The 57671-nt window shown below is 63.1% G+C and carries 47 protein-coding genes and 1 other RNA gene (1 of these 48 running past the window's edge); 42 read left to right on the forward strand and 6 right to left on the reverse strand.

The features are described from left to right. The first annotated feature begins 166 nt into the window (after positions 1-166). The 3 genes from DS839_RS36830 to DS839_RS00015 are packed head-to-tail and all read left to right on the forward strand — an operon-like array spanning position 167 to position 1140. Positions 167-385, forward strand: a complete 219-nt coding sequence (locus DS839_RS36830) for an NAD-binding protein (protein ID WP_438816469.1) — start codon at positions 167-169, stop codon at positions 383-385. Between the two features lie 3 nt (positions 386-388). Then, entirely contained in the window at positions 389-721 is a 333-nt protein-coding gene (locus DS839_RS00010) for a hypothetical protein (protein WP_119268238.1), read from the forward strand. A gap of 8 nt (positions 722-729) precedes the next feature. Then, positions 730-1140 (forward strand): HIT domain-containing protein, encoded by a 411-nt coding sequence (locus DS839_RS00015; RefSeq protein ID WP_119268239.1) that lies wholly within the window; start codon positions 730-732, stop codon positions 1138-1140. On the opposite strand, the gene DS839_RS00020 is transcribed toward DS839_RS00015, so the two are convergent. Beyond that, entirely contained in the window at positions 1141-1602 is a 462-nt protein-coding gene (locus tag DS839_RS00020) for a hypothetical protein (protein ID WP_162918178.1), read from the reverse strand. 207 nt (positions 1603-1809) lie between these two features. Between DS839_RS00020 and DS839_RS00025 the strand changes: the two genes are divergently transcribed. Together DS839_RS00025 and DS839_RS00030 are read left to right on the forward strand one after the other, a co-directional pair. Next, positions 1810-2496, forward strand: coding sequence for a TerB family tellurite resistance protein (locus DS839_RS00025; protein ID WP_119268241.1), 687 nt, complete (start codon positions 1810-1812; stop codon positions 2494-2496). Next, positions 2493-3251 (forward strand): peptidoglycan recognition protein family protein, encoded by a 759-nt coding sequence (locus tag DS839_RS00030; RefSeq protein WP_368910953.1) that lies wholly within the window; start codon positions 2493-2495, stop codon positions 3249-3251. The genes DS839_RS00025 and DS839_RS00030 overlap by 4 nt, the downstream gene beginning before the upstream one ends. Positions 3252-3260: 9 nt before the next feature. On the opposite strand, the gene DS839_RS00035 is transcribed toward DS839_RS00030, so the two are convergent. Genes DS839_RS00035 through DS839_RS00045 form a run of 3 tightly spaced genes read right to left on the reverse strand, consistent with a single transcriptional unit; the run spans position 3261 to position 4453 of the window. Beyond that, positions 3261-3719: a hypothetical protein gene (locus tag DS839_RS00035; protein WP_119268242.1), complete on the reverse strand. Its 459-nt coding sequence runs from the start codon at positions 3717-3719 to the stop codon at positions 3261-3263. Between the two features lie 60 nt (positions 3720-3779). Then, complete coding sequence (locus DS839_RS00040; RefSeq protein ID WP_119268243.1) at positions 3780-4067, reverse strand: hypothetical protein; 288 nt, start codon at positions 4065-4067, stop codon at positions 3780-3782. Further along, positions 4064-4453: a DUF4112 domain-containing protein gene (locus DS839_RS00045; protein WP_368910954.1), complete on the reverse strand. Its 390-nt coding sequence runs from the start codon at positions 4451-4453 to the stop codon at positions 4064-4066. Before DS839_RS00045 ends, DS839_RS00040 begins: the two co-directional genes overlap by 4 nt. A 222-nt stretch (positions 4454-4675) precedes the next feature. On the opposite strand from DS839_RS00045, the gene rnpB reads away from it, so the two are divergent. From rnpB to DS839_RS36180, 18 genes are all read left to right on the forward strand, one after another. Next, positions 4676-5062: RNase P RNA component class A (rnpB, locus tag DS839_RS00050), an RNA gene on the forward strand. A gap of 209 nt (positions 5063-5271) precedes the next feature. Continuing rightward, on the forward strand, positions 5272-6285 hold the full coding sequence (rsmH, locus tag DS839_RS00055) for a 16S rRNA (cytosine(1402)-N(4))-methyltransferase RsmH (protein ID WP_119268244.1): 1014 nt from the start codon (positions 5272-5274) through the stop codon (positions 6283-6285). After that, positions 6285-6635: a cell division protein FtsL gene (ftsL, locus tag DS839_RS36175; RefSeq protein WP_162918179.1), complete on the forward strand. Its 351-nt coding sequence runs from the start codon at positions 6285-6287 to the stop codon at positions 6633-6635. The genes rsmH and ftsL overlap by 1 nt, the downstream gene beginning before the upstream one ends. A gap of 8 nt (positions 6636-6643) precedes the next feature. Next, positions 6644-8326, forward strand: a complete 1683-nt coding sequence (locus DS839_RS00060; RefSeq protein ID WP_162918180.1) for a peptidoglycan D,D-transpeptidase FtsI family protein — start codon at positions 6644-6646, stop codon at positions 8324-8326. A 2-nt stretch (positions 8327-8328) separates the two neighbouring features. After that, positions 8329-9798, forward strand: coding sequence for a UDP-N-acetylmuramoyl-L-alanyl-D-glutamate--2,6-diaminopimelate ligase (locus DS839_RS00065; protein ID WP_119268246.1), 1470 nt, complete (start codon positions 8329-8331; stop codon positions 9796-9798). Continuing rightward, positions 9791-11212 (forward strand): UDP-N-acetylmuramoylalanyl-D-glutamyl-2,6-diaminopimelate--D-alanyl-D-alanine ligase, encoded by a 1422-nt coding sequence (locus DS839_RS00070; protein WP_119268247.1) that lies wholly within the window; start codon positions 9791-9793, stop codon positions 11210-11212. Before DS839_RS00065 ends, DS839_RS00070 begins: the two co-directional genes overlap by 8 nt. Next, a complete protein-coding gene (gene mraY, locus DS839_RS00075; RefSeq protein WP_119268248.1) occupies positions 11212-12300 on the forward strand; it encodes a phospho-N-acetylmuramoyl-pentapeptide-transferase in 1089 nt (362 codons plus the stop codon). Before DS839_RS00070 ends, mraY begins: the two co-directional genes overlap by 1 nt. Positions 12301-12306: 6 nt before the next feature. Continuing rightward, complete coding sequence (murD, locus tag DS839_RS00080) at positions 12307-13728, forward strand: UDP-N-acetylmuramoyl-L-alanine--D-glutamate ligase (protein WP_119268249.1); 1422 nt, start codon at positions 12307-12309, stop codon at positions 13726-13728. Beyond that, the gene (gene ftsW / locus DS839_RS00085; RefSeq protein WP_119268250.1) at positions 13703-14854 is read left to right on the forward strand and encodes a putative lipid II flippase FtsW; all 1152 of its coding nucleotides are present in this window, start codon (positions 13703-13705) and stop codon (positions 14852-14854) included. The genes murD and ftsW overlap by 26 nt, the downstream gene beginning before the upstream one ends. A 9-nt stretch (positions 14855-14863) precedes the next feature. Next, positions 14864-16003 carry an undecaprenyldiphospho-muramoylpentapeptide beta-N-acetylglucosaminyltransferase gene (gene murG / locus DS839_RS00090; protein WP_119268251.1) on the forward strand — a complete coding sequence of 380 codons (1140 nt, stop codon included), beginning with the start codon at positions 14864-14866 and terminating at the stop codon, positions 16001-16003. Continuing rightward, positions 16000-17421, forward strand: a complete 1422-nt coding sequence (gene murC / locus DS839_RS00095) for a UDP-N-acetylmuramate--L-alanine ligase (RefSeq protein ID WP_119268252.1) — start codon at positions 16000-16002, stop codon at positions 17419-17421. Before murG ends, murC begins: the two co-directional genes overlap by 4 nt. A 259-nt stretch (positions 17422-17680) precedes the next feature. Beyond that, on the forward strand, positions 17681-18610 hold the full coding sequence (murB, locus tag DS839_RS00100) for a UDP-N-acetylmuramate dehydrogenase (RefSeq protein ID WP_119268253.1): 930 nt from the start codon (positions 17681-17683) through the stop codon (positions 18608-18610). Between the two features lie 272 nt (positions 18611-18882). Next, complete coding sequence (locus tag DS839_RS00105; RefSeq protein ID WP_119268815.1) at positions 18883-19815, forward strand: D-alanine--D-alanine ligase; 933 nt, start codon at positions 18883-18885, stop codon at positions 19813-19815. Next, positions 19812-20672: a cell division protein FtsQ/DivIB gene (locus DS839_RS00110; protein WP_119268254.1), complete on the forward strand. Its 861-nt coding sequence runs from the start codon at positions 19812-19814 to the stop codon at positions 20670-20672. Before DS839_RS00105 ends, DS839_RS00110 begins: the two co-directional genes overlap by 4 nt. A gap of 129 nt (positions 20673-20801) precedes the next feature. Continuing rightward, on the forward strand, positions 20802-22124 hold the full coding sequence (ftsA, locus tag DS839_RS00115; protein WP_119268255.1) for a cell division protein FtsA: 1323 nt from the start codon (positions 20802-20804) through the stop codon (positions 22122-22124). 89 nt (positions 22125-22213) lie between these two features. Further along, positions 22214-23026: a trypsin-like serine peptidase gene (locus DS839_RS00120; RefSeq protein ID WP_119268256.1), complete on the forward strand. Its 813-nt coding sequence runs from the start codon at positions 22214-22216 to the stop codon at positions 23024-23026. 203 nt (positions 23027-23229) lie between these two features. Further along, positions 23230-23901 (forward strand): transposase, encoded by a 672-nt coding sequence (locus DS839_RS00125; protein WP_119268257.1) that lies wholly within the window; start codon positions 23230-23232, stop codon positions 23899-23901. Between the two features lie 242 nt (positions 23902-24143). Continuing rightward, complete coding sequence (locus tag DS839_RS36180; protein ID WP_162918181.1) at positions 24144-24326, forward strand: hypothetical protein; 183 nt, start codon at positions 24144-24146, stop codon at positions 24324-24326. 208 nt (positions 24327-24534) lie between these two features. On the opposite strand, the gene DS839_RS00130 is transcribed toward DS839_RS36180, so the two are convergent. Next, positions 24535-25263: a hypothetical protein gene (locus DS839_RS00130; protein ID WP_162918182.1), complete on the reverse strand. Its 729-nt coding sequence runs from the start codon at positions 25261-25263 to the stop codon at positions 24535-24537. A gap of 314 nt (positions 25264-25577) precedes the next feature. Between DS839_RS00130 and DS839_RS36185 the strand changes: the two genes are divergently transcribed. The 11 genes from DS839_RS36185 (at position 25578) to ligA (ending at position 50979) form a co-directional block, all read left to right on the forward strand. Next, entirely contained in the window at positions 25578-26435 is an 858-nt protein-coding gene (locus tag DS839_RS36185) for a hypothetical protein (RefSeq protein WP_162918183.1), read from the forward strand. Between the two features lie 1183 nt (positions 26436-27618). Then, entirely contained in the window at positions 27619-38994 is an 11376-nt protein-coding gene (locus DS839_RS00140; RefSeq protein WP_119268260.1) for a DUF4214 domain-containing protein, read from the forward strand. Positions 38995-39029: 35 nt separating this feature from the next. Continuing rightward, entirely contained in the window at positions 39030-40796 is a 1767-nt protein-coding gene (locus DS839_RS00145) for a type I secretion system permease/ATPase (protein WP_368910958.1), read from the forward strand. Next, the gene (locus DS839_RS00150; protein WP_119268261.1) at positions 40793-42103 is read left to right on the forward strand and encodes an HlyD family type I secretion periplasmic adaptor subunit; all 1311 of its coding nucleotides are present in this window, start codon (positions 40793-40795) and stop codon (positions 42101-42103) included. The genes DS839_RS00145 and DS839_RS00150 overlap by 4 nt, the downstream gene beginning before the upstream one ends. A 99-nt stretch (positions 42104-42202) precedes the next feature. Then, on the forward strand, positions 42203-42532 hold the full coding sequence (locus DS839_RS00155) for a helix-turn-helix transcriptional regulator (protein WP_119268262.1): 330 nt from the start codon (positions 42203-42205) through the stop codon (positions 42530-42532). Between the two features lie 334 nt (positions 42533-42866). Then, positions 42867-44429: a cell division protein FtsZ gene (gene ftsZ, locus DS839_RS00160; protein WP_119268263.1), complete on the forward strand. Its 1563-nt coding sequence runs from the start codon at positions 42867-42869 to the stop codon at positions 44427-44429. A 218-nt stretch (positions 44430-44647) separates the two neighbouring features. Next, positions 44648-45502 carry an outer membrane protein assembly factor BamD gene (locus tag DS839_RS00165; RefSeq protein WP_438816470.1) on the forward strand — a complete coding sequence of 285 codons (855 nt, stop codon included), beginning with the start codon at positions 44648-44650 and terminating at the stop codon, positions 45500-45502. A gap of 42 nt (positions 45503-45544) precedes the next feature. Continuing rightward, positions 45545-47215, forward strand: a complete 1671-nt coding sequence (recN, locus tag DS839_RS00170) for a DNA repair protein RecN (protein WP_119268265.1) — start codon at positions 45545-45547, stop codon at positions 47213-47215. 236 nt (positions 47216-47451) lie between these two features. After that, positions 47452-47877: a hypothetical protein gene (locus DS839_RS00175; protein WP_162918184.1), complete on the forward strand. Its 426-nt coding sequence runs from the start codon at positions 47452-47454 to the stop codon at positions 47875-47877. A gap of 296 nt (positions 47878-48173) precedes the next feature. Next, positions 48174-48776 (forward strand): PadR family transcriptional regulator, encoded by a 603-nt coding sequence (locus DS839_RS00180; protein ID WP_162918185.1) that lies wholly within the window; start codon positions 48174-48176, stop codon positions 48774-48776. 103 nt (positions 48777-48879) lie between these two features. After that, positions 48880-50979 (forward strand): NAD-dependent DNA ligase LigA, encoded by a 2100-nt coding sequence (gene ligA / locus DS839_RS00185; protein WP_119268268.1) that lies wholly within the window; start codon positions 48880-48882, stop codon positions 50977-50979. Here ligA and DS839_RS00190 read toward each other — a convergent pair. Beyond that, positions 50976-51905, reverse strand: a complete 930-nt coding sequence (locus tag DS839_RS00190) for a LysR substrate-binding domain-containing protein (RefSeq protein ID WP_162918186.1) — start codon at positions 51903-51905, stop codon at positions 50976-50978. The two genes, ligA and DS839_RS00190, sit on opposite strands and share 4 nt — an antisense overlap. Before the next feature lie 79 nt (positions 51906-51984). On the opposite strand from DS839_RS00190, the gene DS839_RS00195 reads away from it, so the two are divergent. The 8 genes from DS839_RS00195 to DS839_RS00230 form a co-directional block, all read left to right on the forward strand. Next, a complete protein-coding gene (locus DS839_RS00195) occupies positions 51985-52542 on the forward strand; it encodes an NADPH-dependent FMN reductase (RefSeq protein ID WP_119268270.1) in 558 nt (185 codons plus the stop codon). 148 nt (positions 52543-52690) lie between these two features. Continuing rightward, the gene (locus DS839_RS00200; protein WP_162918187.1) at positions 52691-53512 is read left to right on the forward strand and encodes an AraC family transcriptional regulator; all 822 of its coding nucleotides are present in this window, start codon (positions 52691-52693) and stop codon (positions 53510-53512) included. 76 nt (positions 53513-53588) lie between these two features. Then, on the forward strand, positions 53589-54299 hold the full coding sequence (locus DS839_RS00205) for an AzlC family ABC transporter permease (protein WP_368910960.1): 711 nt from the start codon (positions 53589-53591) through the stop codon (positions 54297-54299). Then, positions 54296-54598 carry an AzlD family protein gene (locus DS839_RS00210; protein ID WP_119268273.1) on the forward strand — a complete coding sequence of 101 codons (303 nt, stop codon included), beginning with the start codon at positions 54296-54298 and terminating at the stop codon, positions 54596-54598. Before DS839_RS00205 ends, DS839_RS00210 begins: the two co-directional genes overlap by 4 nt. 76 nt (positions 54599-54674) lie before the next feature. Beyond that, the gene (locus DS839_RS00215) at positions 54675-56450 is read left to right on the forward strand and encodes an SLC13 family permease (RefSeq protein ID WP_119268274.1); all 1776 of its coding nucleotides are present in this window, start codon (positions 54675-54677) and stop codon (positions 56448-56450) included. A 69-nt stretch (positions 56451-56519) separates the two neighbouring features. Beyond that, the gene (locus DS839_RS00220) at positions 56520-56873 is read left to right on the forward strand and encodes an ArsR/SmtB family transcription factor (RefSeq protein ID WP_119268275.1); all 354 of its coding nucleotides are present in this window, start codon (positions 56520-56522) and stop codon (positions 56871-56873) included. 37 nt (positions 56874-56910) lie between these two features. Beyond that, positions 56911-57426 (forward strand): SRPBCC family protein, encoded by a 516-nt coding sequence (locus DS839_RS00225; protein WP_119268276.1) that lies wholly within the window; start codon positions 56911-56913, stop codon positions 57424-57426. Positions 57427-57458: 32 nt separating this feature from the next. Beyond that, a protein-coding gene (locus DS839_RS00230) for a VOC family protein (protein ID WP_119268277.1) crosses the window boundary here: on the forward strand, positions 57459-57671 show its 5' end (the start). It continues 258 nt past the right edge of the window; the window shows 213 of its 471 coding nt (coding positions 1-213); it begins with the start codon at positions 57459-57461; the stop codon falls past the right edge of the window.

Consider the following 57671-nt stretch of genomic DNA (forward strand, 5'->3'; position numbering starts at 1 on the left):
CAGCGACTGTTCGGTTGTGCGTGAGAACAGCGAAGATCCCAAGCTCCCCGACGGTTGTAGCCGGAGGGTGGACGGGCGACATCGCCGAGCGAGGGCCTGGCGGCCGCCAGGCCCCTCGCTACGTCGATCCTTGAACAGGATTCGACGACAGCTTCCAGATACAAGGGTGGTCGAGCTTGCGCGGGCCAGCAATCCGGCCCTTCGGATCATCGCCCGGGCTCATTCCGATGAGGAAGTCGACTATCTCACCAAGCTCGGCGCCGATGTGGTGATCATGGGAGAGCGCGAAATCGCCCATGGGATGATCGCCGCCCTCGATGTTCCCGCAGCGACCGGCGGAATCGAGCCTGATTTGCATTTTGAGCCCGGGCGGACTATCTCATGAGCCATGGATCAGGAAATCATCAAGCCCGAAGCCCAGCCGGCCCCCAGCTCCCATTCTATGGGCGTTTTCAACAGCTTCCTCTCGGCGGCGGGCGTCGTGCTCCTGTCGGTGACCAAGCTCGGCGCGGCTTTCGCCGCCATCATCTGGGCGCTGTCCCAGCTGTTGGGGTTGCCGGATATCGTCATGTATGTGCTGTTGGGGCTGGGCCTCATCCCGGTCATCTGGTCGACCATCTGGGTCGCCGGCCGCGCCTGGCATGTCGAGCAGCTGCTCGAGACCGGACGGGATGTCGACCGCCCGGTGTTCAAGGCCTTCCACTATTGGAAGAAGTCCTGAAGCCCTGAATGACCGAGGGCTTCCTGCTCGCTCAGCGCCTCGAAGCCGACAGCCTGTTTCTGGTGGACTGGCCGCTCTGCCAGGTACGGCTCATGGACGATGCGCGCTTTCCCTGGCTCATCCTCGTGCCGCGGCGGCCGGGACTGGAAGAGTGGACCGAGCTCGAGCCTGAAGATTCGGCGCTGCTCGCGCAAGAGATCGGCAGGGCTGCAGAGGCGCTTGCCCGGATGTTTACGCCAACCAAGCTCAATGTCGGGGCGCTTGGCAATATCGTGCGCCAGATGCATGTGCATGTCATCGCCCGCTTCGCGACCGATGCCGCCTGGCCTGGGCCCGTCTGGGGGCAGGGCTTGCGCATTCCTTATGAGGCCCTGCCAAGGGACCGGCTTTGCGCCGGTCTCTTGCCGCTTCTTAAATAGTCACGACGCGCTGTCGCAGACCTTGGCGATCTGCTCCTCGACCGCCTTGCGCACCTTGCCCTTGAAATCGACGTTCTTGGCGATGAGCTTGCCGATATCGCCTTCAGGCTCGATCCTGAAATCCGTCACGGCACAAGTTTTGTTGCTGACCTCGACCGCCACATCGAAGCTCTCGGCGAGTTTGACATGCACCTCTTCGCCGTCGTCGGTTTCGCATTCCACCGCAACGGTGGCCTCGATCTTCCGGCTCGCCGGCGACGTGCAGTAGTTGATCTTCTCGACCTTCACCAACTTGGTCTGGTCGATCTTGATCTTGACCTTGAACAGGCCGGCATCGACCTTCTGCTTGAGGCCCTTGCACAGCTTGGCCTTCTCGATGATCGGCTTGAGGATGTCGGCGACCTCGATATTCTCCGGACTGGCACAGTCGAACTTTTCTTCCGCCGAGGCGGGCTGAAACATTGCAAAGAACCCGAGACTTGCGGCGAGCATAATCGACGATGGTTTCATCTGGCAGTCCTTGTCATCCAACGAATGTCTTGCCCATCAATTGCGGGGAAATTCAGACAAGGCGTCATGGCTTTGGATGTCAGCATATGACAGCCGGCTGGGCCCCAAGTTTTTCTGGCCGCTGGCGCTTGTTGCCGAATCCATTATGCTGCACCGCACATGTCCATCTGGTCCCGTATAAGTCAGGCCATTTCCGTCATTGGCGACTCGGTTTCGACCTTCCTCGCGAAGATCTCGCAGCCACGCTCCAATCCGGAAATGTCGATCGCCTTCACCATCGGCGTCATCGCGCTCGGCGCCAAGATGGCGAAGGCCGACGGCGTCGTCACCGGTGAAGAGATCGTCGCCTTCAAGCAGGTCTTCCGGGTCCCCGAGCGCGAGCTTTCGGGCGTGGCGCGCGTGTTCAACCTCGCCAAGCAGGATGTCGCGGGCTATGACGCCTATGCGCGCCAGCTGGCCCGGCTCTTCGCCCAGCGCCCACAAGTGCTCGAAGACGTCATCGACAGCCTGTTCCACATCGCCAAGGCCGACGGCGCGGTGCATGAGCGCGAATTGACCTATCTCGAAAGCGTCGCGGAAATCTTCGGCTTCACACCGCGCGATTTCGCCCGCATCAAGGCGCGGCATCTGGCGCCGGCCAAGGATGATCCCTATGTCATCCTCGGCATCGAGGCCTTTGCCAGCGACGATGAGGTGCGCAAGCATTATCGCCGCCTGGTGCGCGACCTTCATCCCGACAAGCACATCGCGGCCGGCATGCCGCCCGAGATGATCAATGTGGCGACCGACCGGCTCGCCCGCATCAATGCCGCCTATGAGACGGTCGCCCGGGAGCGCGGCCTGTGAAAGGCACCTCCCTCAGGCATCGCATCGTGACCTCGCCCAATGTCGACCCGCGCGCCGCGGGCAAGACGGTGCGCATCCTGCTGCTCCACTACACCGACATGGAAAGCGCCGAAAAGGCCTGCGCCTGGCTGTGCGATCCAGCTTCCAAAGTCTCTTGTCATTATCTCGTCGATGTCGATGGAAGGATCACCCAGATGGTCGATGAAGATATGCGGGCCTGGCATGCCGGGCAATCGCTATGGAAGGGTGAGCGCGACATCAATTCCGCCTCGATCGGCATCGAGATCCAGAATCCCGGACACGATCACGGCTATCCTGATTTTCCCCAGGCGCAAATGGCGGCGGTCGCGGCGCTCGGGTGCGATATCGTCGCGCGGCACGCGATCCCGCCTGAGCATGTGCTCGCCCATTCCGATGTAGCCCCGCGCCGCAAGAGGGACCCTGGCGAGAAATTCGACTGGAAAGAGCTCCACGAACAGGGGCTCGGCCATTGGGTGCCGCCGCACAGGCTGGGCGGTGGGCAGTTCCTGCAGCAAGGCGACTCGGGCGATGCCGTCGAGGCACTGCAGGCGATGCTGGCGCTCTATGGCTATGGCATCGAGATCACCGGCGACTATGACCGCGAGACGCAGATTGTCGTCACCGCCTTCCAGCGCCATTTTCGGCCGGCGCGTATCGATGGCATCGCCGACCGCTCGACCATCGAGACGCTGCGCCGCCTCATCGACGCCTTGCCGGCAGCGGATGTGGCGTGAACGCGTCGCCTACTTCTTGCTGCAGGCGCGGATCAGGCTTTCGAAATCGGAACCTTCGAGCGGGAAGGTGTTCTCCTCCGTTCCGGTCTTCACCGTGAAGCGGTCGGCCTTGCGCAATTCGGCGAAGAGCGCATCGCCGGCTGGGATCGGCGCTTCGGCGCTGGTCGTCGCCGCCATCTCATTGGGCGCCGTCAGGGCGTCATAGGTGAAGTCCTTGCCGCCGACATTGATCGTGAGCTTGATCTTATGATCGGGCTTCAGCTCTTCTCCGGCCTCCGGGACAAAGACGCGGATCTCGCCCGATTGCAAGGCACAGCCGAAACTGATGCCGGCATCCTCCGATTCGGGCACGCCGAAGACGAGATAGGCGTCTTCATCGGCCGTATCGAAAATCCATTCGCGTTCCTGAGCCAGTGCCGGTATCGCCGCACAAGCCAAAACCGCGGCCAGCACATAGCGCAGCCACATATCACCCTCTCGTATCGTCGAAGAATCATAGCCGAGTTGCGGGACGGGGGTAAGACCCGCTCAGCTGTTGACGGGCGACCGTCCGGTGAACTTGGTGATGGCCCAGGCTACCCCTAAGATCGCCAGCGAGATGATCGCCCACAAGATGACGGCGGCAATCTCTCCGACATTCTGCAAAAGCAGCGCCAGCCAATTGATGAATTCGACCGTTTCGGGATCGCCGCCGACCTTGTCGGCATTGTTGGCGGCAAGGCCGGTCACGGCGCCGATGATCCAGTAGCCAAGCGCTGCGATCGCCGTCCACAGGCCGACGCACAACCAGGCAATGATCCAGACGAGGTTCTTCATACGCGCAATTCCCGTTCGAAATGATCGAGCAGCAGCCTCAGATTGCGGGTATTGGATTTGAACAATACGTCGAAAATATCCCCGGCCACGGGAATGGCGCCGAGCCCGGTGTCGATGGCGACATTGCCGATCATGCGCGCAATGAGCTGGGGCGGCGCGCCGAGGCGCCACGCCTCCATGAGAGCGAAGGCGGAAATGCCGAGTCCGATCACATCGCCGGCACCCGGAATGAGGCCCAATGCCGAATCGGCGCCCAAGCGTATGCGTGTGCCCGGAATGTGAAGTGCCGAGTCCATGATGCGCGCCAGCCGCTTCAGCCGCGCAAGGCTGCGAGCGCGATCGTCAAAGTCAAAAGCGGCGGCGGTGGCGGCAAAGGCGGTCATCATGTCCCCTAGCGCGCATCCCGGCGAAGTGGAATCACTTCGCCGAAAAGGATTCGCGCCAAATCAATATCCCGGAGCAAATCCTTATCGCCAAAGTCTTCAACTTTGGCGGGATTTGCTCTGGAACGGCTGTTAGATAGGGGGAGGTGCCGTGGATTCAATTGGTTTTTTCGGATTTCCATGGCCGGGTTGACGGAGCGTCGCCGAGCTCCTACCTCTGGAGGGCCAGCTGGCCGGATGACCGCCTTGGAAGGCTTAAGCCTTCCGGGGAGGAAAGTCCGGGCTCCATGGAGATACGGTGCCGGGTAACGCCCGGCGGGGGCAACCCCAGGGATAGTGCCACAGAAAACAGACCGCTTCAGATCCGTCCGAAGCAAGGGTGAAACGGTGCGGCAAGAGCGCACCGCGCGGCCGGCAACGGGCGCGGCACGGTAAACCCCACCGGGAGCAAGACCGAATAGGGGCGGCGCGGGCCGTAAGGCCCAGGGTCCATTTCCAACCTGCCGCCCGGGTTGGTCGCGCGAAGCGCATGGCGACATGCGTTCCAGATGAATGGTCATCCAGCGCCCGAAAGGGCGTGGACAGAACCCGGCTTACAGGCCAGCTGGCGTTTTCTCCTTTTTCCCTAAGGAAACCGCTTGGCAAAGCGGCTCAACCTCGGCGCCAAGGATCCGCTCCAAGTTATTGTTTTAGAGCCGTTCCTTGCCAGCCGTCCGAGCCTGCCCCGCATCCCGTCACGCCATCGCCGTCGAAACGATTTGTTAAGGCGGTACGGAGCATTGTCGCATTCGCATTAGTAATCTGTTCACCGTACCGAAATCATGACTTCATCGCCCAGCGCAGATGCCCGGCACAGACCGGTGATGCTCGCGGAGGTGCTCGCTGCACTGGCGCCGCGCGATGGCGGCATCTATGTCGACGGGACCTTCGGCGCCGGCGGCTATACGAGAGGGCTCCTCACCGCCGCTGAGTGCAAGGTCCTCGCCATCGATCGCGATCCGCAGGCGATTGCCGGCGGCGCGACGCTCGTCGCCGATTTTCCCGACCGCCTGACGCTGGTCGAAGGCCGCTTCAGCGACATGGAAAGCCTTGCCGCGCGTTTCGGCATCACCATGATCGACGGCGCGACGCTCGATGTCGGTGTGTCCTCGATGCAGCTCGATGAGGCGGAGCGCGGCTTCTCCTTCGCCAAGGACGGTCCGCTCGACATGCGGATGGCGCAGGCGGGCCTCTCGGCGGCCGATGTCGTCAACCGGGCCGAAGCCGACGAGTTGACACGCATCATCGGCATATTGGGCGAAGAGCGCAAAGCCCGCGCCATCGCCCGGGCGATCGTGCGGGCGCGCGACGAAGAGCCCATACTCACCACAGGAGCGCTGGTCCGCGCCATCGAGAAGGCGACGGGAAAGCAGCGCCCGCAGGAGCGCATCCATCCGGCGACACGCACCTTCCAGGCGTTGCGCATCCATGTGAACCAGGAGCTCGAGGAGCTGGCGCGGGCACTCTCGGCGGCCGAGCGGTTGCTCAAGCCGCAAGGCCGTCTTGCGGTCGTCACCTTCCATTCGCTGGAAGATCGTATCGTCAAGCGTTTCTTTGCCGAGCGCAGCGGCAAGCTGCCGTCGTCATCGCGCCATATGCCCGGACGCGAGGCGGCAAGTGCGGCGCGTTTCACCCCGTTGTTCAAGGGCCATCAGCAGCCTGGCGCTGAAGAGACGGCGCACAATCCGCGTGCCCGCTCGGCCAAGCTGCGCGCCGGTATGCGCACCGGGGCGGAGGCCCTGCCACTCGACCTCGAAGGATTGGCAGTTCCACTGATCGAAGGGCGGCGCCACTGATGCTCAGAGCTTTCAATGCATGCCTGGTTCTGGCGGTGCTCGCAGCCGCCTACGTGCTCTACTCGCTCGAACATTCCATTCGCGGCGTCGAGCGCCAGATCGCCCGCTCGAATGCCGCGATCGCCGGCGAGAAGGAGACGATCGGGCTGCTCAATGCCGAATGGTCGAGCCTGGTGCGGCCCGAGCGGCTGCAGCGGCTCGCCGAGCAGCACCTGAAGCTCAAGCGCATCTCCCCCGACCAATTCGTCAAGATCAACGAGCTCGCCACGCGCATCCCCGCCGAGCCGCCGGTGAAGCTCGAGGAGGACGGCAAGGATGCGATCGGCGACATTCTCAAGGCGATGGAGTGAGGCCCACGATGGTCAGTGTCCGCAAAGATGGCCATCTCGCCGGGCGTAACCGGTTGCGTCTGGTGAGCTTCGGTTTCATCCTGTTCTTCGCCTCGATCAGCGCCCAGCTCGGCTATCTCACTCTGTGGCAGGATCGCCCCGAGAAGACCGCCGTCGAATACAGCGAGAGAGTGCCGCGGCCCGACATCGTCGACCGCAATGGCGTGGTGCTCGCGACCGACGTCCCGGTATTCTCGCTCTATGCCGATCCACGCAAGATCCTCGATGTCGACGAAGCGGTCGAGCTCCTCACCGCCACCGTGTCGGGTTTCGATGCCAAATCGCTGCGCCAGAAGCTGGTGCAGCCCAACCGTGCCTTCGTCTGGCTCAAGCGCGAAGTGAGCCCGGCGGAGCGCGAGGCGATCCACAATCTCGGCATCCCCGGCATCGGCTTCAGGGTCGAGACCAAGCGGGTCTATCCGATGGGACGCCTCGCCGCTCATGTGCTGGGCTATGTCGATCTCGATTCCAAAGGCATCGCCGGCATCGAGAAGTTTCTCGACGATCAGGGCGCGCTCTATACCGCTTCCCTCGCCGAGGATGACACGCGGGCGAGGCCCGCGGTGCTGTCGATCGATATGCGCGTCCAGCATGCGCTCGCCGATGAGCTCGCCAAAGGCATCGCCAAATTCCATGCCAAGGCCGGCGGCGCCATCGTTCTCGATGCGAAGAGCGGCGAGGTGCTGGGGCTGGTCTCGCTGCCCGACTTCAATCCCAATCAAGAGAACAAGAACTTCACCTTCGATCAGGCCAACCGGATGACGAGCGGCGTCTTCGAGCTGGGCTCGGTCATCAAGGCGGTGTCCTTCGCCATGGCCTTGGACTATGGCACGGCGGATCTCACGAGCCGCTTCGATGCCCGTGCGCCCCTGGTGATCGGGCGGGCCGTCATCCACGACTTCCAGCCGACCCGGCGCATCCTGTCGCTGCCCGAGGTGTTCACGAATTCCTCCAATATCGGCACCGCGCGCATGGTGCTCGGCGTCGATGTGGCCAGGCACCAGGCATTTTTGCGCCGGGTCGGGCTGATGGACCGGCTGGTGACGGAACTTCCGGAAAACGCCAAGCCGATCCTGCCCAAGCGCTGGGGCAGGCTGGTCCAGGCGACGGTCGCCTTTGGTCACGGTTTTGCCGTACAGCCCCTGCAAGGAGCGCAGGTGGTGGCAGGCTTGCTCAATGACGGAAATATGCTCCCGGTGACGTTCCTCAAACGTGACCGGGCGGACGCCAAGCCGTTGGCGCACCGGGTGATAAAATCCACGACCAGCGAGAAACTGCGCTATCTGTTCCGGCTCAACGGGCTCGAGGGCAGCGCCCGCAGCGCCAATGCCAAAGCGCCCGGCTATCGCATCGGCGGCAAGACCGGCACGGCCGAGAAGGTCGTGAACGGGCGCTATGACAAGAGCAAGAACCTGACCGTCTTCACCGGCGCCTTCCCGATGGAAGATCCGCAATATGTCATCATGGTATTGATGGACGAGCCGCAGGCGACGCCCGAGACCTATGGCTTCTCGACCTCGGGCTGGAACGCGGTGCCGACCGGCGGCAATATCGTCGCCCGCATCGCGCCCTTGCTCGGCATCGAACCGGTGCTCACCGAGGAGGAGCGCAAGACGCTCGCCAAGCAGGCGGAGAAGGAAGGGAGGACCTGACGATGAGCGTCCTGCTTTCCCGCTTGCTCGCCGACGACGCAGCCCTGCCGCGGGGTGCCGAGGATGCCGCGATTTCGGGCCTTACCGCCGACAGCCGGCAGGTAAAGCCGGGCTTTCTGTTCGCGGCACTGCCCGGCACCAAGGTCGACGGCGCCGAGTTCATCCCGCAAGCGATCAAGGCGGGTGCTGCCGCCGTCATCGCCGGCACGTCGGCGGCTTCTGTCCCGCAGGCGAGCCCGATCCTGATCAAGGCGGAAAACCCGCATCAGCTTTTCGCCCGCATCGCCTCGCGCTTCGCCGGCAGCCAGCCCGACATCGTCGTCGCCGTCACCGGCACCAACGGCAAGACCTCGGTCGCGGCCTTCGTGCGCCAGATCTGGCAATCGATGGGGTTTCGCGCCGCGAGCATCGGCACCGTCGGCATCGTCGGGCCGGCGGGCGAGGAATATCTCGCCCATACGACACCCGATCCGGTGAAATTGCATCACACGCTGGCGGGCCTGGCACTCGATCACGTGACGCATCTCGCCATGGAAGCCTCGAGCCATGGCCTCGCGCAATTCCGCCTGGATGGCGTGCGCCTCGCGGCGGCGGGCTTCACCAACCTCACCCGCGACCATCTCGATTATCACGCGACATTCGAGGATTATTTCGCCGCCAAGATGCGGCTGTTCTCGGAATTGCTGCCGGAAGGGGCGACGGCGGTGATCAACGCCGATACCGATATCGCCAAGGACGTCGTGGCGCGCGCCAAGGCGCACGGCCTCACGATCTTCACCGTCGGCGAGAAGGGCTCCGGCATCAAGCTCGTCTCGAGCCAGCGCGACGGCTTCGGCCAGCGCCTGGTGCTGGCGACCGCAAGCGGCCAGCATGAGATCTATCTGCCCCTGGTCGGCGACTTCCAGGTATCCAACGCGCTCGTCGCCGCGGGCCTCGTCATCGCGACCGGCGGCGAGGAGGTGCTCGCCGTCCATGCGCTCGAATCGCTGAAAGGCGCCAAGGGCCGCCTCGATCTGGTGGCGCATTCGGAGAAGGGCGCGCCGATCTTCGTCGACTACGCCCATACGCCCGATGCCCTGGAAAAAGCCGTGCTGGCGCTGAAACCCTATGTGAAGCGCAAACTCGCGGTCGTCTTCGGCGCCGGCGGCGACCGTGACAAGGGCAAGCGCCCGCAAATGGGTGCCATCGTCGCGAGGCTCGCCGACATTCCCTATGTGACCGACGACAATCCGCGCTCGGAGGATCCGGCCGTGATCCGTGCCGAAGTGATGGCGGCATGTCCTGGCGGCATCGACATCGGCGATCGCGCCCTCGCCATCCGCACCGCGGTCGATGCGCTGGAAGAGGGCGACATCCTTCTCGTCGCCGGCAAGGGCCATGAGCCGGGCCAGGCCATCGGCGGCAAGGTGCTGCCGTTCAGCGATCATGATGCGGTCAGAGCGGCGGTCGCCCAAGAGGACTATCATGGCTGAGCTGTGGACGATCGATGAGCTCATTGCCATCACGGGCGGGGAATTGCGCGGCGCCGTCTCGGTGCCGCTGACCGGGGTTTCGATCGACAGCCGCAGCGTCGCCAAGGGCGACATCTTCGCCGCCATCAAGGGCGACCGCGTCGACGGCCACGACTATGCGCATGTGGCGCTCAAAGCCGGCGCCGGTCTTGCCATCGTATCGCGGCCGACGGACGAGATGGCCGCAGCGGGCCCCTTGCTCCTGGTCGATGACGTGCTCAAGGCCTTGGAGAAGATCGGGCTTGCGGCGCGCGCGCGGTCGAAAGCGCAGATCATCGCGGTGACCGGCAGCGTCGGCAAGACCAGCACCAAGGAGATGCTCCGCCTCGGGCTCTCCGCCTCGGGCTATACCCATGCCTCGATCGCTTCCTTCAACAATCATTGGGGCGTGCCGCTGACGCTGGCGCGCATGCCCAAGGACACGGCCTATGGCGTGTTCGAGATCGGCATGAATCACGCGGGCGAGATCACGCCGCTGGTCAAGATGGTGCGCCCGCATATCGCCGTGATCACCACCGTGGTGGGGGTGCATCTCGGCTATTTCTCCTCCGTCGACGAGATCGCCGATGCCAAGGCCGAGATCTTCTTGGGCGTCGAGCCCCAAGGCCACGCGGTCCTCAATCGCGACAATGAATATTATGACCGGCTCGTTGCCGCCGCGCGCAAGGCCGGCATCCGGGATGTCGTGGGCTTCGGCAAACATCCCGATGCCCAGGTGAAGCTCGAGAGAATGGCTCTCCATGCCGATTGCTCCTGCATCACGGCCTCGATCCTGGGGGAAGAGGTGATCTACAAGCTCGGCATTCCGGGCGAGCACATGGTGCTCAACAGCCTCGCCGCACTCGCCGCCGTCAAGCTTGCCGGCGCCGATCTGGCGCGCGCCAGCCTGGCGCTGGCCGCTGCGCAACCGCCGAAGGGCCGTGGCGTGCAGTCGCTGCTCAAGGCGCCGGGCGGACGGCTCCTGCTCATCGATGAAAGCTACAATGCCAACCCGGTCTCGGTGCGCGCGGCGCTGGCGCTGCTCAAGCGGGCGGAACCCGGGAAAAACGGCCGCCGCATAGCGGTCCTGGGCGACATGCTGGAGCTCGGCGACGAGGGCGCCGCGCTCCATGCCGGCCTCGCCGGCGCAGTAGACGAGGCCAAGGTCGATGTCCTATATGCCTCGGGGCCTCTGATGGCCCATCTCTGGGACAAGATTCCGCCGCAACGGCGGGGTGCCTATGCCGAAAAATCGGATGGTCTTGCGGCCCCGCTCTTGGGCGGGCTGAAAGCCGGCGATGTGGTGATGGTCAAAGGGTCGCTCGGCAGCCGCATGGGGCCGCTGGTCGATGCCATAAGGGGACAGTTCCATCCAGCCGACAAGGACGGCCGCTAATGCTCTATCACTTGCTTGTCGGCCTGACCGACGAAGTCTCTGTCCTCAACGTGTTCCGCTACCAGACGACGCGGACGGGCTCGGCCATCCTCACCGCTCTGCTGTTCATCTGGTGGTTCGGGCCGACGATCATCTCGCTCCTCAAGGTGAAGCAGGGCAGGGGCCAGCCCATCCGCAGCGACGGGCCGCAGCGCCATATCGTCGAGAAGCAGGGCACGCCGACCATGGGCGGGCTCATGATCCTCTCCGGCATTCTCGTCTCGACGCTCCTGTGGGCGGACCTCACCAACTACTATGTGTGGGCGGTCCTGTTCGTGACGCTCGGCTTCGGCGCCATCGGCTTCTATGACGATTTCCTCAAGGTGACGAAGTCGACGACGGACGGGTTCTCCGGCAAGATCCGTCTGCTGATGGAAGTCCTGATCGCCGCGGTCGCGGTCGGCATCTTCATGGGCATCGGCGACAAGACGATCTCGAGCGCGCTGGCGGTGCCGTTCTTCAAGGACGTGCTCATCCAGTTCGGCTTCTTCTTCCTGGCGGTCGGCGTGTTCGTCGTCGTCGGCGCCGGCAATGCCGTCAACATGACTGACGGCCTCGACGGATTGGCCATCGTGCCGGTGATGATCGCCGCCGGCAGCTATGGCCTCATCGCCTATCTCGTCGGCAATGCCGTCTTCGCCGAATATCTGCAACTCCACAATGTGAAGGGCACCGGCGAGCTCGCGGTCCTGTGCGGCGCCATTCTGGGCGCCGGGCTCGGCTTCCTGTGGTTCAACGCGCCGCCGGCGATGATCTTCATGGGCGACACCGGCTCGCTCTCGCTCGGCGGCGCGCTCGGCGCCATCGCGGTCGCGGTCAAGCACGAGATCGTGCTCGGCATCATCGGCGGACTGTTCGTGCTCGAGACAGCCTCGGTCATCGTCCAGGTCGCCTCCTTCAAGCTCACCGGCAAGCGCGTCTTCGCCATGGCGCCCCTGCATCATCACTTCGAGCAGAAGGGCTGGAAGGAGCCGACCATCGTCATCCGCTTCTGGATCATCGCCTTCGTCCTGGCGCTGATCGGTTTATCGACCCTCAAGCTCAGGTAGGCGTGGATGTTTCCCGCCCGCACATTCGCGAACAAGAAAGTCGGGGTGTTCGGGCTCGCCCGTTCCGGCACCGCTTGCGCGGAAGCTTTGCGGCTCGGGGGCGCCCAGGTCTTCGCCTGGGACGATGACGCGCAATCGGTCGAGAAGGCGAAGCAAGAAGGCTTAGCCATCGGCGATCTCCGCGCCATGGATTTCGCGAAACTCGATTCGCTCGTCCTCAGTCCCGGCGTGCCGCTCACCCATCCCAAGCCGCACTGGACGGTCGAGAAGGCGAAAGCCGCCGGTGTCGAGATCATCGGCGACACGGAAATCTTCCAGCGCGAGATCAAGGATTCGGGCGCGAAGCTCGTGGCGATCACCGGGACCAATGGCAAGTCGACGACGACGGCGCTCGCCGGTCACCTCTTCGCTTCCGCCGGACGCGATGTCGATGTCGGCGGCAATATCGGCACGGCGGTGTTCCTGCTGCGCCAGCCGGTTAAGGACCGCGTCTATGTGCTGGAACTGTCGTCCTTCCAGATCGATCTCACGCCGAGCCTCAAGCCCGATGCCGGCATCCTCATCAATATCACGCCCGATCATCTCGATCGGCATGGAACGATCGAGAATTATGTCGCGGTCAAAGCGCGCCTGTTCGCCAGGCAGACGGCGGGCGATACCGCGATCATCGGCGTCGATGAGAGCTGGGGCGAGGATATCGTCCGCAAGCTCGACACCGGCGCCACGGTGCTGCCGGTCTCGGTGGAGCGCGCGCTCGACAACGGCCTGTCGGCGCCCGAGGGCATCCTCGAGGAGCGCCGGGACGGCAAGGAGTTGGCCTCCCTCGACTTGCGCCAATTGCCGGCGCTCAAGGGCCGGCATAATTGGCAGAATGCCGCGATGGCCTATGCGGCGGGTCGCGCCCTGGGCCTGAGCCTTGCCGATATCAGGCAAGGGCTCATGAGCTTTGCCGGGCTCGCGCATCGCATGCAGGAGATCGGTCGGCTCGACGGCGTCGCCTTCGTCAACGACTCGAAGGCGACCAATGCCGATGCGGCGGCCAAGGCGCTCTCCTCTTTCGACGAGATCTATTGGATCGCGGGCGGCATCGCCAAGGCCGGCGGCATTACGCCGCTCAGTTCCTTTTTTCCCAAGATCAGGCGCGCCTATCTCATCGGCCAGGCGGCGGACGAGTTCGCCCAGACGATCGGGGGCAAGGCGCCCTTCATCAAGACGGGCACGCTCGACAAGGCGGTCGAGGCCGCGGCACAGGATGCCATCAAGGACGGCCGTTCGGGCGCCGTCGTGCTCCTGTCGCCTGCTTGTGCGTCTTTCGACCACTATCGGAATTTCGAAGTTAGGGGGGATGCCTTCGTCAAAGCGGTGGCCGCTTTGCCGGGCATCCGGATGACTGAGAGGGGGAATGGACATGCTGATAAGCCGCAGTGACCGGGGACTCTTCGCCTCCTGGTGGTTCACCGTCGACAGGCTCCTTTTGAGCGCCGTCCTGCTGCTGATGGCGGCAGGCGTGCTGATCAGCATGGCGGCGAGCCCGCCGGTCGCCGAAAGGCTCGGCCTCGACTCCTTCCACTTCTTCAAGAACCAGCTGTTCTATCTGGGCTTCGCCGTCATCATCCTCATCGCCACCAGCCTGCTCGAGCCCTTGCAGGCGCGGCGGATCGCCTTCGTCGCCTTTTTCGGCTCGCTGGCGATGATGGTGGTCGCCCTGTTCTATGGCCCTGAGATCAAGGGCGCGCATCGCTGGATCGATATCGGGCCGATCGGCCTGCAGCCGTCGGAATTCGCCAAGCCCGCCTTCATCGTGATGGCGGCCTGGTTCATGGCCGAGAATGCGCGCAAGCCGGAAATGCCGGGCCTCCTCATCACCCTGCTGCTGGCCGGCGCCTTCGTCGGCCTTTTGGTGCTGCAGCCGGATTTCGGCCAGTCGGCGCTGGTCGTCATCACCTTCATCGCGCTCCTGCTCATCTACGGCATTCCGTGGATCCTGGTCTTCGGCGTCAGCGCGCTCGCCGCCGCAGGCGTGTTCCTTGCTTACAATATGATCCCGCATGTCGCCTCGCGCATCGACCGCTTCCTCAATCCGGAGAAGGGCGATACGTTCCAGGTCGATACCGCGACCCAGGCCTTCCAGAATGGCGGGCTGTTCGGCGCCGGTCCCGGCGGCGGCGAAGCCAAGCAGATCCTGCCCGACTCGCATACCGATTTCACCTTTGCCGTGGTGGGCGAGGAATTCGGCTTCATCGCCTGCATGGGATTGATCCTGCTCTTCGCCTTCATCGTCATCCGCATATTGGGCCGCGCCAAGACGGAGCCCGATCCTTTCCCCGCTTTGGCGATGAGCGGCCTTGCCGTGATCTTCGGCTTGCAGGCCGTCATCAACATGGGCGTCAATGTCTCGCTGCTGCCGGCCAAGGGCATGACCTTGCCGTTCATTTCCTATGGCGGCTCGTCGCTGATGAGCATGGCCTTCGCCATGGGCCTCGTGCTCGCCTTCGCGCGCTCGCGTACGCTCGCCAGCCAAGCCGATCCCGCCTGGCGGGCGGCGGCGGCTTGAGAGGAGCGCATGGCGCTTCACGCCCAGGAACCGAACCGGCTCGTCGTCCTTGCGGCCGGCGGGACGGGCGGACATCTGTTCCCGGCCCAGGCGCTGGCCGAGGCGCTGGTCCGGCGCGGCTATGTCATCCATCTGATGACGGATGAACGGGTGCGCGACTATGGCCGCTCCTTCCCGGCGCTCGAGACGCATCTGGTGCCGGCGGCGACCATTTCGCCGTCAAAACCCTTCCTCTTGCCGGCGCAGCTCATGCGTCTCTACAAAGGCTACCGGGCCGCGCGCGACGTCCTCGCGAAACTGAATCCTGCCGCCCTTGCCGGCTTCGGCGGCTATCCGTCCTTTCCGCCGGTCATCGCCGCCTCGCGCCTCGGCATACCGTGCTGCATCCACGACCAGAACGCCGTGATGGGACGCGCCAATCGCGTGCTGTCGCGCTATGCCGATGCGGTCGCTTCCTCCTTCCCGTCGCTGGAACGGCTGCCGGAAGCCTCGAAGAACAAGCTGCGCTATACCGGCAATCCGGTGCGCGGCATCGTGCTCGAGAAGGAGGCGGCACCCTATGAGCCGGCGGCGGCCGATGCGCCGTTCAATCTCCTCGTCTTCGGCGGCAGCCAGGGTGCCCGGTTTTTTGCGGAGTTCCTGCCGGAAGCGATCAAGCTCCTGCCCAGAGCGGTGCTGCGCAACCTCAAGATTGTCCAGCAATGCCGGCCGGAGGACATCGAGCGCGTCAAGGCCGCCTATGGCGCGCTCGACATCGCCTTCGAGCTCGCCTCCTTCTTCGCCGACATGCCGCAGCGCTTCGCCGATGCACAGCTCATCATCTGCCGCTCGGGCGCTTCCACCATCGCCGAGCTCGGCGTCATCGGGCGCCCGGCCGTCATGGTGCCGCTGCCGCATGCGCTCGACAATGACCAGCTGCACAATGCCGAATTCTTCGCCGGCAGGGGCGGGGGGTGGGTCATGCCGCAGGCCGATCTCAACCCGCAAGAATTCGCTGCATTCCTGACCCGTCTCAGGTATCAAGACGATGAACTTGCCGGAGCGGCGCGTGCGGCTCTGGCGCAAGGCATGCCGGACGCCGCCGAGCGCCTCGCCGACCTGGTCGAGGACCTGGCGCACGGGGCCAATACGGAGACGACAAGCAAATGAAACTCCCGCGCGAAGTCGGACCGATCCATTTCATCGGGATTGGCGGCATCGGGATGAGCGGCATCGCCGAAGTGATGGCGACACTCGGCTACAAGGTGCAGGGCTCGGATCTCGCCGACAATTACAATACCCAGAGGCTGCGCAAGAGCGGCATCGCCGTATCGATCGGCCACGACGCCCGCAATCTCGGCGATGCGCAAGTAGTGGTGGTGTCCTCGGCGGTGAAGCCCGACAATCCGGAGCTCGCCCAAGCGCGCGGCCGCTTCCTGCCGATCGTCAGGCGCGCCGAGATGCTGGCCGAGCTCATGCGCTTCAAATCCTGCGTCGCGGTCGGCGGCACGCATGGCAAGACGACGACGACGTCGCTGGTCGCGGCCTTGCTCGATTCCGGCGGCTTTGATCCGACCGTCATCAATGGCGGCATCATCAATGCCTATGGCACCAATGCGAGGCTCGGCAAGGGCGACTGGATGGTGGTCGAGTCGGACGAGTCCGACGGCACCTTCGTGAAGCTGCCGGCCGATGTGGTGATCGTCACCAATATCGATCCCGAGCATCTCGACCATTACGGCTCTTTCGACAAGGCCAAGGACGCGTTCCTCGCTTTCGTCGAGAACATTCCCTTCTACGGCTTCGCGGTGATGTGCATCGACCATCCCGAGGTCCAGGCCTTGATCGGTCGGGTACGCGACCGGCGCATCATCACTTATGGGAGGAGCCCGCAGGCTGATCTCCGCCTCATCGATCCTTCTTACAGCGACGGCGAGATGCGCTTCACCGTGCGGGTGACCGACCGGCACCGGGGCACGGTCCATGACGTCGACGGCCTCACTTTGCAGATGCCGGGCGATCACAATGCCCTCAATGCGACGGCGGCTTTCGCCGTGGCGCGCGAGCTCGGCATCACGGAAGAGAAGATCCGGGCGGGCTTCAAGAGCTTCACCGGGGTCAAGCGCCGCTTCACCCGCACCGGCGAGCACAATGGCGTTACCGTGTTCGACGATTACGGGCATCATCCGGTGGAGATTGCCGCGGTGCTGCGCGCGGCGCGCGGAGTTACCAAGGGGCGAGTTATCGCCGTGATGCAGCCGCACCGCTATACGCGGCTCTCGTCGCTGTTCTCGGAATTCTGCTCCTGCTTCAACAGCGCGGATGCGGTCATCATCGCGCCCGTCTATGCGGCGGGCGAAAGCCCGATCGAAGGGGCCACCCACGATGCGCTGGTCGAAGGTCTGCGCGACCGCGGCCACCGCGGCGCGCAGAAGATCGATGCGCCCGAGCAATTGCCTGCCATGGTGAAAGAGCTGGTGAAGCCCGGCGACATCGTCGTGTGCCTGGGGGCCGGCACCATCACCCAATGGGCCTATGCCTTGCCGCAACAACTCGCGGCCCTCGACATCCAGGGAAATCGCATATGAGAATTCTTGAAGTGAGCGAGCCCCATCCGATGTTCCCCCTCTCCCGTTGCGAAGCAATGGGAGAGGGTGGCCGAAGGCCGGGTGAGGGCTCTTTGTCTCAACAGGAATCCTTGTTGAGGTTGGGCCACACGGCTCGAAAGAGCCCTCATCCGCGCTTCGCGCACCTTCTCCCATTGCTTCGCAACGGGAGAAGGGGAATGAGGGGGAGGCCTTTCGACTTGCACATGCGACTGCGCTGCCTAGACGCCGGAGGTGCGTGATGCGGGTCACTCTCGATGGCGAGAAGCTGCTCAAGCGATTGCCGAAGGCGAAGGGGAGGCTCGAAGCCAATTTCGCGCTCGCCGACCTGACCTGGTTCCGGGTCGGCGGCCCGGCCGAAGTTCTGTTCACGCCGGCGGACGAGGCCGATCTCGCGCACGTCCTGAAGGCGACGCCGGATGACGTCCCGGTCTATGTGATCGGGGTCGGATCGAACCTCCTGGTGCGCGATGGCGGCGTGCCGGGCGTGGTGATCAGGCTCGGCAAAGGCTTTGGCGAGGTGAAGCAGGAGCCGGGACACCGGATCAGAACCGGAACATCGGTGCCTGACGTTAGGGTCGCCCGTTTCGCTCTCGATCATAGTATCGGAGGATTAACCTTTCTGAGAGGTATACCCGGCACGATTGGCGGCGCGCTTCGGATGAACGGTGGAGCCTATGGTCGCGAGACCAAGGACGTTCTCGTGGAAGCGCGGGCCGTTGATCGGAGGGGAGCGCTGCACGTGCTGTCGAACGCCGACATGCAGTATACGTACCGCCATTGCGGTGCGCCGGAAGATTTCATCTTCACCGAAGCCCTGTTTCAGGGCGAGGCCGGGGATCGGGATCAGATCGCGCGCGCCATGGACGAGGTGACGGAGCGCCGGGAGGCGACGCAGCCGATCAAGAGCCGCACCGGCGGATCGACCTTCAAGAATCCGCCCGGCCATAAATCCTGGCAGCTCATCGACCAGGCGGGCTTGCGCGGATACTCCATCGGCCCCGCCAAGGTTTCCGAGCTGCACTGCAACTTCCTCATCAATGAAGGCGGCGCCACGGCGGCCCAGATCGAGGAGCTCGGCGAAACCATAAGGCATCGGGTCAAGGACACGTCCGGCATCGAGCTCGACTGGGAGATCAAGCGCATCGGCATTCCGGCGGGGGCAGGGTAATCGCATATGAAAATTCCTGGACCAGGCAAGCCATTGCTAATTTTCCCCCTCGCCCGTTGCGAAGCAATGGGAGAGGGTGGCCGAAGGCCGGGTGAGGGCTCTTTGTTTCAACAAGGAATCCTCGTTGAGGTCGGATCACACTGCACGAAAGAGCCCTCATCCGCGCTTCGCGCACCTTCTCCCATTGCTTCGCAACGGGAGAAGGGGAGGAACGGCGAGGCCTCTCAGTTTCCATATGCAATTGCCCCTCCGGCGGAGGGAGCCTGATGGCAATGCGCGATCCGAAACTCACTCATGTCGCCGTCCTGATGGGCGGCTGGTCGGCCGAGCGCGAGGTGAGCCTGGCGACCGGCGAGGCTTGTTCCGACGCGCTGCGCCGCGCCGGCTTCCAGGTGACCCCCATCGACGTGAAGCGCAATATCACGGAGGTGCTGGCCGACCTCAGGCCCGATGTCGCCTTCAACGCGCTGCATGGCAAATGGGGCGAGGATGGCTGCATGGCGGCGATCCTCGAGACGATCGGGGTCCCCTATACCCATTCGGGCGTGCGCGCTTCCGCCATCGCCATGGACAAGGTGAAATCGAAGATATTGTTCGCCGCTGCCGGCATTCCGGTCGCCGACAGCCGGGTCGTCGATATCGAGCTCGCGGCGACCCAGCATCCTTTGCCCTTGCCCTATGTGCTGAAACCGCCGGCTCAAGGGTCGAGCGTCGGCGTCCATATCGTCGATTTGAGCTCCAATGGCCCGGCGACGATGATCCTCGAGGAACGCGAGCTGTTCGGCGATCAGGTCCTGGCCGAGCGCTTCATTCCCGGCAAGGAGCTCACTTGCGCGGTGATGGGCGATGTGGCGCTCGGCGTCATCGACATCCAGCCCGCCGTCGGCTTTTACGACTACCGGGCCAAATATGCGCCCGGCGGATCGGTGCATATCCTGCCGGCGGAGATACCGCGCGATGTCTATCGCAAGGTGCAGCACTATGCGCTTGCGGCACACCAGGCGCTCGGCTGCAAAGGCGTCAGCCGCGCCGACTTCCGCTATGACGACACGCCCGGCGGTGAGGGCGAGCTCATCCTTCTCGAGATCAACACGCAGCCCGGCATGACCGGCACATCGCTCGTCCCCGAGCTCGCCCAACATGCCGGACACAGTTTCGAGGAGCTGGTGACCTGGATGGTCAATGACGCTTCGGTGAACAGATGAACTTCCTCAATCACATACGCCGCCGGGCTTTCTGGTTCTTCCGCAGCCTGCCGCCCAAAGGCCCGAGCTTCAGGGCGCGGTTCATCGCCAGGGCCGGAGCCTGCGTGCTCCTGTTCGGCTCGATCATCCACGGCCTCGTCATCGGCGGGCATCTCGATTATGACGGCAGCCCGTGGCGCAAGCTGCCGGGGCAGCTCGCAAGCTCGCTCGGTTTCGCCGCGGACGATATCCGCATCACCGGGCTCGTCCATCAGGAGCCGGACACGCTGCTCTCCGCCATCGGCGTGACGCCCGGCGGGTCGCTGGTCGGCTTCGATGCCGTGCGTGCCCGCGCTTTGCTCGAAAATCTCGACTGGGTCGCGCAGGCGACGGTGATGCGCAAATATCCGAACCGGCTCGATATCGTCGTCACCGAGAGGCAGCCTTTCGCCATCTGGCAGCGCGACGGCGCCCATTATGTCATCGACCAGACCGGGACCGCGATGAGCACGCTCGATCCCAAGCGGCTCGCCTCTTTGCTGCTCGTCACCGGCGAGGGGGCGCATCGCGCCGTCGCGGGGCTCGTGAACGAGCTCGAGACCGTCCCGCAAGTGAAGAAGCATGTCGCCGCCGCGGCGCGCGTCGGCGAGCGGCGCTGGACGCTCTATCTCGACAATGGCGTGACGATCGCCCTGCCGGAAACGGGATCGGACAAGGCGCTCATGACACTGGCCAGGCTCGACCGCGCCCAGGGACTCCTGAGCAAGGGCATCAAGGCGATCGATCTCAGATTGCCGGGCGAGATGATCGTCGAGCTGGCCGCACCGGTTGCGCCCGACAAGGATGTTAAGAAGTTCAAGGTAAGCCAGCAGCAATAGCGCATGATCCGGAAAAGTGGATGCCGGTTTTCCGGAAAGATCATGCGCAAACAGAAGGATAAAGCGCGATGGCGACTCGAAGAAGAGCCATCACGCTTTAGCGGTTGGTAGGCGGAAGAGGGGTGTTGCATGACTGTCGTTGAGTTGCCGGTGAAAAGCGAGGCGAAGGGCCAGGGTTCGGGCCGGAGCGGTCTCGTCGCGGCGCTCGACATCGGCTCAACCAAGATCAGCTGCATCATCGGCGAAGTGGTGAGCCAGAACCGCCGCACCGCCGACGGCAAGGAAGCTTCCGCTTTGCGCATCCTGGGCTTCGGCTGCCAGGCCTCGCGCGGCACGCGCCATGGCGCGATCGTCGATCTCGACCAGGCCGAGCGCGCCATAAGGCTCGCCGTCGATTCGGCCGAGCGCATGGCGAAGCGCACCATCACCTCGGTCTATGTCAATGTGGCGGGCGGCAAGCCGCAATCGAACGCCTATGCGGCGACGGTCGAGACCGAGACCGGCCAGGTCACGGCGCGCGACGTCGAAATGGCGACGCGCGCGGCCTTGGCGCAGGGACATCAGTCGGGGCGGCGCACCTTGCACACGGCGCCGGCGCAATTCCATCTCGATGCCGCGCGTGGAATTGCCTCACCTCTCGGCATGTTCGGCAAGCTCCTGACCGCCGAAGTCAATGTCGTCTCCGCCGAGCCCTTAGCCTTGCGCAACCTGGCGCTGGTGATCGAGCGCTGCCATCTGACCGTCGCCGACTATGTCGTGGCCCCCTATGCGGCGTCGCGCGCGGTGCTGGCGGAGGACGAGATGAAGCTGGGCGTCACGCTCATCGACATGGGCGGGGCCACCACCGGCGTCGCGGGCTTCCATGACGACCAGCTGGTCTTTGCCCACGTCATCCCGGTCGGCGGCATGCACATCACCCACGACATCGCGCGCGGGCTTTCGACCACCATCGCCCATGCCGAGCGGATGAAGACGCTGTTTGGCAGCGCCATGGCGACTGTCCTCGACGACCGCGAGACGGTGGCGGTTCCCTTGCTCGGCGAGCGCGGCGTCGACACGATCTATCACGCGCCGAAATCGATGCTGACCGGCATCATCAGGCCGCGTCTCGAGGAGATCCTCGAAATGGTGCGCGAGCGCCTCGACCAGGCGAGCTTCGCGAGGCTCGCCGGAAGCCGCGTCGTCCTGACCGGCGGCGGCAGCGAACTGACAGGGGTGCGCGAGATCGCCGCCCAGTGGCTCAACCGGCAGGTGAGGCTCGGGGCACCCTTGCCCATAGCCGGTATGCCCGAGGCCGCCCGCTCGCCCGCTTTCGCGACCGCCATGGGGCTCTTGAACTACGCGCTCAAGCCCGATGTCCATCACGCCGCCGCCGTCACCCGCGAGGCGTTGCAGGCCAAGCAGGCCGGCTATCTGCGCCGCGTCGGCCGATGGATCGCCGATAGTTTCTGAGCCGCCGGCGTTCGGTTGACCAGCGATAGCGTCCCCAGGATAATTCATTCGGACTGACGCAAATAATGAAGCTATCCTGACTCGCGCTCATGGGGACGCCGGTGTTTTGGAAGATTTCTCTAGCGGCTACGCTCGGGTGTTTTGTCTTGGCTTCTCCGGCGCTTGGAATCCGCATCGGGTCCGACGATCGAATGACATTTGGAGAGTTCGCCTCGGCTAGCGGTCTGAAAGACAGCGAGGTTCAAAGACTTTTCAGCGCCAGTGTCCGGATCGTCTGTCCTTGGGGGACAGGAGGAGCCGCTCTGATTGGGGACGGACGCGTGTTCGTGACCGCCGATCACGTTATATTCGGCACTGCCGACGAAGAACTGGCTCCGCTTGTGTGTTATCTGGAGTCATTCGATGGCAAGCAGAAATTCCAGATTGATGCGAAAACTCTCATACGCGGCAAATCGGTTCAGCCGAAGGCCATTTCAACCGGTGACAATGACTGGACGATCGGCAGGATCCGCTCGGCTGTAGCTGGGATAGTGCCCTATCGGCTTGGCCGCTCGCGGAAGCCCGGACAAGAGGTTATCGCGGTTTCTCAGGGACAGCTCAATTGGAAAAACCACACCTATCCCACGCCAAGCATAGGGAAATGCCGCATTCTGAGCGCGTCGATTTCCTCCGACTATACCGACTGCGATTCGGACAAAGGCTCGTCCGGAGCCACACTGCTGGGTCCGGTTCTGTCGACGGGCGAAGCCCCGGAGCTCATCGGGATTGGTGTTTGGACATACTACGGTCCGGCGGGTGCATATTCCAGCAAGGACTGCGATGACACCAGGAAATGCGCCACGCAATATGTGGGCATTCGCGGCAAGCTGCGAAAGGCGATACTTAAGATGTTGGCGGAATAGGCCTTACCATCGCGCGGCATCGCCCGGGCGACATCGGGACGTACCGCCTCAAAGAGAGCGGGATTTCGGATTTCGGTGACAGTGCATTTAATTGTTCGGATTTAGGTGACAGGGATTTCGGTGACAGTGCATTTAATTGACGCGGATTTCGGTGACAGTGCATTTAATTGACGGGCATGCCGAAACGGTGTAACCTGGGATCCATGGCCCGACTTGCTCGTGTCGTCATCCCCGGCCTGCCGCACCATGTCACTCAGCGTGGCAATGGCCGCCAGCGCACCTTCTTCGTCGATGCCGATTACGCGTTCTATCGCGATCTCCTGGCCGATAGCTTGAAGGCCGCGGGCGTCGCCTGCTGGGCCTGGGTGCTGATGCCCAACCATGTTCACCTGATTCTGGAACCCTCCGATGAGGACGGCTTGCGGCGCGCGCTGGCGCCGGTCCATCGGCGCTATGCCGGCATCATCCATGCCAGGCGCAAACGCATCGGCCATTTCTGGCAAGGCCGCTTCGGCTGCGCCGTGATGGACGAGGATCATCTTGCGGCGGCACTGGTCTATGTGATGCTCAATCCGGTGAGGGCACGGCTCGTTGGGCGGGCGCAAGACTGGCGGTGGTCGAGCGCGCGCGCTTATCTAAGAAGCGCTGCGGACGGGCTCACGCAGACGCGGTCGGTCTTGCAACGGTTTCCCGATATGGGTGAGATGCTGAAGCACGAAGCGGATGCGGATGCTTTGCGCAGGCTGAGGGCGGCGGAGACGATCGGGCGACCCCTGGGCGAGCCGGGCTTCCTGCGGCGGATCGAGCGCAAGACCGGGCGAGATCTCATGCCAGGCAAACGCGGGCCTAAGCCGAAGCGGCGCGCTCGCGATTAAGTGCACTGTCACCGAATTCCTGTCACCGAATTCCGAAAAACGCGGGCCTAAGCCGAAGCGGCGCGCTCGCGATTAAGTGCACTGTCACCGAATTCCTACTGTCACCGAATTCCTATCGCGATTAAATGCACTGTCACCGAATTCCTATCGCGATTAAATGCACTGTCACCGAATTCCTTCGATTAAGTGCACTGTCACCGAATTCCCAGTGGCTCAACCGGCAGGTCAGGCTCGGAGCACCCTTGCCCATAGCCGGCATGCCGGAAGCCGCCCGTTCGCCTGCTTTCGCGACCGCCATGGGGCTCTTGAACTACGCGCTCAAGCCCGACGTCCATCATGCCGCCGCCGTCACCCGCGAGGCGTTGCAGGCCAAGGAAGCCGGGTATTTGCGGCGGGTGGGCCGGTGGATCGCCGATAGTTTCTGAAGAGCTACGGGACAGGCCGAGGACCGTTGGGCTGAAGTCCTGACTTACTTCACAAGCCTCTTGCCGTTCACATCGACGAGCGCGCAGGCATGCTGGTGCGAGGTCTCCTTGAAGGCGTCGAACCCTGCGCTCGTCGCAATCGAACAAGGCCATCTCCTCGGCATCGAGATGGCTTTCGGCGCCTCCGGACCAGGACCATGCGCCATTTTTATGAGCAGCAATGGCCTTGGGATTGGCGGATTTGCGGTATTGCTCCAACACTGCTGGCGATCGTCCGCAAGGTCTGCGCGACCCGAAGCTTCAGATTACGCGTCTGCGCGTCGATGCCGTCTTCGCCGGGATGCCCGCAAACCTCGCGGTCGTGCGGTTCGGCGAAGCTGTCCGGCCTGACCACCCGAAAGCCGCTGGTGCGGTAGAAGTTTATCCAGGATCTGAGCCAGCCGTCGATGCTGTCGAGTCTGTTGCAGCCATGGAGCAGCAAAAGAGTGCCGCGACGGCCAGTGCCGGTTGGCTCCCAGCGATCACCTTTTTCATAAGGAAGGTCTGGTCCTTTGGCAGCGGTGCCAAAGGGGATACCTGTCGGCGTTGCCCCGCCGGTCCGCTTGCCATCGATATCGAACAGGACGCATTCCCGCCGGGCCAGGCTCTTATAGGAGGATGTGCGCAAGGCGGCGGTGCAGCTCTTGAGAGCGGTTTTGGTGGCGGTGTTGATTGAGGGCTTGCCAAAGGAGTCGGCCCAATATCCGCCCGGGCCGACGGCAAAGGCGTTATGGCCTTTCAGATGCGGACAAGTATGAATCGCGTAGAACTCCGCTATTGCCGAGATGTGAATGTCGTCATCGAGAGGGGATTCGGCAACGCCTTCTCTCGTCAACATGAGAATAAAAATGATGATACAGAACAGAAACCCAGGCCCTGAGAGGCGTTCACTATACATGTAGTACCCCACCGCCCGTGATACTTTGACGCTTCAGCAAATCGACGCACTATTCACACAGAACGATAGCCGACCTGTGATCCTAAGGCCAATATCTGTGTTAGGTACAACGGCAGCTTTAGAGTTAACAGGCTGACGCACGTCGTCTCCATGATCGATCAGTCTCATTACTCAAACGAGGCGGCCGCGCGATTGCAACGAATGCCTCATACAGATTGTGAGTATATTTTTTTTTCGACGCAGGTCCTGCGCCTATTGCGCGTAAATGTTTTTAATGCAACCATACCGTAACGATAAAGGGCAGTAGGGGCGGCATGCTGTCGGATCATCACGATGCGCTGGTGAACGTTAACATCGCAGATAACCGATACGATACTCTGCAGTTACGTCTTAGCTTACGAAATTCCAAGATAACCGCTTTTTTGGAGAGAATTCGCTTTTACATTGATCAAGTTGGATCAATGGGCGCTCGTAAAATATCTCTACTAATAGTCGCGCTGCTTTTTGGGATTCAGTTGACGCTGAGGGCCGCAGCAGATGACATGGACAATGGTTTGTCAGTGAGCGCTGGTTCAGTTCGGGCGCTAATAGAAAAATCGCGCGACGAAACCGGAAATATCCCGAGAATTGGAAAGCGGATCGGCCTATTCATATTGGATAGGCAGAAAGATGATGATTACTCAGATTTTCTGTTTTTTGAACTGCAGTTACTCGGAAGAGTTGTTGAGTTTGTTTATGTCGCAGATAAACCATACCAGTTATCCGACGATGGATCGGAACTCGTTATCGCTCGCGATTTTGACGAAGGTGAAATTGCATTTCTAGCACAGCACATTCCATTTGCCCGACAGACAATAGAACGCAACAAACGGAATCTCTCTCCGGCTTCGTGCGAATTCTTTTCTGAGGGAGATCCAAATCGACCGGATCGAATACAAACTGCCTATATTTTTGTTGGCCGAGATAATCAGGACGTTAGTGCTTGTCTTCACAAGCAGTTTTTAAAATCCTTTGGGATCATTGATCAACGAGTAAATGGCCTTTCTTTCGCCGACAATTTCCTAACGCAGCTCATTGCTTTGAGGGTCGTGGACCTTTGCAGTGGGGTGAGTCCTATCAAAAGAGAAGATTGCTTGGATAATGAAATAACGAAATTCAAGGTTGGGAGATAGCTATGGCGGACAGAGTGCGCAGCATCAGTGACCCTTTCTCTAGCCAAATGAGCATAAACGGTTCGATAAGTGTTAACGCCGGCGGCATTGCTACAGGCAGTGGATCAATCAGTATTGGGACAAGGGACGGTATCACTGGATCATTGGGCGCCGGCGTATCTAACTCCGGCTTCGGATACACGGTTGACAACAAAGGTAATGTTAAAGCTACCGTTCCTGGCCCTCTCAGTACCTACGGCAGCTATTCGAGCAAGCAGAAAATTCACACAAGGCTGAAATTGGCGTCAGGGCGCCATTGGGACCTGTCAACGTCAGGGTTGGAGTCGGATCTGAAAGCAAAGGAGATATGCTCGATCCAACCAATATTGCCGGCCCGACGGAGATCGCACCCGGGTTGCACACAGACATAAAGCGTCTCGGGACCGTTGATGAGAACAGGTTTCCGCAATATCAGGTAGATACCTACGCTATCCTTCCAAATGGCAAGAAGTTGCCTATTCGAAGTGATGTGGTCTCAATTCCACCGGGCACGCCAGAGAAGGTCCTTTTCGGCGATATAGATCGGAGGGGTCCTGGTTCCGTTCCGGTCCAGGACGTTCTCGATGCCATGGAGAGAGAGGGAGCTAAGGACCCTCATCTGTTTGACGGATTGCCTGGCATAAGTCGTAATGCGTATGAAACGGACCGGTATCAACCCGCCGGCTACTACGGCGAACAAAACCCTGCCCAGGCGACGCCTGCAGGCATAAACACGACACCAGATACTCCTGTGGGACCGGCGCCGGCACCAGCGCCTCGGCCTGCCGGCTACAACGGCGAACAAAATCCTGCAATGAGCCGGCCGGACGGCGTGAACTCGATGCCTTCAGCCGGCTCCTCGGGGGGAAGTGTCTCCCCGGGTAGCAAAGACAGCAGTGGCGCAGGATCTTCTAAACCTGGATCAGCGAACGCGGCCATTGGCACTAACGCGCCTACGTCCGCAGCACGAGACGTTGCAAATGGACCGGGGCCTTCTACACCCGGATCAGCGAACGCGGCTATTGGCACTCACGCCAGCACGTCCGCAGCGCGCGATGCCGCATATGGCGGTGGATCTAGTCAAGGTGGCGGTAATGGCGGCAATTCTGGCGGGACCAGCGGTGGAGGTCTGGGCGGCGGCACTGGTGGTCCTAGCGGCGGAAATGTGGGTGGCGGTGGCAGTACCGGTTCACCGGGCAAGGGCGCTAGTACAGGTGGTGGGGGATTCGGTTCGGCCAGTCCCAACGGCGGAGCAGGTGGCCTGAGCCGAGGTGCGGTCGGTCCGGGCGGACAATTCGGCCACATTCCTGTAATCCTCGATCTTGCCGGTGACGGGATCAAGATCAACCAGCTATCGTCTTCCGACAAATTCATAACGGCTGATGACGGCCGCCTGCATCGCACCGCTTGGGCCGGCGCCGGCAATGGCGCGCTGTTCTATGATCCCGACAATACGGGCGTCATCACCCAGCGCAACCAGTATGTGTTCGCCGATTGGGATCCGACCGCGACCAGCGATCTCGAGGCCTTGCGTAGCGTGTTCGACACGAATGGCGACGGGGTGCTCGATGCCAGTGACACGAGCTTCTCGAAATTCAAGGCCGAGGTCGTCAATGCCGACGGGTCGATCACCGTCAAGACCCTGGCGGAGCTCGGTATCACGTCGATCGACCTGACGGCCGATCTGAACAATGTCGTCCTGCCCGACGGATCCGTCATCACCGGGCAGACGACCTTTACCAGGAGCGACGGCTCGACCGGCACGGTCGCCAATACGACGCTGAGCTATGAGGCAGACGGCTATGCCGTCGAGCAAGTGACCACAACGGACGGTTCGGGCAATCGCGTCGTCACTACCAAGGCCTATAATCCGGACGGGTCGCTGGCGCGCGAGATCGTCAGCATCACCAGTCCTGACGGCCTCACCCGCGAAATCTCATTCGACGACAATGGCGACGGCGTCGTCGACCGGGTGCAGACCATTGTGACGGTCGTCAATCCGGACGGCAGCAAGACCGAGACGCTGACCAACGAGAATGGCGGCGGCGTCCTCGCCAACAGCATGGTGACGGCCACCAGCGCCGATGGCAAGACCATCACCATTTCGCGCGATTCGACCGGCGGACAATATATCGATCAGACGGAAGTGCGGCAGACGCATACGGACGGCCATCGCACCATCCTCATCACCGATCTCAATCCGGATGGCTCGACCATCCGCACGGTCGCGACCACTATCAGCATCGACGGCTACACCAAGACCGTCTCCAGCGATCTCGACGGCAACGGCACGGCGGATGAAATCGAGACCCATACGATCGTCGTCAATCCCGATCAGAGCCGCACCGAAACGAATACGTACACCAATAATGACGGCTCGATGAGGAGCCGGGACACGATGGCAGTGAGCGCCGACGGCCGCTCGAAGGTCATCACACGCGATCTCGACGGCGACGGCGATACCGACCTCACCGAAACGACGGCGATCGTCGTCAACGGCAATGGCAGCTCGACCTCGACCAATACCGTCACCAACAATGACGGGTCACTGCGCATGTCGGTCGAGATGACGCTGAGCGTCGACGGACTGACCAAGTCCGAGACCTCCGATGTCAATGGCGACGGTGTCGACGACTATACGACGGTTGACGAGACGGTCATCAATGTTGACGGCAGCCGCGACCAGACGGTCACAACTACCAATTCTGATGGCAGCCTCCGGAGCGAGGAAGTCATCTTCATCGGCGCCGACAAGATTACTCACACCGCCCAGCGCGACACGGATGGTGACGGCACCTATGATGAGGTCGATACGGTCGTCGTATCCGGCGCCGGTATGCGCATCGCGACCGACTCGCGCTACAATGCCGATGGAACGCTGAAGGATCGCGCGGTCATGACGACCAGCGCCGACGGCCTTTCCAGCACCACCACCATCGACATCGATGGTGACGCGACGGTGGACTGGACCCGGAGCGACGTGACGGTCCGCAATGGCGACGGCAGCGCGATCCGCACCGTCGAAAACCGCAGCAACGACAATACGCTGCGTGACAAGGCCGTCTCTACGACCAGCGCCGATGGCCTGTCGACAACGATCTCAAGCGACGTCACCGGCGATGGCGTCGCCGATACGGTCGTCAGCGATGTTCTCGTACTCAATGGCGACGGCAGCCAGGTCGAGACGCTCACGACCCGCAATGCCGATACGTCGCTGCGCTCGAAGATCGTCACGGAAGTCAGCGCCAACCGCCGTTCCACCACCATTACCGCCGATGTCAATGGCGATACGAAGACCGACCAGGTCGAGACGATCGTCAAGGCCAATAACGGTACGGTGACGGATACGCTCTCCAATTACAATGCCGATGGGTCGCTGCGCAGCAAGCTGGTCTCGACGACCAGCGACGACGAGCTGTCGATGACGGTCCAGGCCGATGTCAATGGCGATGGGACCTATGACCTGACGACGACCGACGTCGTTGCCCTCAATGCCAATGGCAGCCGCACCGAGACGATCACCAATCGCAATGCCGACAATTCCGTGCGCGACACGTCCGTCGTCACGGTTAGCGCCAATTGCCTGTCCGAAACAACTCAATTCGACGCCAATGGCGACGGCACATTCGATCTTACCACCACGGATGTCATCGTCCTCAACGCCAATGGCAGCAAGACGGAGACCTTCACCCGGAAGAACGCCGACAATTCAGTCAGCAGCCGTGCGGTCACCACGGTGAGCGCCAGTGGGCTGTCGGCCACTGTCCAGAGCGACATCAATGGCGACGGCACTACCGACTTCACGACGACGGATGTGACGCAGCTCAACGCCGACGGCAGTCGGACGCGGACCATCGCCAACCGTAATGCCGACAATTCCTTGCGCGACCAGGTGGCAACGACGGTGAGCGACGACGGCCGCTCCGTATCGATCAGCCGCGACATCAACGGCGATGCGGTCACCGACCAGGCCGAGACCATCGTCGTCGCCGGCAACGGCAACATCGTCGACACGGTGTCGAACTACCGCGCGAATGGCGCATTGCGCAGCAAGTTCGTGACGACGACCAGCGCCAGCGGCCTCACCGAGACCACGCAGAGCGACTTCAATGGCGACGGCGTCTTCGACAATACGGTCACTTCCGTCGTCGAGATCAATGCCAATGGCAGCCGGACGGAGACAATCTCCGAGCGCAGTACCGATAACGGCCTGCGCAACCAGACGGTGAGGACCACCAGCATCACCGGCCTGACCGACACGCTGCAAAGCGACTTCAACGGCGACGGCGTGTTCGACCTGACCTCGACCAGCGTGACGGCGCTCAACGCCAATGGCAGCCGGGCCGAGACCTTCACCGAGCGCAATGGCGACAATTCGCTGCGCGCGCAGACCGTCAAGACGACGAGCGCCGACAAGCTCTCCGTCTCCATCACACATGACATCGACGGTGATGGCGTCACCGACCAGTCGGAAACGATCGTGACGGCGGCGACCGGCACGGTCACCGACACGGTCTCGAACTACTACGCGAATGGCTCGCTGCGCAGCAAGTTCGTCACCACCACAAGCGATGACGGGCTGTCCGAGACCGAGCAGTCCGATTTCAGCGGCGATGGCACTTATGATCAGGTGAGCACGGATGTGACCGTGCTCAATGCCGATGGCAGCAGGACCTCGACCTTCACGCTCAAGGGCGCCCAGGGCGACACCACCGAGCAGTCGGTCGTCACCACCAGCGCCACCGGCCTGTCGCAGACGATCAAGAACGATCTCGATGGCGACGGCACCTTCGACCTGACGACATCGAAGCTCATCGCCCTCAATGCCGATGGCAGCCGGATGGAAACCATAACCAGCACCGGCGCCGCGACGGGCCTGCGCGGCCAGACCGTGGCCACGACCAGCGCCAACGGTCTCAGCTCGACCGAAACGGTCGATTTCAACGGCGACGGCAAGATCGACCGGACCTCGAATTTCGCCCGCTCCACCGACAGCAGCACGGCCGAGACGATCGTCACCTATGATTCGACCGGCGCCATCAAGCAGAAGGACCTTCTGACCACCAGCGCAGATGGGCGCACCAGCGGCCTGCAACGCGACACCAATGGCGACGGGATCTATGATCGGTTCAAGACGACGGTCATCGATCTCAGCAGCAATGTCACCGAGAGCTTCTGGGACGTCGAAGCCGACGGCACGCTCAAGGACAAGATCGTGACTTTCAGCGACGCGAATGGCCTGCTGGACTTGACCACGTTCGATGTGAATGGCGACACGGTCAATGACATCCGCCGCGAGGAGGCCACCGTCCTGAATGGCGACGGCACGAGAACGGTCACCTTCTCCGAATGGATCGGCACCGCCACCTTGACCTACCGGGTCACGACGACGATCAGCGAAAACGGCTATGACAGCACCTCGCTGGTCGATGTCGACGGCGACGGCACGACCGACAAGACCGAGAGCTCGGCGACCGAATTCCTCTCCGATGGAAGCGAAGTGACCACCTGGATATGCACCTACGCCGACGGCTCGCTCAAGGAAAAGGTCGTCACCACGGTGAGCGACAGTGGCAATCATATCCGCACGACCGTCGACAAGGACGGCGATGGGGAGACCGACCGGTTGATCGATACGGTGGTTGCGGTGGATGGCAGCGAGGTCGAGACCGTCACCTATTTCGACTCTTCAGGCGTCCAGATCTCCCGCAATGTCTTCACCACCAGCGCCGACGGTCTGACGATCACCGTCGACCGCAGCACGGGTGTGCGGGAGGTTACCGAGATCTCGGCCAGCGGCAATGGCAGCTATGTGTGGACCTCGACCAACGGCGGCGCGGTCAATCTGATCTCCTCGCATCAGATCGATGCGAATGGCATCGAGACCTGGACGCTCACCGCGGGAACGACGGCCACGACCGCGACGCTCGATCAGACAGCCAAGGCCCGGTATTTCGAGGCCGCGGCGCGGATCTATGACACGGTGTTCGACCGCGATATGGACCCGAGTGAAAGAGAGAGCCTGGTCAAGTACATCGGCGATGGTGAAATCGACAAGGCGAAGCTCGCCAACGCTCTCCTTGCGCAGCCGGAGTTCACCCAGAAATACGGGACGTTGACGGATGCTTCCTTCATCAGGGAAGTCTATGAAAACGCGCTCGATCGCGGCCCCAGCCTGGCCGAGCTCGATGCTTACCTGGCAAAGCTCAGCGCGGGAACGATCACGCGCGCCGGTATCCTGGTCGAGGTCTCCGAGAGCAGTGAGCATATCGTCACGGGCAACGGCCATGCGTTGACGAACAACACCGCTTCCGGTCTCTCCACCTACACGCTCGACCACACGGTCGACGAGGAATTTGCGGCGGCCTTCGCCGACCGGCTGATCGACGGGGCCTTCGACCGCGATCCGACGGGGTCGGACATCGACAATATTTCCAACAAGCTTCTGGCCGGCACGCACAGCAAGGTCCAGCTTGCCAATGAGCTGCTCACCTCGAGCGAGTTCTCGACCAAATACGGCACCATGAGCAATGCCGAATTCGTGAGCCAGGTCTTCGCGAATGTGCTGGGCCGGATGCCGACGGCGGAAGAGAGCGCCGCATGGACGGCGCGGATCACTGCCGGCACCTTGAGCAAGGCGGAATTCCTGACGGCCGCCGTGGAAAGCCTCGACCAGCGCGCCGCCGGCACGGGCACGGGTGTCACGGTGCCGCCGCCGGGGACGAATGTCTTTGCCACGGGCACGCCGGTCGTCTTCCAGAATGGCGCCGGCGGCACGGTGACCAGCAAGTCGCAGATCCAGCTCAACGGCAACAACACGGTGACCGCGACGGATGCGGGCACGTCCGTGAGTGTGAAGGGCACCGGCAACACGCTGTCGATCAGCAGCGGGACGATCGGCGTTGCCGCGGGTGCTGCCGTGACCCTCACCGGCACGGGCAACACCGTCAATGCCGCGAATGCCGTGATCACTTCGGGGCCGTCTTCCAGCTTCACGGTCAACGGCTCGGGCAATGTCATCAATATGCGGCCCAGCGTGACGCTGACGCTGAACGATCCGCTGAATACGAGCCTCGTCTCCTACGCGGCCTCCGCCGCCGCGGTCGTGGTGAGCCTCGCCGCCGGCACGGGCAGCGGCGGCGACGCCCAGGCCAACAGCCTGACGGGCGTGCGCAACGTCACAGGCTCCGCCTTCAACGACACGCTCACCGGCAGTGCCAATGCCAATATCCTCAATGGCGGCGATGGCGATGACACGCTGGCCGGCGGCGCCGGCGCCGATGCGCTCAATGGCGGCAATGGCAGCGATACGGCGAGCTATGCGGGATCAGCCTCGGCGGTCACGATCAATCTCGCCACAGGCACCGCGTCCGGCGGCGATGCGGCGGGCGACACATTTGTCAGCATCGAGAACCTTACCGGCTCAGCCTTCAATGACAGCCTGACCGGTGATGCCAATGCCAACCGGCTCGAGGGTGGGGCAGGGGTCGATACTCTCAATGGCGGCGATGGCGACGATGTGCTGAAGGGTGGCGCCGGCGGCGACACGCTGATCGGCGGCGCGGGAGCGGACACGGCCGATTATTCGGGGTCGGCAGCCGTCACCATCAATCTCGGCACGAGCACCTATTCCGGCGGCGATGCGGCAGGGGACAACCTGTCCGGCATCGAGAACGTGACCGGCTCGTCTAACGCGGACACCATCACCGGCAACAGCAGCGCCAATCTGCTCGATGGCGGCGCCGGCAATGACACGCTCAATGGCGGCGACGGTGATGATACGCTGAAAGGCGGCGCTGGAACCGATAGTCTGACGGGCGGCAACGGCTCCGACACGGCGCTCTATTCCGGCTCGGCGGCGGCCGTCACGGTCAGCCTGGCGGGCGGCAGCGGCAGCGGGGGTGACGCGTTAGGCGATACGTTCAATAGCATCGAGAACCTCACCGGCTCGGCTTTCGGTGACACCCTCACGGGCGACGCGAATGCCAATAGTCTCGACGGCAGCGACGGCAATGACACGCTGACCGGCGGGGCAGGCGCCGACACCTTGATTGGCGGCGCCGGCAGCGACACGGCAAGCTATTCGGCCGCGAGCGCCGGTGTGACGGTCAATCTCGCGACCAATACGGGCACGGGCAGCGATGCCGCCGGCGATAGTTTCTCAGGGATCGAGAACGTCACCGGGTCGGCTTTTGTCGATTCCCTGACCGGCGATGCCAACAGCAACATCCTGACCGGCGGCGCCGGCAACGACACGCTGGACGGCGCCGACGGCGACGACGAGCTCATTGGCGGGGCGGGGGCTGACATTCTGATCGGCGGCGCCGGCAGCGACACGGCGAGTTACGCGGCGGCGGCCGCCGGCGTGACGGTCAACCTCGCGACCAACACGGCCACGGGCAGCGATGCCGCCGGCGATACGTTCTCGAGCGTCGAGAACATCGCGGGCTCGGGCTTCGTGGACATTCTGACCGGCGACACAAATGCCAATATCCTGTCCGGTGGAGCGGGCAATGACATACTGAGTGGCGGTGATGGCGACGATACGCTCAAAGGCGGCGCCGGGGCGGACGGCCTGACGGGTGGCGCGGGCAATGACACCGCCGACTATGCGGCCTCGGCAGCAGCCGTGACGATCAATCTCTCGACCGGGACGGGAACGGGCGGCGATGCGGCGAGCGATACCTTGTCGGGCATCGAGAATGTCACGGGATCCTCGTTCAACGACACGCTGACGGGTGACTCCAATGCGAATGCGCTTGCCGGCGGCAGCGGCAATGACACGCTGAATGGCGGGGCAGGCGCTGATAGTCTCGCCGGTGATGCAGGCGTCGATACGGCGAGCTATGCCGGTTCCACGAATGGCGTGACCGTCAACCTCTTGACCGGCGTCAATACGGGTGGCGATGCCCAAGGCGATATCTTGACCGGTATCGAGAATCTCACCGGCTCCGCCCAGAACGACAGCCTGACGGGCGATGCGGAAGAGAACACCCTCAGCGGTGGCGATGGCAACGACGTGCTGGAAGGCGGCGCGGGCGATGACACGCTGATAGGCGGTGCCGGGAACGATACGGCCAGCTATGCGGGGTCGGCCTCCGGCGTGACCGTGACGGTGAACTCGGACGGCGACGACGGCGATGCCGAAGACGACGAGCTTTCCGGCATCGAGAACCTGCTCGGCTCTGCGCATGGTGACACGCTCACGGGCGATTCAGCCGCGAATACGCTCGATGGCGGCGTTGGCGATGATGTTCTCAAGGGGGCGGGCGGTGCCGACGTTCTGATCGGCGGTGCCGGCATCGATACGGCAAGCTATGCCGGGTCGGCATCGGCGGTCACCGTCAATCTCTCTACGGGTGCAGGCTCCGGTAGCGATGCGGCAGGTGACAGCCTGTCCGGCATCGAGAATGTCACGGGATCCTCATTCAATGACACGCTCACGGGCAATAGCGCCGCTAATCTTCTCAATGGCGGGTCCGGAAATGACACGCTCAATGGCGGAGCCGGGGCTGATGAGCTGGTGGGCGATGCGGGAACCGACACGGCGAGCTATGCGACATCGACGGCCGCCGTCACGGTCAACCTCCTGGCGGGCATCAACCTCGGCGGTGACGCCGAAGGCGACAAACTGACCGGCATCGAGAACGTGACCGGTTCTGCCCATGCCGATACGCTCACCGGCGATGCCGCTGCCAATACGCTGAATGGCGGCGACGGCAATGATACGCTCGCCGGCGGTGTCGGCGCGGATGTGCTGACGGGAGGCAACGGATCCGATACCGCGCTCTATGCCGGCTCCTCGGTGGCAGTGACCGTTAATCTCGCCAGCGGAACCGGCACGGGTGGCGATGCGCAAGGCGACACTTATTCGAGCATCGAGAATGTAACCGGATCGGCCTTCGACGACACAATCACCGGCAGTTCGAGCGCTAATATCCTGAATGGCGGCGCAGGGGACGACAAGCTCACCGGCGGCGGCGGTGCCGACACCCTCATTGGCGGCATCGGCGTCGATACGGTAATCTATACGGGCTCGAGCAGCGCGGTGACAGTCAATCTCGCCACTGGCGTCGGATCGGGCGGCGATGCCGCAGGCGACACGCTTTCGGGCATAGAGAACATCACGGGTTCGGGCCAGAATGACACGCTTACGGGCAATGCCGTGGCGAATGTGCTTGAAGGTGCCGCAGGCGCCGACACGCTCAATGGCGGCGATGGCGACGATACGCTGAAAGGCGGTGCGGGCGCCGATGTCCTGGTCGGCGGGAGCGGTAGCGACACCGTCGACTACAGCACGTCGGGCGCAGTGACGATCAACCTTGCGACCGGCGCAGCTTCGGGCGGGGAGGCGGCCGGCGACACGTTCTCCGGGATTGAGAATGTCATTGGCACGGACGGCGGCGACAACATCACGGGTGATGCCGGAAACAACACCCTCTTTGGCGGCGGAAACAACGATGTCCTGAATGGCGGCGACGGCGACGACATTCTCATCGGCTGGGGCAGTCAGGACACGCTTATCGGCGGCTCGGGAAACGATACCGCGGTCTTCAACAATTATACGGACGGCATGTCGGTCAACATCGCAACCGGCGCTCTCAACATCTTCAACACGGACAATGACGACTCCATTTCGAGCATCGAGAACATCATAGCGACGCTCGGAAACGACTCGATCACCGGCAGCTCCGGTGCGAATATTCTTGACGGTGAGGCCGGCGATGACACGCTCGCCGGCGGTGCCGGTGCGGACATGCTCATTGGCGGCTTGGGCACCGACGAGGCGGACTACAGCGCTTCAGGAGCCGCGGTGACCGTCAATCTTCTGACTGGCGCAAGCACCGGCGGCGATGCGCAGGGCGATACGCTGACCGGCATCGAGAATCTCACCGGGTCCTCTCACAATGACACGCTGACGGGCGATGGCGGCAAGAACAGGCTCGATGGCGGCAACGGCAATGATACCATCGAGGGCGGTGCTGATGCCGATACGCTCATTGGCGGCGGCGGAACCGACACCGTGAGCTATGCGGGGTCAGCGGAAGGCGTTACCGTCGTCCTCAATACCGGAAGCAATAATACCGGCGGCGACGCGCAAGGGGATTCGCTGTCGGGATTCGAAAAGCTGACAGGGTCCGCCTATGCCGACACGCTTACCGGCGATGGTGGAGTCAATACGATCAATGGCGGCGATGGCGACGACAAGCTCCAGGGCCGTGGCGGCGCCGATATCCTGATCGGTGGCGCCGGTGTCGACTTCGCGGACTATACCGGATCGGGATCACTGACAGTCAATCTCGCGACCGGCGTTCATACCGGGGACGCACAAGGTGACACGTTCTCAGGCATAGAGGGTGTCATCGGAACTGGGGGCAATGACAGTCTGACGGGCAACACCGGCGCAAATTACCTTATCGGCGGCGATGGTGCCGATACCCTCAATGGCGGCGATGGCGACGATATCCTGGAAGGTGGTTTGCAGGGAGACATTATCAATGGCGGCGCCGGCATCGACACAGCCAAGTATACGAGCGGTTCGACCGTCAATCTGGCCACCGGCACGAGCACCGGCGGCGATACGCTGACCGGCATCGAGAATATACTGGGATCCGGCGGCGAGGACGAATTCACCGGCGATGCCGGCAACAATGTCCTCGACGGTGGCGATGACGATGATACGCTCAGCGGTGGTGGGGGCGCCGATACCCTGCTTGGCGGCGGAGACGATGACACGCTCAGCGGCGATGCCGGCGCCGATGTCCTGATCGGCGGCGAGGGCAGGGATACCGTCAGCTATGCCTCGTCTTCCACCGGCGTCACCATCAATCTGACGACCGGTGTAAATGCCGGCGGCGATGCTCAAGGCGACAGCATAAGCGAAGTGGAGATCGTCACCGGCAGCGCTTACGCCGACAGCATCACTGGCGACAATCAGAGCAACACGTTGAACGGCGGCAGCGGTGATGACACGCTCAACGGCGCGGAAGGCGATGATGCACTGAACGGCGGTGCGGGCGCCGACGCCATGATCGGCGGTAGCGGTACCGATACAGCCAGCTATCGGAGCTCTTCGGCCGGGGTCATCGTCAACCTTTCCACCGGCACCGGAAGCGGCAGTCATGCCCAGGGCGATACTCTATCCGGCATCGAGAATATCACCGGATCTGACGAGGCGGACATTCTTATCGGTGATGCCGGTGCGAATGTCCTGGATGGTGGCGACGACGATGACGAACTCGCAGGAGGTGCCGGCGATGATACGCTGACCGGCGGCGACGGAGATGACGATAACGACGTCTTCATTTTCTCCGGCGGCTTTGGACGCGACACCATCACCGACTTCACCGACGGCGCCGGCTCGGAGGACGTCATCGAGTTCGACAACGACGTCTTCGCCGATTTCGCCGCGGTGATGGCGGCGGCGAGCCAGGTCGGGGCCGACACCGTGATCACCTATGACAGCAACAACACCGTCACGCTCAAGAACGTGACAATGACCAATCTCCATGCGGACGACTTCACCTTCATGGCTGCATGACCCGCATGAGCTGAGCAGATTGACGGATTTGGGCTTTGGACGGCACGCCACAGTCTTCCCGCAACAAGCCGCCGCGATTGACCCTCGCGGCGGTTTTGGCGTCGTTCCGGCGCGCCTTCCTGGGCGTCGGGCTGATGAGCGGGGCGGTCAATGTGCTGGCGCTGACCGGCTCGTTCTTCATGCTGCAGGTCTATGACCGCGTCATCCCGAGCCAGAGCATGCCGACCCTCGTCGGCCTCGCCATCCTCGCTGGCCTCCTCTTCGCCTTCCAGGGTCTGCTCGAGCTCATCCGCTCGAGGCTCCTGGTGCGGCTCGGCTCGGCGCTCGATGCGAAGCTGAGCGGCCAGGTCTATTCCGCCCTCATGCGGCTCCCCTTGCGCACCAAGCTGCCGGGCGACGGACTCCAGTCCCTGCGCGATCTCGACCAGGTGCGCTCCTTCATGGCGAGCGCCGGGCCCACCGCGCTCTTCGACCTGCCGTGGATGCCGCTCTATATCGCCATCTGCTTCCTGTTCCATTTCTGGATCGGCATGACGGCGCTCCTCGGCGCCATCGTGCTCTTCTGCCTGACGCTCCTCACCGAGATGCGCACCAAAGCTCCGACCAAGTTGGCCGGCACCCATGCCGCGAGCCGCAGCGCGCTCGCCGAGGCGACCCGGCGCAACAGCGAGGTCCTGCAGGCCATGGGCTTCGGCGCGCGCATCGCCGAGCGCTGGTCGAGCATCAACCAGGACTATCTCGCCGCCCACGCCAAAGCGAGCGATGTGGCGGGCTCGCTCGGCACCGTGTCCAAGATCCTGCGCATGATCCTGCAATCGGGCATGCTGGCGATCGGCGCCTGGCTGGTGATCCTGGGTGAAGCGTCGGGCGGCATCATGATCGCCAGCTCGATCATGATGAGTCGGGCGCTGGCGCCGATCGAGCTCGCCATCGCCCATTGGAAGGGCTTCGTCTCGGCGCGGCAAAGCTGGAGCCGCCTGTCGCAGCTCCTGGCGCTGCTGCCCGAGACCGCGGCCAGCGTCACGCTGCCCGATCCGGTGAGCCGGCTTGCGGTCGAAAGCGTCAGCATCGCAGCCCCGGGCGAGCGCCGGCTCATCGTCCAGGATGCAAGCTTCGTCCTTGAGAAAGGCCAGGGCCTCGGCATCATCGGGCCCAGCGCCTCGGGCAAGTCCACTCTGGCGCGCGCCTTGGCGGGCGTGTGGCTGCCGGCGCGGGGCTCCGTCCGGCTCGATGGCGCGGCACTCGATCAATGGGAGCCTGAAGAGTTCGGCCGCCATATCGGCTATCTGCCCCAGGACGTGCAGCTCTTCGACGGCACGATCGCCGAGAACATCGCCCGCTTCGAGCCCGATGCGCCCTCCGACAAGGTGTTGAAGGCGGCCCAGACCGCGGGCGTCCATGACCTGATGGTGCATCTGAGCGAGGGCTATGACACGCGCATCGGCGAGGCGGGGTCCGCCCTTTCCGCCGGCCAGCGCCAGCGCATAGCGCTCGCCCGCGCTCTCTATGGCGATCCCTTCCTGGTCGTGCTCGACGAGCCCAATTCCAATCTCGACGCCGAAGGCGAAGCGGCGCTGACGCAAGCCATCCAGAGCGTGCGCGATCGCTCCGGCATCGCCGTCGTCGTCGCCCACCGCCCGAGCGCGCTCGCAAGCCTTGGCCAGGTGCTGGTCATGAGCCAGGGCCGCGTCCAGGCCTTCGGCGACAAGGACGAGATCCTGAGCAAGATGTCCCGGCAGAAGCCGCAGGCGCCGCCGCCTCTGAAGGTCATAACGCCTTCGGAAGAAAGTGCCGCCTCGTGACCGCCGCCGCACCCATACCGCCCGAACGTGCCATCAGGCGCTATCTCTTCGCCGGGGTTGCGACCTTGGCGGTGCTCGTCGGCGGCGTCGGCGGGGTCGCGGCGGTGACCGAGCTTTCGGGCGCCGTCATCGCGCCGGGGACGCTGGTGGTCGATTCCAACGTCAAGAAGGTGCAGCATCCTTCCGGCGGCGTGGTCGGCGCCATCCATGTGCGCGAGGGCGACAGGGTGGAAGTGGGGCAGGTGCTGGTGCGCCTCGATGAGACGGTGACCCGCGCCAATCTCGCCATCGTCGCCAAGAGCCTGGATGAGCTCGAAGCGCGGCTTGCGCGGCTCGAGGCAGAACGCGACGGATCGGCGCTGATCGCCTTCCCGGAAGAGCTCCTGGCGCGCCGCGGCGATCCCGCGGTCAAGCGCATCCTGAGCGGGGAACAATCGCTGTTCGATCTGCGCCGCGTGGCGCGGGAGGGGCAGAAATCGCAATTGCGCGAGCGGATCGCGCAGCTCACGGAGGAAGTTTCGGGCCTCACCGAGCAGCGCGAAGCCAAGCGGCTCGAGATCACGCTCATCGGCCGCGAGCTCGAAGGCATCCGCAAATTGTGGAAGAGCAAGCTCGTCTCGATCGAAAGGATCACGGCGCTGGAGCGCGATTCGGCCAGGCTCGGCGGCGAGCATGGCCAGCTCACCGCCGCGATCGCCGGCGCCCGGGGCCGCGGCAGCGAGATCGAATTGCAGATCATCCAGATCGATCAGGATCTGAGAAGCGAGGTGGCGGCCGAGATCCGCGAGATCCAGGGGCGGGTGTCCGAGCTCGTCGAGCGCAAGGTCGCGGCCGAGGACCAACTGAAGCGCATCGAGATCAAGAGTCCGCAGAACGGCATCGTGCATCAGCTCGCCGTCCATACGATCGGCGGCGTCATCCAGGCGGGGGAGCCCATCATGCTCATCGTGCCGGTCACCGACGAGCTCACCGTCGAGGCCCGGATCGCGCCACAGGATATCGACCAGGTGACGCCCGGCCAGGCGGCCACTTTAAGGCTCTCGGCCTTCAACCAGCGCACCACGCCCGAGCTCAAGGGCCTGCTCACCAAGGTGGCGGCCGACCTCACCGTCGACCAGAGATCGGGGGTGAGCTTCTATACGGCGCGCGTCGTGCTGCCGAAGGAGGAAGTGACGAAGCTCAAAGGCCTGACGCTCACCCCCGGCATGCCGGCCGAGGTGTTCTTCCCGACCGGCGCCCGCACCATCCTCTCCTATCTGGTGAAACCGCTCAGCGACCAGATCGAGCGGGCGTTCCGCGAGGAATAGCCCCCTAAATCGATGTTCTCATTTTGTTCTTGACGCCTGCGATCAGACGTGCGATTTGGGAAATATCAAAATCGGCCAATATGCGCCCGGAGTTCTCAGTTGGATAATCATTATTTCATTGTGCTGGGGCTCATCGTTGCAGGCATGGCGTTGCTCGCCAGACAATGGTCAAAGCCTTTCACGCTGTCCGCGCTTCTAATGCCCTTTCATCCTTGGCAAGGCATGTCGATGAGAGGAGGGCCTATGGCTCGTAATATCCCCATGCCGCATCCTGGCCTTGTGCTGAAAGAGGAGCTTCTCGATCCGTTGGGCATGTCGGCCCGTGCGCTTGCCAAAGATGTCCGCGTCCCGCCGAACAGGACCGATCGGTGGTTCGCAAACATGCAGGCTAAGTATGATGATTGCGCCTCGGCGGAGCGGGGTTGTTAAGGAATTGGCTGCCGCCACGTAAAAGAAAGGTGCCTCAAAAAGGGGGCTTTCCTCATCTGAAAGGTATGTTTCGTCGGGAAAGTCCGGCGTGCATTCCGTCGTTGGCCCGGTAATTTGCTTTGTTACAAAGGGTTGCGCGGATCTCGTAAGATAGAGATTCAACTGGCCGGGGACAGCCTGATGGCAGGTGGTCAAGAAATCATCCTTCGCCTGTCCTGTTCCGAATCAAATTTGATTCAAAAAAACCGGCGTTGGTTAGCGTTTGTTAACCATTTGTTATCGAATGGGTAAGAAAGATTCCATCTGGGGAAAATCAGTTCTCAGGTGTTTTCATATGACGATCAATCTCACCGTGCCGAGCTTGGCAGAGCTTAAACCACGCATCACCGTCTTCGGCGTGGGCGGCGCCGGCGGGAATGCCGTCAACAACATGATCGAGAGCCGGCTCGACGGCGTCGAATTCGTCGTCGCCAATACCGATGCCCAGGCTCTCGCCCAGAATGTCTCCGAAAGGCGCATCCAGATGGGCACCGCGCTCACCCAGGGGCTGGGTGCGGGATCGCAGCCGCAAATCGGTGCGGCCGCCGCCGAAGAGGCGCTGCCGGAAATCCTCGATCACCTGGCGGGCGCTCATATGTGCTTCATCACCGCCGGCATGGGCGGCGGCACCGGCACCGGTGCTGCTCCGGTCATCGCACGCGCGGCCAAGGAGCAAGGCATCCTCACCGTCGGCGTGGTTACGAAACCCTTTCACTTCGAAGGCGTGCGCCGCATGCAGACGGCGGAGCGCGGCATCGAGCTCCTCGCCAAGAATGTCGATACGCTGATCGTCATTCCGAACCAGAACCTGTTCCGCGTCGCCAATGAGAAGACGACCTTCGCGGCCGCCTTCGCCATGGCCGACCAGGTGCTCTATTCGGGCGTCGCCTCGATCACCGAGCTCATGACCAAGGAAGGCCTGATCAATCTCGACTTCGCCGACGTCCGCGCCATCATGAGCGAGATGGGCAAGGCGATGATGGGAACGGGCGAGGCCTCCGGCGAGAAGCGCGCCATCGAGGCGGCGGAAGCGGCGATCTCCAATCCGCTGCTCGACGATGTGTCGATGCGGGGCGCTCGCGGCCTCCTGATCTCGATCACCGGCGGACCCGACCTCACGCTTTATGAAGTCGATGAAGCGGCGACCCGCATCCGCGAGGAAGTCGACGCCGAGGCCAATATCATCCTCGGCGCCACCTTCGACGACTCGCTCGAAGGCACGATGCGCGTGTCGGTCGTGGCGACCGGCCTTTCCATCGAACAGTCCGAGCATCTCAATGATGAACCTGCCGCCGAGGAGCAGGCGCCCGCGCGTCCGGTCTTCGGCTATACCGGCAGGCAGCCTATCCCGGTGAAGAAGCCGATCCAGCCGACACCGCTTGCGGCCGCGCCGCAGGCCAGGCGCGTGGCCCCGCCGCCGGTGCAGCCGGCGCCGCAGCCCGTGCAAGAGCTCGATGAAATCGAAGAGGAGCATGAGGAAGCCGAGGTGACCCAGCAGGTCATCCAGCAGGCGCGCGCCCAGGCGGCGGCGCCCCGGATGCCGCAGGCCGAAGACTTCCCGCCGATCGCGCAACGGCAGATCGCGGCGCAGCAGAACCGCATCGAGAATATCGCCGAGCATGCCGCCAAGAAGAAGCGCGGCTTGTTCGAAAGGCTGGCCGGCGTGGGCCTCAGCCGCAAGGGTGATCTGCCGGCGCAGCCGGAAGCCGATCCAAGGACACGGCAGGAGCCGCGCATCCAGGCCGCCGAACCGCAACGGCCGCAGGTGGCGCAGATGCCGGTGACAAGCCCGGCGCAGCCCGCCTATGACGACGACCAACTCGAGATTCCGGCCTTTCTGCGCCGACAGGCCAACTAGTTAAGTTACTGCAGCACCTGGCAAAAAGCCCGGCGGTCACACTTCCGCCGGGTTTTCTGCATCTAACAGTTGGAGCGCCGCTGGAATCCCAGGTCCGGGAGGGGTAAAAAGCGGCCGATTTGGCATCTTGATCGGGAATTCGGCGATTGACTTCTGTGTCTGGTGGGAAGCGCTTTGAGCGGTTAGCAGCAGGGCTGCGCCTTGGACCTGTGATTGCCGTGACGCTGGCGCTTGGGGCCTGTTCCAGCATGTCGGACCTGCTCGACAGCGGTTCCTCGACTTCGTCGGAGGCCGCCGCTGCGTCGAGCGACGGTATAGCCCCCGATCTCGCCGCGGCCGACAAGACGGAGCCGGTGGGACCGCTCTACAACAAGGGCCTCGAGCAGATGCAGGCGGGCGAATACCGCACCGCCGCCAAGACCTTCGGCGAGGTCGAGCGCCAGCATCCTTATTCGGCCTGGGCCACCAAGGCACAGCTGATGCAGGCCTATTCGCAATATCAGCGCAATGCCTATGACGAGGCGATCAACGCGGCGCAGCGCTTCATCACTTTGCATCCGGGCCACAAGGATGCCGCTTATGCCTATTACCTGGTCGCGCTCTGCAATTATGAGCAGATCATCGACGTCAGGCGCGACCAGACGAACACCCGGAAGGCGCTCGAGTCGCTTGAGGAAGTGACCCGCCGCTATCCCGGAACCGCCTATGCCCAGGATGCCGCCGCCAAGGCGACACTGGCGCGCGACCACCTGGCGGGCAAGGAAATGGAAGTCGGCCGCTATTACCTTAAGAAGGGTTCCTATCTCGCCGGCATCAACCGCTTCAAGCGGGTGATCACCGAATACCAGAATACGTCGCACACGCCGGAAGCCCTTTATCGCCTGACCGAGGGCTATCTGGCGCTCGGCATCAGGTCGGAAGCGCAGACCGCCGCCGCGGTGCTGGGACACAATTATCCCAACAGCGCATGGTACCAGGATGCCTATTCGCTGCTCGAGAATGACGGCGTCCTGCCGCAGGAACACAAGGACTCCTGGATCAGCAAGGCTGTGAGCTCGGTCAACCCGTTCTAAAGCCCCTCCCACGGCCTAATAAGACTCAGCTATAAGGGCGCCATGCTCACGGCGCTCTCCATCCGCGACATCGTCCTCATCGAGAAGCTCGACCTCGTGCTCGAGAAGGGCCTGACCGTGCTTACCGGTGAGACGGGGGCGGGAAAATCCATCCTGCTCGACGCCTTGGGTCTGGCGCTGGGCGCGCGCGGCGACAGCGGCCTGGTGCGCAGTGGTGCGGAGAAGGGGGTCGTCACCGCCGCCTTCGCGCTGCCCAGGACGCATGCCGTCTTCGGTCTGCTCAGCCAGCAGGATATTGAAGCCGATGGCGAGCTCGTCATCAGGCGGATCCAGAATGCCGATGGTCCGAGCCGTGCCAGCATCAACGATCAGCCGGTCAGCCTCAATCTCCTGCGCCAGATCGCCGGCGCATTGACCGAGATCCATGGCCAGCATGACGATCGTGCGCTCGTCAATCCGGCCAATCACCGCCGGCTGCTCGACGCCTTTGGCGGGCTCGACGCCGAGGCGGAAGACGTCCGCCGCCTGTGGGAAGCGTTGAGCGAAGCCGAGACGCGGCTTGCCGAGCACAAGGCGCTGCTGGCGCGCTCGGAGGCCGAGCGCGATTATCTGACTCATGCGGTCGATGAATTGCGCAAGCTCGATCCCCAGGCCGACGAGGAGACCAAGCTCGCCGATCTGCGCCAGATCATGATGAATGCCGAGCAGTTCGCGGCGGCGCTGACGGAAGCCGAAGATGCCCTCAACGGCGATGGCGCAGTGGAAGCGCGCCTCAATGCCGCCTTGCGCAAGCTCGAACGGCGCAAGGACCAGGCGCAAGGGCGTCTCGACCGCATCTGCGAGGCGCTCGACCGCGTGCTCCAGGAAATGGGCGAGGCGCAGCGGGCCTCCGCCGAGGCGCTGAGGAGCTTCGCCTTCGACCCGCGCGAGCTGGAGCAGTCCGAGGAAAGGCTGTTCGCGCTGCGCGCGGCGGCGCGCAAATATAAATGTCCGGTCGATGCACTGGCGCAAATACGCGAGCGCATGGAAGGCGAATTGCAGGCGATCGCCGATGGCGGCGCCGAGCTCACGCGGCTGGAAGCTTCCTACAAGGTGCAGTGCGACGCTTTCGACGAGGCGGCGCGCAAATTGAGCGTGAAGCGCAAGAAGACGGCCCGCAAGCTCGATGATGCGGTGGTGGCGGAGCTCGCTCCCCTGAAGCTCGAGCGCGCGCGCTTCGAGACGCGCGTCGAGACCGACCATGGGCGTGGTGGCCCGCATGGCTTCGACAAGGTCGAGTTCCTGGTGGCGGCCAATCCCGGAACGCCCTTGTCGCCTTTGATGAAGGTCGCTTCCGGCGGCGAGCTCGCGCGCTTCATGCTTGCCCTTAAGGTCATATTGGCGGCCAAGGGGTCGGCGCCGACGCTCGTCTTTGACGAAATCGATACCGGCGTCGGCGGCGCGGTCGCCGATGCGATCGGCGTCAGGCTGTCGCGTTTGGCGCAAGGCCTGCAGGTTCTCGCCGTGACGCATTCACCGCAGGTCGCCGCCCGCGCCGGCAATCACATGCTGATCAGCAAGATGGAAGAAGTCGGCAAGAAGCGCATGGTGACGCGCGTGCAAGAACTCAGCGCGGCGAGCCGGCGCGAAGAGATCGCCCGCATGCTTTCAGGTGCCAAAGTAACCGAAGAAGCACGAGCCCAAGCCGACCAGCTCTTGCGCGCCAGCTCGTGATCAAAACCGCGTGTCTCGTCGGCTACTATAGCACCGACTCGGTGCAATTAGGAACAAAGCATTCACTGCACTTTTATCTAAGGCGCTTCCCAAGTCTGTAGTGGCTTGGCGAGAAGCGCTCATGGAACATTACGACTGCAGTCGTGATGTCCATGGACACAGGATAGCCACCATGATGTGTTTCCATCGACAAAGGACAACCATCTTGGCTGTTCACAGTAGAGGAGATAACTTTGATGTGCGACTATAGTCTGCATCACGTCGCCTCTCGTCCCGCAAAAGTCGGTGACAAGCTGGTAACGTCTGCATTCGACAGCTCGACGACACATGGCTTCTGTGCCGTCGGTGAACCAAATGTGGCTGTATGCCTTCGTCCGGGCACGGAACTTGCTTTCGACAATGACATCGAAAGCAACCAGGCCACGCTCGGGGGGCTCGGCATGGAGATCGGAGAGCTCGGCGGCAAGGTCGCCCGGTTCACCCAGGTCGACATGGATCGGCCGGCCGCCTATCACGATGCGCTCGAATTTCCGAACGGCAAGATCGTGCTGGTGACCCGTCTGCGCAAAGGACAAGTCGCGACTGTCCTGCAGCTGCCCGCCACCGATCAGCCTGGCCATGTGGAGAAGGAAGCCGCACCGGCGCCGGAATTCATCGGCTGACGCTGATATGCTTGGCGCGTGACCGGAAAAGGGGCGTGAGCCGTTCCCTCCGATTGCGCGCCAAGACCAGGAATACCTGATCTTGTTGCTTCAGGCCCTTTCGATCCAAGGCGAGCCAGATCATAGGTTGAGCTGATAGCTCAACGGCAACCTTGCCGCTTTCCCCAGTCGCTATCGACATGTCAGGACCCCTCGCCGCCGCGGCAGTATGTGACGGTCGGCCATCGCTCTTGACTGACTGATTCTTAAGATATATCTTAAGAATCAGTCACAAGTCATATCAAAGGATATATCTCATGTTTGGACGACATCACGATCATTGGGGACGCCATGAAGGGCGTCATGATTGCTCGCCGCGCGGGCGATGGGGACGCGGCGGCCGCGCCGATGATGAAGGCGGCTTCGGCCGCGGCGGGTTCTTTGGCGGGCGAGGGGGGCGGATGTTCGGCCACGGCGACCTCAGGCTGGTGCTGTTGGCGCTCATCGCCGAGAAGCCCCGGCACGGCTATGACCTGATCCGCGCCATCGAGGAGAAATTCGGCGGCGCCTATGCCCCAAGCCCCGGCGCCGTGTACCCGACGCTGACGCTCCTCGAAGAGCAGGACTATATCGTCGCCGAAGCCCAGAGCGGCACCAAGAAGCTCTATCAGATCACCGAGACGGGGACGGCCTTCCTCGAAGAGAATGCGGTCGCTCTCAAGGGCATCCAGTCGCGCATGGATCTTGCGGCACAAGCCTTTTCGATTCATTCCACGCCGGAAACGGTGCGCGAGGCGGTGAGAACCCTGAAGCAGGCGCTTCACATGCGCCGGGGTCCATGGAGCCCTGAGGAAGCCGAAAGGGTGCGCAAGCTCATCGAGGCGACGGCACGTCAGATCGTCGGCGGCGGCGACCATTAGGCACGCGGCGCATCGGCTCTTTGCGATGCGCCGATCCTGACAGTTTTTGGGCTTCGTGCCCTTATGAAGGTCATGCTAAGCGGAAGCGAAAGAGCCGCCAATCATGACCGCAGTCGCGAACAGACCTGTCGAAAAGCTCAATGCCAAGGAGGCGGCCGATGAATTGCGCCGCCTCGCCACCGAGATCGCTCATCACGATGAGCGCTATCATGGTCAGGACGCGCCGGAAATCTCGGATGCCGACTATGATGCGCTGCGCCTGCGCAACGAGGCGATCGAAAAGCGGTTTCCCGAGCTCGTGCGCGAGGACTCGCCCTCGCGGCGCGTGGGCGTGGCCCCGCAAGCCAAATTCGGCAAGATCCGACATCGCGTGCCGATGCTCTCGCTCGGCAACGGCTTCTCCGAGGAAGACGTGCGCGAATTCCTCGGCCGCATCCGCCGCTTCCTGAATCTCGGCGCCGACGCCCCGGTCGAACTCCTGGCAGAGCCCAAGATCGACGGCCTGTCGCTGTCGCTGCGCTATGAGAAGGGCAAGCTCGTGCAAGGGGCGACGCGCGGCGATGGCGCGGAAGGTGAGAATGTCACGGCCAATGTCCGCACCGTGAAGGACATCCCCAATGCGGTCGACGCCAAGGACTTCCCGGACGTGTTCGAGGTCAGAGGCGAAATCTATATGACGCACAAGGATTTCGCCAAGATGAACGAGAAACAGGCGCAAGCGGGCGAAAAAGTCTTCGCCAATCCGCGCAATGCCGCGGCGGGGTCGCTGCGCCAGCTCGACCCGTCGATCACCGCGAGCCGGCCTTTGAGGTTCTTCGCCTATGCCTGGGGCGAGGTGTCGAAACTGCCGGCCGATACGCAATGGGGCGTCATCCAGGCGTTCAAGCGCTGGGGCTTCCCGGTCAATCCGCTCTCGAAACTGTGCACATCGGCCGACGAGCTCCTGGCGCAGTACCATAAAATCGAAAGCGAGCGCGCGCTGCTCGGCTATGACATCGACGGCGTCGTCTACAAGGTCAACCGCCTCGACTGGCAGGAGCGATTGGGCTTCGTGAGCCGGGCGCCGCGCTGGGGCCTGGCGCATAAATTCACCGCCGAGAAGGCGATGACGATCCTCGAAGGGATCGACATCCAGGTCGGCCGTACCGGCGCCATGACGCCGGTGGCGCGGCTGAAGCCGGTGACGGTGGGCGGTGTCGTCGTCTCCAACGCGACGCTCCACAATGAGGACGAGATCGGGCGCAAGGACATCCGCATCGGCGACATGGTCATCGTGCAGCGCGCCGGCGACGTCATCCCGCAGATCTTGGGATTCGTGCCGGAGAAGCGCCCCAAGGACGCCAAGCCCTACAAGTTCCCGGAAACCTGCCCGGTTTGCGGCAGCCATGCGGTGCGCGAGGTCAATGAGAAGACCGGCAAGGTCGATGCGGTCAGGCGCTGCACCGGCGGCCTCATCTGTGCCGCGCAACGGGCCGAGCGCTTGAAGCATTTCGTCTCGCGCAACGCCTTCGACATCGAAGGCATGGGCGACAAGGTGATCGAGGAATTCCTGGAGCTGGGCTTCATCTCATCGCCGCCCGACATCTTCACGCTGGAAAAGCGCAAGGTGAAGGTCGACGAGCTCGAAGGCTGGGGCGAGACCAGCGCCCGCAATCTTTTCGCCGCGATCAACGACCGCCGCAGCATCCCGCTCGACCGCTTCATCTACGCTCTCGGCATCCGGCATATCGGTGAAACCAATGCCAGGCTCCTGGCGCGCGCCTATGGATCGGCGGACGCTTTGCGCGACGCCATGCGCGCGGCCGGCAAGGGCAAGGAAGAGGAGGCGCATCAGGAACTCATGTCGCATGACGGCATCGGTCCGATCGTCGCCGAGGCCATCGTCGATTTCTTCAGCGAGAAGCATAATGTCGAAGTCTTCGACAAGCTTCTTCAGCAAGTCGAGGCGACGCCGCTCGAAGCGGTGCGGCAGAGCCCGGTCTCCGGCAAGACCGTGGTCTTCACCGGCGCGCTCGAGAAGATGACGCGCGATGAAGCCAAGGCCATGGCTGAACGATTGGGCGCCAAGGTCGCGGGCTCGGTGTCGAAGAAGACCGATCTCCTCATCGCCGGACCGGGCGCCGGCTCCAAGCTCAAGGATGCCCAGAAGCATGGCGTCGAGGTGATCGACGAGGCGGAGTGGTTCCGCCGCGTCGGCGGTTAGGTCCTGGTCCGCATTTCGGTGCGCAGCCAGGCGCAGAAGGCCCTGACGGCCGGCGACGACAAGGCGCGCTGTGGCCGAACCAGCCAATAGCTCAAAGCGCTTTCGAGCTTCACGGCGAAGGGCGCCGCCAGGCTGCCATTCGCCAGATGGCTTTCGGCGAGAGAGGCCGGCACCAAGGCGACGCCGTCGCCCGCCGTTGCCGCCTGCACTAGAAATACAGCGGCGGAAAGCCTCGGTCCGCGCGATGCCCAGTCGGGACGGCCAAGGCCCGCCGCCTCGGTCCAGTGATGCCATGACAGTGCCGGATCTTCGTCCTGCAGCAGCGTGACCTTGGCGAGATCCGCAGGTACGTGCAGCCGCGCGGCAAGCTTGGGTGCGCATACGGCGATCACCGCATCATCCATCAGGCGCTCGGCTTTGACTCCGGGCCAAGCACCTTTGCCCGACCTGATGGCGACATCGATGTCGGTGAGAGGTCCCGGCTCGATCAGGGTCTGGCTCTCCGACACCCAGGCTTCGAAGGCGGGATGGCGGGCGCGGAAGCGATGGAGCCTCGGGATCAGCCACAGCGATGCAAAGGATGACGTCGTGTTGATCCGTACCGCGCGCCGCCGAGCTTCGTTGCGGCCGGTCGCGTCCGCCGCTTGCGCGAGAGTGCCGAGCGCCTGCTGCGCCGCCTCGGCGAAGCGCATGCCGGCCTCGGTCGGCACCAGCCGGCCGCCACGGCCGCGGGCGAGAAGGGGTGTCCCCAGATGATCTTCGAGCGAGCGGACACGCCGGCTCACCGCGCCATGGGTGAGGCGCAATTCCTTGGCGGCGGCAACCGTCGATCCGAGCCGCGCTACCGCCTCGAACATGCGCACCGCCTCGAGCGGCGGCAGCTTCGTGAACGGTTCGAGGAAATTGGGGCTGTGACGTGGCTTCACAGGCCGGAACGATAATGCGCTGGTGCCGGCATGGCAATCAACCCCATGTTCCCGCTGCCCAACCCGAGGTCTTAAGCCCATGCCCCATGTCGCCGTCATCAATGGATCGCTCCGCCAGGCTTCGCTCAATGGCCGGCTTGCCCGGGCGCTGGCGAAGCTCGCCGCGCCCAGGCTCACGCTGACGCCTTTGCGGATCGACGACCTGCCGCTCTTCAACCAGGACATGGAGAACGACCTGCCGGCGCCGGTCAGCCGGTTGAAACGAGAAATCGCCGCGGCGGACGCCGTCCTGTTCATCACCCCCGAGCACAACCGCTCGATGTCGGCCGCCATGAAGAATGTCATCGACTGGGGCACCAGGCCCTATGGCACGAGCGTGTGGCTCGACAAGCCAGGCGCCACCATCGGCACATCGCAAGGCGCGGTCGGGACGGCTGCGGCGCAGACGCATCTGCGCAGCGTCCTTGCCTCGCTGGGCGTCGCCCTCATGGGGAGGCCCGAAGCCTATATCGTTTTCAAGGAGAACCTGATGGACGAGACCGGCCATGTGACCGATGAGGCCCTTGCCAAGGTGCTCACCGCCTATATCGATGCCCTGGCCAAATGGCTGGTTCGCGTCGGCGTGGCGCAGAAGTAAATCTGTCAAGGATTTCAAAGAGGAAGCGGAAGGGCGTCGATCACTTTTCAAGGCATCGGCGCAATTTTCTTCAAGCGTCGGGAAGGCGGAATGCTATATTTGGCAGATGCTGCAAATTTCACCCCGTGACTCCCTCGGTGGCGAACCTTTGGCCCCGGAAGATGAGACCCACTTCTGGCGGGTAACGCGGCATGGCGACCTCGATTGCTTCACCGCCACTTTCCGCAAGCATATCTTCCCGCCGCATACGCACGAGACCTATGTGGTCGGCGTCACGCTCGACGGCATACACAGCTACATGCACAAGGGCGTCAGGGTGCGCTGCGAAGCCGGCAATATCTGCTTCATCAATCCCGATGAAGTGCATGACGGCGCGCCGGACAGCTATGGCTATTCCTATCGGATGACCTATCCGAGCCCCGATTTCCTCACCTCGCTGCTGCGCGAAGCCACGGGCCGATCGGTCGGGGCGCCCAAATTCAGCCAGCCCGGCGTGCGCGACCCGGAGCTCGCCCAGATGTTCTGCGACGCGCATCGGGCGCTCGAGGGCAACAAGGAGCCGCTCTTTGCCGATGAGAAGCTCCTCGCCTTCTATCTGACGGCGATCGAGCGCTATGGCGGCGGCTTGCCGTCGATCATCGCCGCCGGACGGGAGTCCGATGCGGTCGCCCGCACCAAGGATTATCTCATCGCCCATATGGCCGAGGCCACCGACTTCCAGGAACTGGCGCGGCATGTGGGCTTGAGCGCCTGGCATCTGATCCGCGTGTTCCGCAAGGCGACCGGTTTGACGCCGCATGCCTGGCTGGTCGACCGGCGCGTGCACCAGGCGCGCGATTTGCTCAGGGCAGGGGAGAGCCCCAGCCATATCGCCGTCCAATGCGGCTTCGCCGATCAGGCGCATCTGACGCGCTCGTTCAAGGCGAGGCTCGGCGTGACGCCCGGGCAATATAAGGCGCTGCTCAACTAGCCGGCGCGCACCTCAGCAAAATCCTTCAATACCGCGGCTGTCGGCGTTGCTAGATACCGCGCCTCTGGAGTTGCCAATGACGAATACTGCTCGTGAATTCAGGCAAGGGGTGATCGACATCCTGCCGGTGATCGCCGCCGCCAGCGTGATCGGCCTGTTATGGGGGACGCTCGCCGCCGGCAAGGGCCTGTCGCCCCTCGAGACCGGTTTGATGAGCTTCGGCGTCTTCGCGGGCGCCGCGCAGTTCGTCGCCATCGAATTGTGGCAAGACCCGGCGCCGTGGTTCTTCCTCACGGTGACCGTCTTCATCGTCAACATCCGCCATGTGCTGATGGGCGCCTCGCTGTCGCGGCATATGGGGAATATCCCGTCCGGCTGGCGCGCGCCGCTGCTCTATATGATGGCGGACGAGAACTGGGCCTTCTCCGAAAGACGGGCGCTCACCCAGCCCTTGACCATGGCTTATTATCTGGGTCTCGGCCTGCCGATGATCGCGACCTGGACGACGACGAGCGTCATCGGCGCACTGGCGGGCGCCTGGCTCCAGGATCCTGCGGCTTATGGTTTCGACTTCGCCTTCTCGGCGCTGTTCATCGGCATTTTGGCGGGCTTCTGGAAGGGACCCAAGACCGGCGCGGTGCTGGCGGCAAGCGCCGTCGTCGCGGCGGTGGCGAAGCTCACCATCCCCGGCGCCTGGTATATCGTGCTGGGCGGGCTCGCCGGCGTCCTCGTCGCGGTGCTGCTGCATGCCGAACAAGAGGAAGAAGAGGCAGAGGCGACATCATGACGATCCATCTCGCGACGCTCGCCGCGATCGTCGGCATGGCGCTCGCCACCTATGCGACCCGCGTCGCCGGTCTCTTCCTGATGCGGCATGTCAATGTGAAGGGCCGCACCAAGGCGGCCTTCGATGCGCTGCCGCCCGCCATCCTCATGGCCGTCATCGCGCCCACCATCCTCGCGACCGGTATTGCCGAAACCATTGCCGCCGGCGTCACCGCAGCATCCGCCTTCCTGCGCCTGCCGATGATCGTGACCGTCCTCATCGGCATGGCGAGCGTCGTGCTGCTCAGGATGATCATCTGAAAGAAGCTGGCCGCTTCCGTCCTCTCTCCCTATCATAGGCTTGGCTTGGTGCCATGCCGGAGCGGAAGGGAGGACAATGGACCAGCAGCAGACTCTGGCGCTTGCGATCATCGCCGGCATGATGGCGCTCTTCGTCTGGGGGCGGTTGCGCTACGATCTCGTCGCCGTCATTGCGCTCATTGCTGCTTACCTTGTTGGGATTGTTCCGGCCGAAAAGGCGTTCTCCGGCTTCTCGAGCGACATCGTCATCATCGTCGCGAGCGCGTTGATTCTGAGTTCCGCGGTTTCGCGCTCCGGCATCGTCGAACTCGTGATGAGCTATGCGAGCTTCGACCTTTCCAAGCCCCGTAGCCAGATCGTGACGCTCACCACCGGCGTGGCCGCGCTTTCAGCCTTCGTGAAGAATATCGGCACGCTGGCGATGTTCCTGCCTATCGCCTTCAAATTCGCACGCCGCAGCGGGACCTCGCCGTCGGTGCTTCTGATGCCGATGTCCTTCGCCTCGCTGCTCGGTGGACTGATCACGCTGGTGGGGACCTCGCCCAACATCATCGTCTCGCAAGCGCGCGAAAAGCTGCTCGGCACGCCGTTCCGCATGTTCGATTTCGCTGCCGTCGGGATCGGTTTGACGCTGGCCGGCATCGTCTTCCTGGCCGTCGGTTACAGGTTGCTGCCGACCGGGCGGCGGGCGACAGCCTCGATCGAGGCCGCATTCAATCTCGATGCCTATGCGACCGAGGTCACTGTGCCAGAGAGCTCGCCCTATATCGGCAAGCCTGTTGGCGAGCTCGAGAAGCAAACGGAGGGAGAGCTCGATGTTGCCGTGCTGATCCGCGGTGGCTTGAACAAGGCCAATCCGGCAAAGAACACCAAGATCAGGGTGGACGATCTGCTCATCCTGCACGGCGAGCCGGAGGTGTTGGAGCGGGCGGTCGCGGTGGGCAAGTTCGTGCTCGTACGTCAGGACAAGCAGCCGACCAAGGAGAGCGCCAGCGACGAGATCGGCGTGATGGAAGCGGTAGTCGGCAACGAATCGCCGTTCGTCGGCCGCACCGTTTCGGAGAATCAGCTCTTCGACCGCTATGACCTCAATCTGCTCGCCGTCAGCCGGCGCGGCAGTCGTATCACCCGAAGGCTCAATACCGTTCGCCTCAAGGCCGGCGATGCCATCGTGCTGCAAGGGAACATGCGCTTCATGCCGGAGGCCCTGGGGGAGCTCGGATGCTTGCCCCTGGCCGAGAGACCCTTGGGCTTGGGGCGGAGCCGGAACACCTATTTGCCGATTGCCATTCTGGCGGCTGCGATGTTGCTGGTGGCGCTCGGCGTGGTTCCGGTGGCGATCGGTTTCTTCGGCGCCGCCACCCTGGTCATCCTCGCCAACTCGATCAACTTGCGCGAGGCTTACAATGCGATCGACTGGCCGATCCTGGTGATGCTGGGCGCGCTCATTCCGGTCAGCGATGCGGCGCAAAGCACGGGCCTCACGGGATCGATCGCCAATCTCGTCTCGCTGCTTTCGGATGTGCTGCCGCAATGGGGATATGTGGCGATCCTGCTCCTGATCGCCATGGGCGTGACGCCCTTTCTGAACAATGCCGCGACGGTGCTGATCCTGGCGCCGATCGCGGTATCGGTGGCGACGTCGCTCAAACTCAATCCCGATCCGCTGTTGATGGCCGTCGCGATCGGGGCCGGATGCGACTTCCTCACCCCCATCGGTCACCAATGCAACACGCTGGTGATGGGTCCGGGCGGCTATCGCTTCGGAGATTACTGGCGCCTCGGCCTGCCGCTCTCCGCGATCGTGCTCGTCATCGGCGTGCCGCTCATCCTGCTGTTCTGGCCGTTGTAGATCGCAAGGCTTGACCTGCGGGCGGATTCAGTCCAGAACCTTATTGTTATAAAACTTATTGGTTATGGAATGACCGCTTCCGACCGGCTCGATCTGACATTCGCCGCACTCGCCGACCCGACCCGGCGCGCCATCCTCGCCCGGCTTGCGCTGGGCGAGGCGTCGGTGATGGAACTCGCCCAGCCCTTCGCCATGAGCCAGCCGGCGATCTCCAAGCATCTCAAGGTGCTGGAGCAGGCGGGCCTCATTTCGCGCGGGCGCGACGCGCAGAGGCGGCCGTGCCGGATCGAGGGCCGGCCCTTCGCCGAGGCCGAGGAATGGCTCGAGGACTATCGCCAGTTCTGGGAAGGCCAGTTCCGCAAGCTCGATGCGCTCCTCGCCGAGCTCAAGGCGAAGAAAGGTAGTCGCGGGCGGAAGCGCTAGGATCGATTTTGTCCGTCGAACAGGGAGTAATGACAAAATGAATGCCGCGACGCCAAAAAGCACTGCAGTGGGCCTCAAGGTCAGCGCGCTCGATGACCGGGAGATCCTGATGACGCGCCTCTTCGATGCGCCGCGCGACCTCGTCTTCGATGCCTTCACCAAGCCGCATCTGATCAAGCGCTGGCTCACCGGCCCCGACGGCTGGTCGCTGCCCGTCTGCGAGGTCGATCTCAAGGTTGGCGGCAGACTGCGCTATGAGTGGCGGCACACTAACGGCACCGGTATGGGCATGAGCGGTACCTTCCGCGAGATCGAGCGCCCGGAGCGCATCGTTCATGTCGAGCTGTTCGACGAGGACTGGACGGGCGGCGAAGCCGTGGTGACGACCGTCTTCACTGAACAGGGGAACCAGACCCTGATGCGCCAGACCATCCTCTATGGATCGCGCGCGGCGCGCGATGCGGTGCTCAAGTCGCCGATGGAGCAGGGTGTCGCCCAGAGCTACGACCGGCTCGCCGCGCTTTTGGCCGCCCTCGAAGCGGGCGCCGCCTGAACCATCCCAATCATCGGACAAGGAGAGACGACATGCAGAAGATCAGGCCGTTCCTGTGGTACGACACGCAAGCCGAAGAGGCAGCGAAGCTCTATACCTCGGTATTCAAGAATTCGAAGATCGGCAAAACGGTGCGCTATGGCGATGCCGGGCCCGGACCCAAGGGCAGCGTGATGACGATCGAGTTCGAGATCGAGGGGCTGGAATTCGTGGCGCTCAATGGCGGACCGCATTTCAAGTTCACC

Source organism: Taklimakanibacter deserti (assembly GCA_003574785.1).

What these genes read in the sequence shown, in the direction of transcription:
- ftsW (WP_119268250.1), top strand. Translation starts at nt 13,703, where the DNA reads ATGGACATGCTGATAAGCCGCAGTGACCGGGGACTCTTCGCCTCCTGG.
- DS839_RS00125 (WP_119268257.1), top strand. Translation starts at nt 23,230, where the DNA reads ATGGCCCGACTTGCTCGTGTCGTCATCCCCGGCCTGCCGCACCATGTC.
- DS839_RS00015 (WP_119268239.1), top strand. Translation starts at nt 730, where the DNA reads ATGACCGAGGGCTTCCTGCTCGCTCAGCGCCTCGAAGCCGACAGCCTG.
- DS839_RS00110 (WP_119268254.1), top strand. Translation starts at nt 19,812, where the DNA reads ATGAACTTCCTCAATCACATACGCCGCCGGGCTTTCTGGTTCTTCCGC.
- murD (WP_119268249.1), top strand. Translation starts at nt 12,307, where the DNA reads ATGTTTCCCGCCCGCACATTCGCGAACAAGAAAGTCGGGGTGTTCGGG.
- DS839_RS00010 (WP_119268238.1), top strand. Translation starts at nt 389, where the DNA reads ATGGATCAGGAAATCATCAAGCCCGAAGCCCAGCCGGCCCCCAGCTCC.
- DS839_RS00130 (WP_162918182.1), bottom strand. Translation starts at nt 25,263, where the DNA reads ATGTATAGTGAACGCCTCTCAGGGCCTGGGTTTCTGTTCTGTATCATC.
- DS839_RS00020 (WP_162918178.1), bottom strand. Translation starts at nt 1,602, where the DNA reads ATGTTTCAGCCCGCCTCGGCGGAAGAAAAGTTCGACTGTGCCAGTCCG.
- DS839_RS00065 (WP_119268246.1), top strand. Translation starts at nt 8,329, where the DNA reads ATGAGCGTCCTGCTTTCCCGCTTGCTCGCCGACGACGCAGCCCTGCCG.
- DS839_RS00025 (WP_119268241.1), top strand. Translation starts at nt 1,810, where the DNA reads ATGTCCATCTGGTCCCGTATAAGTCAGGCCATTTCCGTCATTGGCGAC.
- DS839_RS36185 (WP_162918183.1), top strand. Translation starts at nt 25,578, where the DNA reads ATGCTGTCGGATCATCACGATGCGCTGGTGAACGTTAACATCGCAGAT.
- rsmH (WP_119268244.1), top strand. Translation starts at nt 5,272, where the DNA reads ATGACTTCATCGCCCAGCGCAGATGCCCGGCACAGACCGGTGATGCTC.
- DS839_RS00040 (WP_119268243.1), bottom strand. Translation starts at nt 4,067, where the DNA reads ATGAAGAACCTCGTCTGGATCATTGCCTGGTTGTGCGTCGGCCTGTGG.
- DS839_RS00070 (WP_119268247.1), top strand. Translation starts at nt 9,791, where the DNA reads ATGGCTGAGCTGTGGACGATCGATGAGCTCATTGCCATCACGGGCGGG.
- recN (WP_119268265.1), top strand. Translation starts at nt 45,545, where the DNA reads ATGCTCACGGCGCTCTCCATCCGCGACATCGTCCTCATCGAGAAGCTC.
- DS839_RS00220 (WP_119268275.1), top strand. Translation starts at nt 56,520, where the DNA reads ATGACCGCTTCCGACCGGCTCGATCTGACATTCGCCGCACTCGCCGAC.
- murC (WP_119268252.1), top strand. Translation starts at nt 16,000, where the DNA reads ATGAAACTCCCGCGCGAAGTCGGACCGATCCATTTCATCGGGATTGGC.
- DS839_RS00060 (WP_162918180.1), top strand. Translation starts at nt 6,644, where the DNA reads ATGGTCAGTGTCCGCAAAGATGGCCATCTCGCCGGGCGTAACCGGTTG.
- DS839_RS00210 (WP_119268273.1), top strand. Translation starts at nt 54,296, where the DNA reads ATGACGATCCATCTCGCGACGCTCGCCGCGATCGTCGGCATGGCGCTC.
- DS839_RS00120 (WP_119268256.1), top strand. Translation starts at nt 22,214, where the DNA reads ATGGGGACGCCGGTGTTTTGGAAGATTTCTCTAGCGGCTACGCTCGGG.
- DS839_RS00180 (WP_162918185.1), top strand. Translation starts at nt 48,174, where the DNA reads ATGTTTGGACGACATCACGATCATTGGGGACGCCATGAAGGGCGTCAT.
- mraY (WP_119268248.1), top strand. Translation starts at nt 11,212, where the DNA reads ATGCTCTATCACTTGCTTGTCGGCCTGACCGACGAAGTCTCTGTCCTC.
- ftsA (WP_119268255.1), top strand. Translation starts at nt 20,802, where the DNA reads ATGACTGTCGTTGAGTTGCCGGTGAAAAGCGAGGCGAAGGGCCAGGGT.
- ligA (WP_119268268.1), top strand. Translation starts at nt 48,880, where the DNA reads ATGACCGCAGTCGCGAACAGACCTGTCGAAAAGCTCAATGCCAAGGAG.
- DS839_RS00035 (WP_119268242.1), bottom strand. Translation starts at nt 3,719, where the DNA reads ATGTGGCTGCGCTATGTGCTGGCCGCGGTTTTGGCTTGTGCGGCGATA.
- DS839_RS00175 (WP_162918184.1), top strand. Translation starts at nt 47,452, where the DNA reads ATGTGCGACTATAGTCTGCATCACGTCGCCTCTCGTCCCGCAAAAGTC.
- murG (WP_119268251.1), top strand. Translation starts at nt 14,864, where the DNA reads ATGGCGCTTCACGCCCAGGAACCGAACCGGCTCGTCGTCCTTGCGGCC.
- ftsZ (WP_119268263.1), top strand. Translation starts at nt 42,867, where the DNA reads ATGACGATCAATCTCACCGTGCCGAGCTTGGCAGAGCTTAAACCACGC.
- DS839_RS00205 (WP_368910960.1), top strand. Translation starts at nt 53,589, where the DNA reads ATGACGAATACTGCTCGTGAATTCAGGCAAGGGGTGATCGACATCCTG.
- ftsL (WP_162918179.1), top strand. Translation starts at nt 6,285, where the DNA reads ATGCTCAGAGCTTTCAATGCATGCCTGGTTCTGGCGGTGCTCGCAGCC.
- murB (WP_119268253.1), top strand. Translation starts at nt 17,681, where the DNA reads ATGCGGGTCACTCTCGATGGCGAGAAGCTGCTCAAGCGATTGCCGAAG.
- DS839_RS00105 (WP_119268815.1), top strand. Translation starts at nt 18,883, where the DNA reads ATGCGCGATCCGAAACTCACTCATGTCGCCGTCCTGATGGGCGGCTGG.
- DS839_RS00215 (WP_119268274.1), top strand. Translation starts at nt 54,675, where the DNA reads ATGGACCAGCAGCAGACTCTGGCGCTTGCGATCATCGCCGGCATGATG.
- DS839_RS00195 (WP_119268270.1), top strand. Translation starts at nt 51,985, where the DNA reads ATGCCCCATGTCGCCGTCATCAATGGATCGCTCCGCCAGGCTTCGCTC.
- DS839_RS00045 (WP_368910954.1), bottom strand. Translation starts at nt 4,453, where the DNA reads ATGATGACCGCCTTTGCCGCCACCGCCGCCGCTTTTGACTTTGACGAT.
- DS839_RS00225 (WP_119268276.1), top strand. Translation starts at nt 56,911, where the DNA reads ATGAATGCCGCGACGCCAAAAAGCACTGCAGTGGGCCTCAAGGTCAGC.